Origin of the sequence: Algibacter sp. 2305UL17-15 (assembly GCF_040720935.1) — a bacterium.
In the GTDB taxonomy this organism is placed as follows: domain Bacteria; phylum Bacteroidota; class Bacteroidia; order Flavobacteriales; family Flavobacteriaceae; genus Jejuia.
In genome coordinates this window covers 1-57,671 of the sequence record NZ_JBFDAE010000008.1, presented here as the reverse complement: position 1 = coordinate 57,671, position 57,671 = coordinate 1, and the positions used below count along the sequence as shown (strand labels likewise).

49 protein-coding genes and 6 tRNA genes (1 of these 55 running past the window's edge) are annotated in these 57,671 nt (G+C 34.3%); 21 read left to right on the top strand and 34 right to left on the bottom strand.

The genetic code is table 11. The features are described from left to right. The 5 genes from ABXQ82_RS10110 to ABXQ82_RS10090 form a co-directional block, all read right to left on the bottom strand. A protein-coding gene (locus tag ABXQ82_RS10110) for a T9SS type B sorting domain-containing protein (protein ID WP_367058687.1) crosses the window boundary here: on the bottom strand, window positions 1-743 show its 5' end (the start). 7,561 nt of this gene lie to the left of the window's left edge; the window shows 743 of its 8,304 coding nt (coding positions 1-743); the start codon lies at window positions 741-743; its stop codon lies off the left edge, out of view. A gap of 343 nt (window positions 744-1,086) precedes the next feature. Beyond that, a complete protein-coding gene (locus ABXQ82_RS10105) occupies window positions 1,087-4,098 on the bottom strand; it encodes a PorP/SprF family type IX secretion system membrane protein (protein ID WP_367058685.1) in 3,012 nt (1,003 codons plus the stop codon). Window position 4,099: 1 nt separating this feature from the next. Further along, complete coding sequence (locus ABXQ82_RS10100) at window positions 4,100-5,545, bottom strand: gliding motility-associated C-terminal domain-containing protein (protein WP_367058682.1); 1,446 nt, start codon at window positions 5,543-5,545, stop codon at window positions 4,100-4,102. Window positions 5,546-5,690: 145 nt separating this feature from the next. Next, window positions 5,691-7,013: a hypothetical protein gene (locus tag ABXQ82_RS10095; protein WP_367058680.1), complete on the bottom strand. Its 1,323-nt coding sequence runs from the start codon at window positions 7,011-7,013 to the stop codon at window positions 5,691-5,693. A 336-nt stretch (window positions 7,014-7,349) separates the two neighbouring features. Beyond that, a complete protein-coding gene (locus ABXQ82_RS10090; RefSeq protein WP_367058677.1) occupies window positions 7,350-7,796 on the bottom strand; it encodes a hypothetical protein in 447 nt (148 codons plus the stop codon). A 197-nt stretch (window positions 7,797-7,993) separates the two neighbouring features. Here ABXQ82_RS10090 and ABXQ82_RS10085 point away from each other — a divergent pair, with 197 nt between their 5' ends. Both ABXQ82_RS10085 and ABXQ82_RS10080 read left to right on the top strand, forming a co-directional pair. Then, window positions 7,994-8,809 (top strand): HAD family hydrolase, encoded by an 816-nt coding sequence (locus ABXQ82_RS10085; protein ID WP_367058675.1) that lies wholly within the window; start codon window positions 7,994-7,996, stop codon window positions 8,807-8,809. A gap of 69 nt (window positions 8,810-8,878) precedes the next feature. Further along, window positions 8,879-9,352: a hypothetical protein gene (locus ABXQ82_RS10080; RefSeq protein WP_367058672.1), complete on the top strand. Its 474-nt coding sequence runs from the start codon at window positions 8,879-8,881 to the stop codon at window positions 9,350-9,352. Between the two features lie 40 nt (window positions 9,353-9,392). On the opposite strand, the gene ABXQ82_RS10075 is transcribed toward ABXQ82_RS10080, so the two are convergent. The 6 genes from ABXQ82_RS10075 to tgt form a co-directional block, all read right to left on the bottom strand. Then, window positions 9,393-10,652: an asparagine synthetase B gene (locus tag ABXQ82_RS10075; RefSeq protein WP_367058670.1), complete on the bottom strand. Its 1,260-nt coding sequence runs from the start codon at window positions 10,650-10,652 to the stop codon at window positions 9,393-9,395. A gap of 47 nt (window positions 10,653-10,699) precedes the next feature. After that, window positions 10,700-12,241, bottom strand: coding sequence for a replicative DNA helicase (dnaB, locus tag ABXQ82_RS10070; RefSeq protein WP_367058668.1), 1,542 nt, complete (start codon window positions 12,239-12,241; stop codon window positions 10,700-10,702). A gap of 144 nt (window positions 12,242-12,385) precedes the next feature. Then, on the bottom strand, window positions 12,386-13,339 hold the full coding sequence (locus ABXQ82_RS10065; RefSeq protein WP_367058665.1) for an acetyl-CoA carboxylase carboxyltransferase subunit alpha: 954 nt from the start codon (window positions 13,337-13,339) through the stop codon (window positions 12,386-12,388). Between the two features lie 133 nt (window positions 13,340-13,472). Beyond that, the gene (locus tag ABXQ82_RS10060) at window positions 13,473-14,372 is read right to left on the bottom strand and encodes a DMT family transporter (RefSeq protein WP_367058662.1); all 900 of its coding nucleotides are present in this window, start codon (window positions 14,370-14,372) and stop codon (window positions 13,473-13,475) included. Continuing rightward, window positions 14,359-15,435: an LptF/LptG family permease gene (locus tag ABXQ82_RS10055; RefSeq protein ID WP_367058659.1), complete on the bottom strand. Its 1,077-nt coding sequence runs from the start codon at window positions 15,433-15,435 to the stop codon at window positions 14,359-14,361. The genes ABXQ82_RS10060 and ABXQ82_RS10055 overlap by 14 nt, the downstream gene beginning before the upstream one ends. Before the next feature lie 113 nt (window positions 15,436-15,548). Further along, on the bottom strand, window positions 15,549-16,679 hold the full coding sequence (gene tgt, locus ABXQ82_RS10050; RefSeq protein WP_367058656.1) for a tRNA guanosine(34) transglycosylase Tgt: 1,131 nt from the start codon (window positions 16,677-16,679) through the stop codon (window positions 15,549-15,551). Between the two features lie 153 nt (window positions 16,680-16,832). Here tgt and ABXQ82_RS10045 point away from each other — a divergent pair, with 153 nt between their 5' ends. The 3 genes from ABXQ82_RS10045 (at window position 16,833) to ABXQ82_RS10035 (ending at window position 19,450) form a co-directional block, all read left to right on the top strand. Further along, window positions 16,833-17,678, top strand: a complete 846-nt coding sequence (locus ABXQ82_RS10045) for a transketolase (RefSeq protein ID WP_367058654.1) — start codon at window positions 16,833-16,835, stop codon at window positions 17,676-17,678. 37 nt (window positions 17,679-17,715) lie between these two features. Continuing rightward, the gene (locus tag ABXQ82_RS10040; protein WP_367058651.1) at window positions 17,716-18,669 is read left to right on the top strand and encodes a transketolase family protein; all 954 of its coding nucleotides are present in this window, start codon (window positions 17,716-17,718) and stop codon (window positions 18,667-18,669) included. 145 nt (window positions 18,670-18,814) lie between these two features. Then, the gene (locus ABXQ82_RS10035) at window positions 18,815-19,450 is read left to right on the top strand and encodes an outer membrane beta-barrel protein (RefSeq protein WP_367058648.1); all 636 of its coding nucleotides are present in this window, start codon (window positions 18,815-18,817) and stop codon (window positions 19,448-19,450) included. An 81-nt stretch (window positions 19,451-19,531) separates the two neighbouring features. On the opposite strand, the gene ABXQ82_RS10030 is transcribed toward ABXQ82_RS10035, so the two are convergent. Continuing rightward, window positions 19,532-20,620: a hypothetical protein gene (locus ABXQ82_RS10030; protein ID WP_367058646.1), complete on the bottom strand. Its 1,089-nt coding sequence runs from the start codon at window positions 20,618-20,620 to the stop codon at window positions 19,532-19,534. A gap of 81 nt (window positions 20,621-20,701) precedes the next feature. Between ABXQ82_RS10030 and ABXQ82_RS10025 the strand changes: the two genes are divergently transcribed. Together ABXQ82_RS10025 and ABXQ82_RS10020 are read left to right on the top strand one after the other, a co-directional pair. After that, a complete protein-coding gene (locus ABXQ82_RS10025) occupies window positions 20,702-21,073 on the top strand; it encodes an RNA-binding S4 domain-containing protein (protein ID WP_367058643.1) in 372 nt (123 codons plus the stop codon). Window positions 21,074-21,100: 27 nt separating this feature from the next. After that, on the top strand, window positions 21,101-21,604 hold the full coding sequence (locus tag ABXQ82_RS10020; protein ID WP_367058640.1) for a phosphoribosyltransferase family protein: 504 nt from the start codon (window positions 21,101-21,103) through the stop codon (window positions 21,602-21,604). On the opposite strand, the gene ABXQ82_RS10015 is transcribed toward ABXQ82_RS10020, so the two are convergent. Then, window positions 21,596-22,117, bottom strand: coding sequence for a shikimate kinase (locus tag ABXQ82_RS10015; protein WP_367058637.1), 522 nt, complete (start codon window positions 22,115-22,117; stop codon window positions 21,596-21,598). The two genes, ABXQ82_RS10020 and ABXQ82_RS10015, sit on opposite strands and share 9 nt — an antisense overlap. Window positions 22,118-22,260: 143 nt before the next feature. Between ABXQ82_RS10015 and ABXQ82_RS10010 the strand changes: the two genes are divergently transcribed. Further along, window positions 22,261-22,333, top strand: a tRNA-Lys gene (locus ABXQ82_RS10010). Between the two features lie 564 nt (window positions 22,334-22,897). Here ABXQ82_RS10010 and ABXQ82_RS10005 read toward each other — a convergent pair. Next, window positions 22,898-23,107, bottom strand: a complete 210-nt coding sequence (locus ABXQ82_RS10005; protein WP_367058634.1) for a hypothetical protein — start codon at window positions 23,105-23,107, stop codon at window positions 22,898-22,900. Window positions 23,108-23,715: 608 nt separating this feature from the next. Here ABXQ82_RS10005 and pheT point away from each other — a divergent pair. Genes pheT through ABXQ82_RS09990 form a run of 3 tightly spaced genes read left to right on the top strand, consistent with a single transcriptional unit; the run spans window position 23,716 to window position 27,311 of the window. Beyond that, complete coding sequence (gene pheT, locus ABXQ82_RS10000; RefSeq protein ID WP_367058631.1) at window positions 23,716-26,145, top strand: phenylalanine--tRNA ligase subunit beta; 2,430 nt, start codon at window positions 23,716-23,718, stop codon at window positions 26,143-26,145. 3 nt (window positions 26,146-26,148) lie between these two features. After that, window positions 26,149-27,015, top strand: a complete 867-nt coding sequence (locus tag ABXQ82_RS09995) for a phosphatase PAP2 family protein (protein ID WP_367058628.1) — start codon at window positions 26,149-26,151, stop codon at window positions 27,013-27,015. A gap of 59 nt (window positions 27,016-27,074) precedes the next feature. Then, complete coding sequence (locus ABXQ82_RS09990) at window positions 27,075-27,311, top strand: DUF2007 domain-containing protein (protein ID WP_367058625.1); 237 nt, start codon at window positions 27,075-27,077, stop codon at window positions 27,309-27,311. A 1-nt stretch (window position 27,312) separates the two neighbouring features. Here ABXQ82_RS09990 and ABXQ82_RS09985 read toward each other — a convergent pair whose 3' ends face one another. Further along, window positions 27,313-28,938: an ABC-F family ATP-binding cassette domain-containing protein gene (locus ABXQ82_RS09985; protein ID WP_367058623.1), complete on the bottom strand. Its 1,626-nt coding sequence runs from the start codon at window positions 28,936-28,938 to the stop codon at window positions 27,313-27,315. A gap of 255 nt (window positions 28,939-29,193) precedes the next feature. Here ABXQ82_RS09985 and ABXQ82_RS09980 point away from each other — a divergent pair, with 255 nt between their 5' ends. From ABXQ82_RS09980 to trmD, 3 genes are all read left to right on the top strand, one after another. Further along, complete coding sequence (locus ABXQ82_RS09980) at window positions 29,194-30,525, top strand: hypothetical protein (protein WP_367058620.1); 1,332 nt, start codon at window positions 29,194-29,196, stop codon at window positions 30,523-30,525. 260 nt (window positions 30,526-30,785) lie between these two features. After that, the gene (locus tag ABXQ82_RS09975; protein ID WP_367058617.1) at window positions 30,786-30,968 is read left to right on the top strand and encodes a hypothetical protein; all 183 of its coding nucleotides are present in this window, start codon (window positions 30,786-30,788) and stop codon (window positions 30,966-30,968) included. Window positions 30,969-31,081: 113 nt separating this feature from the next. Next, on the top strand, window positions 31,082-31,759 hold the full coding sequence (gene trmD / locus ABXQ82_RS09970; protein ID WP_367058614.1) for a tRNA (guanosine(37)-N1)-methyltransferase TrmD: 678 nt from the start codon (window positions 31,082-31,084) through the stop codon (window positions 31,757-31,759). 139 nt (window positions 31,760-31,898) lie between these two features. On the opposite strand, the gene ABXQ82_RS09965 is transcribed toward trmD, so the two are convergent. Beyond that, window positions 31,899-33,794, bottom strand: a complete 1,896-nt coding sequence (locus ABXQ82_RS09965) for a peptidase M61 (RefSeq protein WP_367058611.1) — start codon at window positions 33,792-33,794, stop codon at window positions 31,899-31,901. Window positions 33,795-33,899: 105 nt separating this feature from the next. Here ABXQ82_RS09965 and ABXQ82_RS09960 point away from each other — a divergent pair, with 105 nt between their 5' ends. The 5 genes from ABXQ82_RS09960 to ABXQ82_RS09940 are packed head-to-tail and all read left to right on the top strand — an operon-like array spanning window position 33,900 to window position 39,103. Next, window positions 33,900-34,892, top strand: coding sequence for a glycosyltransferase family 2 protein (locus ABXQ82_RS09960; RefSeq protein WP_367058608.1), 993 nt, complete (start codon window positions 33,900-33,902; stop codon window positions 34,890-34,892). Window positions 34,893-34,942: 50 nt separating this feature from the next. Further along, entirely contained in the window at window positions 34,943-36,865 is a 1,923-nt protein-coding gene (locus ABXQ82_RS09955) for a BatA domain-containing protein (RefSeq protein WP_367058605.1), read from the top strand. Continuing rightward, entirely contained in the window at window positions 36,862-38,115 is a 1,254-nt protein-coding gene (locus tag ABXQ82_RS09950; RefSeq protein WP_367058602.1) for a dihydroorotase, read from the top strand. Before ABXQ82_RS09955 ends, ABXQ82_RS09950 begins: the two co-directional genes overlap by 4 nt. Before the next feature lies 1 nt (window position 38,116). Beyond that, window positions 38,117-38,446, top strand: coding sequence for a hypothetical protein (locus ABXQ82_RS09945; protein ID WP_367058599.1), 330 nt, complete (start codon window positions 38,117-38,119; stop codon window positions 38,444-38,446). Then, complete coding sequence (locus ABXQ82_RS09940) at window positions 38,447-39,103, top strand: alpha/beta fold hydrolase (RefSeq protein ID WP_367058596.1); 657 nt, start codon at window positions 38,447-38,449, stop codon at window positions 39,101-39,103. It abuts the gene before it with no gap. A 189-nt stretch (window positions 39,104-39,292) separates the two neighbouring features. On the opposite strand, the gene ABXQ82_RS09935 is transcribed toward ABXQ82_RS09940, so the two are convergent. From ABXQ82_RS09935 to rpsU, 18 genes are all read right to left on the bottom strand, one after another. Continuing rightward, on the bottom strand, window positions 39,293-39,610 hold the full coding sequence (locus tag ABXQ82_RS09935; RefSeq protein WP_367058593.1) for a DUF3467 domain-containing protein: 318 nt from the start codon (window positions 39,608-39,610) through the stop codon (window positions 39,293-39,295). Between the two features lie 152 nt (window positions 39,611-39,762). Further along, the gene (gene rpoC, locus ABXQ82_RS09930) at window positions 39,763-44,064 is read right to left on the bottom strand and encodes a DNA-directed RNA polymerase subunit beta' (protein WP_367058590.1); all 4,302 of its coding nucleotides are present in this window, start codon (window positions 44,062-44,064) and stop codon (window positions 39,763-39,765) included. A 68-nt stretch (window positions 44,065-44,132) separates the two neighbouring features. Next, window positions 44,133-47,945, bottom strand: coding sequence for a DNA-directed RNA polymerase subunit beta (gene rpoB / locus ABXQ82_RS09925; protein WP_367058587.1), 3,813 nt, complete (start codon window positions 47,943-47,945; stop codon window positions 44,133-44,135). Window positions 47,946-48,140: 195 nt separating this feature from the next. Continuing rightward, window positions 48,141-48,518 (bottom strand): 50S ribosomal protein L7/L12, encoded by a 378-nt coding sequence (rplL, locus tag ABXQ82_RS09920; protein ID WP_367058584.1) that lies wholly within the window; start codon window positions 48,516-48,518, stop codon window positions 48,141-48,143. A 61-nt stretch (window positions 48,519-48,579) separates the two neighbouring features. Next, complete coding sequence (gene rplJ, locus ABXQ82_RS09915; protein ID WP_367058581.1) at window positions 48,580-49,101, bottom strand: 50S ribosomal protein L10; 522 nt, start codon at window positions 49,099-49,101, stop codon at window positions 48,580-48,582. A 21-nt stretch (window positions 49,102-49,122) separates the two neighbouring features. Then, window positions 49,123-49,812: a 50S ribosomal protein L1 gene (gene rplA / locus ABXQ82_RS09910; RefSeq protein ID WP_367058578.1), complete on the bottom strand. Its 690-nt coding sequence runs from the start codon at window positions 49,810-49,812 to the stop codon at window positions 49,123-49,125. A gap of 20 nt (window positions 49,813-49,832) precedes the next feature. Beyond that, window positions 49,833-50,270, bottom strand: coding sequence for a 50S ribosomal protein L11 (gene rplK, locus ABXQ82_RS09905; protein ID WP_367058575.1), 438 nt, complete (start codon window positions 50,268-50,270; stop codon window positions 49,833-49,835). A gap of 71 nt (window positions 50,271-50,341) precedes the next feature. After that, window positions 50,342-50,896, bottom strand: coding sequence for a transcription termination/antitermination protein NusG (gene nusG, locus ABXQ82_RS09900; protein ID WP_367058572.1), 555 nt, complete (start codon window positions 50,894-50,896; stop codon window positions 50,342-50,344). Window positions 50,897-50,909: 13 nt separating this feature from the next. Continuing rightward, window positions 50,910-51,107, bottom strand: a complete 198-nt coding sequence (secE, locus tag ABXQ82_RS09895) for a preprotein translocase subunit SecE (RefSeq protein WP_367058569.1) — start codon at window positions 51,105-51,107, stop codon at window positions 50,910-50,912. Window positions 51,108-51,176: 69 nt separating this feature from the next. Beyond that, window positions 51,177-51,249 (bottom strand) — tRNA-Trp (locus ABXQ82_RS09890). A 595-nt stretch (window positions 51,250-51,844) separates the two neighbouring features. Further along, a complete protein-coding gene (gene tuf, locus ABXQ82_RS09885) occupies window positions 51,845-53,032 on the bottom strand; it encodes an elongation factor Tu (protein ID WP_367058566.1) in 1,188 nt (395 codons plus the stop codon). Window positions 53,033-53,142: 110 nt separating this feature from the next. After that, window positions 53,143-53,214: transfer RNA gene (locus ABXQ82_RS09880), tRNA-Thr, on the bottom strand. Window positions 53,215-53,329: 115 nt separating this feature from the next. Then, window positions 53,330-53,402: transfer RNA gene (locus ABXQ82_RS09875), tRNA-Gly, on the bottom strand. A 35-nt stretch (window positions 53,403-53,437) separates the two neighbouring features. Beyond that, window positions 53,438-53,519, bottom strand: a tRNA-Tyr gene (locus ABXQ82_RS09870). A gap of 124 nt (window positions 53,520-53,643) precedes the next feature. After that, window positions 53,644-53,717, bottom strand: a tRNA-Thr gene (locus ABXQ82_RS09865). Window positions 53,718-53,818: 101 nt separating this feature from the next. Next, on the bottom strand, window positions 53,819-54,121 hold the full coding sequence (gene raiA, locus ABXQ82_RS09860) for a ribosome-associated translation inhibitor RaiA (RefSeq protein ID WP_367058563.1): 303 nt from the start codon (window positions 54,119-54,121) through the stop codon (window positions 53,819-53,821). 38 nt (window positions 54,122-54,159) lie between these two features. Continuing rightward, window positions 54,160-55,050: a tyrosine-type recombinase/integrase gene (locus tag ABXQ82_RS09855; protein ID WP_367058560.1), complete on the bottom strand. Its 891-nt coding sequence runs from the start codon at window positions 55,048-55,050 to the stop codon at window positions 54,160-54,162. A gap of 565 nt (window positions 55,051-55,615) precedes the next feature. After that, the gene (gene rpsU, locus ABXQ82_RS09850) at window positions 55,616-55,810 is read right to left on the bottom strand and encodes a 30S ribosomal protein S21 (protein ID WP_367058557.1); all 195 of its coding nucleotides are present in this window, start codon (window positions 55,808-55,810) and stop codon (window positions 55,616-55,618) included. A gap of 662 nt (window positions 55,811-56,472) precedes the next feature. On the opposite strand from rpsU, the gene ABXQ82_RS09845 reads away from it, so the two are divergent. Both ABXQ82_RS09845 and ABXQ82_RS09840 read left to right on the top strand, forming a co-directional pair. Beyond that, window positions 56,473-56,907, top strand: coding sequence for a hypothetical protein (locus ABXQ82_RS09845; RefSeq protein ID WP_367058554.1), 435 nt, complete (start codon window positions 56,473-56,475; stop codon window positions 56,905-56,907). Further along, window positions 56,792-57,556, top strand: coding sequence for a hypothetical protein (locus ABXQ82_RS09840; protein ID WP_367058551.1), 765 nt, complete (start codon window positions 56,792-56,794; stop codon window positions 57,554-57,556). The genes ABXQ82_RS09845 and ABXQ82_RS09840 overlap by 116 nt, the downstream gene beginning before the upstream one ends. Window positions 57,557-57,671: the final 115 nt, after the last annotated feature.

Here is a 57,671-nt window from a genome sequence, read left to right as displayed (position 1 = left end):
TAGCCATCAAAAACTGAAATAAACTTACTTGGTAATAAAGGGCTTTCATATATTACAACAAGTGTCCAACCTGCGGAACACCCGCCTTTTCGAATCCCTCTTGTAGCTCTAAGATTTGCCACAGTATATTCACCATCAGCTTCTGCCAATCCTTGTAACAAACCTGTTACATTCTTATAACATATTATGGGTGAATCTTTAAAAGAATCGGTTATATCAGGACCATTATACTTATAACCATCAAAAATAATATCATCTTCTTCTCCAATAGGGTCGGCATTAGTATCTGCTTCCAGGTCTATAAATCCACCAGTAGGCAATTTAAATTTTATTTGATTCCAATCTTCAAGTCTTGGTGTCCCTTCAAATTGTACAGCTCTATTATTTGCAATTTCAAGAGGATATACCGAAGCCCAGTACAAGCCCGCATAAATTATTCTTTTACATGAATTATTTGTTTCTAAATTTGCACTACTAGAACTAAAAATTGAAGGATCTCCACCGCTAGCAACGTTAACATAAACACCTTCATTGTTATTATTGATATCGGTTCCGTTGTATGGGAGCGGCAAATCTTTTGCAGTTACAATACCATTTCCAATTAAAGTAATATCTCCTTTTACTTTAATACTACCCCCAGGTAATCTTGGAGAAAAAGGAACAGGAAGTTGCGCAAACATTTGGGTACTCATAAAAAGTAACAAAACACTAAATGCTGCCTTTACATAAGTAGGTTTTTTCATGGTTGGTTTTTCTAGTATCACTTTTCAATTTGGGGGAATCAAAAAGAAATATTTTTGTTAATTACAATATTAAAGTCGCATAAAAAGTAAGATTTTATTTTCTTAAAAATTTACACAACAGATTTTAACGTATTTAAACGGCATAAATATCGTAAAAATAACTCTAATAACCTTAAAGAGCCATCACATTTAACACAGTTAATCGATGAAATGACAATTTCATCTATTTTTTTAAATAAATATGTAGGAATTAAAATTCAAATACACAATAAATTCATGTAATGTATAGTTGATGCATTTTTTTTTAAAAAGCAGATGAATAAAAAAATAGTAAATTAAAAGGTTAGTTTTCTATTTTAACCAAGGACATTTTACCATTATAAGGGGTACTGCCTTTAGCTTCTAATGCATTTTTAGCCTCACCAATTGAACCAAATTTTTCGTAATAGATGAAGTATTTATTAGTAGTTACATCAAAGAAGAAATTAACATTCTTTTCTCCTGAAGCCACAACTTTGGTTACAAACTCATCTCTTTTCTCAATATCACTATGCACAGCAATTACCATATAATAACCATTGTCTTCGTTAGTTACGTTCTTAATAATTTGAATATTTCGAGTTTGCTCTTCACCAAAATCAAAGTCCTCTTCCCTTAATGGTGTTGCACTTTCATCTGTAAATTTCTTAATACGGGCCAAAGCAGCTTTATCTTTTATATAACGATCTTCTTGGTTATCATATGCTGCTCGTCTAATACGTCTTTTCCTTTCATAATCTGTGGCAACCTTAATGTCTTCTAACGTAGCTTCAAGACCCCTCTTAGCGGTAATTGTTTTTAACTGTTCAGATTTTAATCGCTCTATGGTTTTCAAATAAAAGGCGTTTACTGGATCATTTTTACTCCTCACTTTTTTCTTTCGAGTTATGTATAAAGTCTCAAGTTCAATAATTTTTATATTTTGTTCTTCTATCCTTTTATTAATTTCATCTTGTACTTTTTCTAAAGCCTCATTTTCGGCAGTAATGCTTTTAAACTGTTTTGGTGCTTGATAAAGGCCTTGTTCACTTAAATCGTTCTCCTTTTTTAGATCATCTAAATCATTTTGCTTACTGTCTATCTTTTTTGATAAATTATCTAATAGTTCTCGCTGAATTTTTATAGTCTCTTCGGAAGATTTCGTTAAATCTCTCATAGATTGCGATGTCGCATCCGTTGCTTCGGGGATGGATTCATTAACTGCTGTTGTTTCTGCTTCGAGTTTTGCTTTTGCTTCTGCTTTTAATCTTTCAGTTTCTTCCAGTTGTTTTTTGGCTTCTGCATCTGCTTTGGCCTTTTCTATGGCCTGTAATCGGGCTGCTTCTTTTGCCTTGGCTTCCGCTTCCAACTTAGCTTTTGCTGCTTCCGCTTCCAATTTTGCTTGGGCTTCCGCTTCTAGCCTCAATCTGGTTGCTTCTTCTCGCTTTAATCTTTCGGCCTCTTCCAGTTGTTTTTTGGCTTCTGCTTCAATTCTAGCTTTTTCTATGGCCTGTAATCGTGCCGCTTCTTTTGCCTTGGCTTCCGCTTCCATCTTAGCTTTTGCTGCTTCCGCTTCCAATTTTGCTTGGGCTTCTGCTTCTAACCTTAATCTGGTTGCTTCTTCCCGCTTTAATCTTTCGGCTTCTTCCAGTTGTTTTTTGGCTTCTGCTTCGATTCTAGCTTTTTCTATGGCCTGTAATCGGGCTGCTTCTTTTGCCTTTGCTTCTGCTTCCAACTTAGCTTTTGTTGCTTCCGCTTCCAGTTTTGCTTGGGCTTCCGCTTCCAACCTTAATCTGGTTGCTTCTTCTCGTTTTAATCTTTCGACTTCTTCTAATTGTCTTTTGGCTTCAGCATCTGCTTTGGCTTTTTCTATTTGTTGTAAGCGCGCTGCTTCTTTTGCCTTGGCTTGTGCTTCCAACTTAGCTTTTGCTGCTTCCGCTTCCAGTTTTGCTTGGGCTTCCGCTTCCAACCTTAATCTGGTTGCTTCTTCTCGTTTTAATCTTTCGGCCTCTTCCAGTTGTTTTTTGGCTTCTGCTTCAATTCTAGCTTTTTCTATGGCCTGTAATCGGGCTGCTTCTTTTGCCTTTGCTTCTGCTTCCAACTTAGCTTTTGTTGCTTCCGCTTCCAGTTTTGCTTGGGCTTCCGCTTCTAACTTCAGTTTACTTTCTTCTATTTTACGTTTTGCCAATTCATCATCTTTATTTTTAGAAGTATTTATAGCTAATGGATTCGATTTTTCATTTGAATTCACAACTGAAGCTTGTTCCTTTTTAGCCTCGGCAGCTGCTTTACGTTGGGCTGCAATTTCTATTCGTCTCTTAGCCATTATTTCAGAGTCACTCTTCGAAATGGTATTTGCTTTTACTTTTTTATGTCTTGAATTGAAAACAGATTGCTCTTCATCATCGTCACCGTAACTAAAACGATACTTATTCTTAAATCTATACGCTATTGTAATTTCATGGGAATTTCCAAATTCCGACAAATTGCCCATGGATTGCTCGTAGTTATATTCTAAAGCAATATTCTCGGTTACGTTGAGACCAATTCCTGCGGAAGCACCATATAATGAATTGTAACCTGCCTGTGCCCAAATTCCCTTTGGGACAGTTAACATTACCAATCCAGAAAGTACTGCCTGGTCTTTTTTAAATTCACTTTTAAAAAGTGTTGAAAATTTACTTTCATCAAAAAAACCACGCGAATTCATATAACCTGTGTACATGATATGTCCTTGAATAGCTTGTTCTGGATTATCTTCAATCATTTTGGAATTACTGATATCATAGGCCACCAGATTATTAATAGAGACTCCAAAATCTAAAAAAGTTGTGCCGTAGTTAATACCTGGATTTACCGTAAATAAAAAGCTAGATGGTATATTTTGTAAAGTTGGATCTGGAGTATTAACAACTACTCGACCTTGACTAATGCCACTTTGGTAAGCGCCTAAATTTAATCCGAAAGTTAAATTACTGTCATTACTGATATTGACATTGTATGCAAAATTTAAAATCCCCCCGAAAGTAGTTAAAACACCAAAATCTTGCTGAAACAAACTTAAACCTGCTCCAATATTTTCCTTAAATCTACCCGAATAACTAAATAAATAGGATTGTGGCGCATCATTAAATTGTACCCATTGTTTTTTATTGGTAAAACTTATAAATCTATTTTGTTCCCTTACAAAACTGAATGTGGGGTTAATGGCATATCTATTAAACTTTAAAGAGTTTCTAACTGGTAGCGACAACCCAACAACAGCACTACCCTCTTGGGAATGGAATTGCTGTATGGTACAGAAAACTAGAAGCAGATATATTAGATATTTGTTCATTTTATTTCACAACCGTAATAGACCCTTTTATCGTCTTTTGGTTTTCTGTTTTTATAATGTAATAGAAAATTGGGCTCACATCTTTAAAATTCAATTGCTTTTCTGGCCAATTATTTTGATAATCTTTTGTCGAAAGTGCTACTTTTCCACGAGCAGTATATAATGTAACTTCGGTATTTGTGCCGCTAACGTATGCCTGAGGAATTACCCACGTATCATTTGTTCCATCTCCGTTTGGAGTGATTACATTAGGAATTTGCAACACGTCTGGAAATGGTTCGGTAACTCTAAAACTAAATTCCTTTGATGACAGACAACCAGACATTTGGTTGATTATAGCTTTATAATTTCCTTCCTGTAAAACTTCATATGTGGAATTATTTGCACCAGTAATTACAACATCATTTAAATACCATTTAAATTCTGGGTTCACCGCCGTGGTTGTCACAGTTACATCTAATGTTTCGCCATCGGGTAGCATAGTGGGTTGACCAACATCAACATCGATACTACTTTCAAAACCTGTATTCTCTAATGTAATGGTGGCACTTGCAGTACAATCTCCTAAATCTATAGTGACGGCGTAAGTTCCATCTTCATTGGTTTGGTACATCTGGTTTGTTGCACCTGCAATTTCATTTCCATCTTTATACCATTGATACGCAACTCCGTTTATAGCGCTTAAAATTGTTGGGCCATCTGCCGAACAATAAGGATTTCCTAAACTAGAACTAATAGAACTTGTTGCGGTTCCAGATGAAGCCTCACTTATAGTTACTCGGTTTGAAAAAGAATTTGATGTACAAGAACCATAATCGGTTTCTACAAAATAAGTTCCAGGGCCGCTAACCGATAAACTTTCTCCTGAAGCCACAAAAACTGATGTTGTTGGGCTTGTTTCCTTATACCAATTGAAACTCAATGACGGGTATTGTAATGGCGAATCATTCATTGCACCTCCGGGGTTATCAATGATTAGTAGATAACTTCCACCTGAGCAATACACACCTGTTTCAACTAAATTATTTATTGAAAATGGCGCGTCTTGAATTTTATAATAGGCAGGAAATGCATTTGATGCACTACTTGTTACTGCTGGCGCAGTACTTTTTACTCTAAGCTTATATGATTCCCCAGAAGTTGTTGTTGGTAAAGAAATGCTAATAGTGACTGGTGAGGTTGTTATGCTTCCAGCTGTTGAAGTATATACTGTTGTAGTATTTGAAAAACTTCCCGTAGCATCAGATAACTCAACAATAAACTGATTTGAAGGATTTAAATTTGCTTCGGGTGAAAACGAAAAAGTAACATCGAAACTATTAAATGAAGCACTCGCACATGCTTGGGTAAAACCCAAATTAGGTTTACTAATTACTATTTGTGCATTTAAGGTACCTAAACAGGAAACTATAATTGCTATAAAAATCAGAATAGTAAAATTCCTCATACGCTTTTATTCTTTTTAATAAAACGTCTAGGAATTAAAATGCTCTAAATTATTATTTTAGAACTAAATTTTCCCAAATTATGAGCGTGTAAATTGGAAAGTAACAACCTAGAGTTTTTGTCATATTTATTGTAAAGTTTTAATCTTATTCATCCATTAAATCCCTATCAATATTTGTTGCAATTATTTTATTGATTCTCAATCTAAAATCGGGTTTTTTATAATCTTCCGCAGCGATAAAAGTTTCAGAATTTTTACTTTTAGAATACACATTAAAGAAGGCGTTATTGCCATACCAGTTCTCTAAGTCGTCATTATTAGAATTGTTTTCTACAAAAATGTTTCCTTTACAATTATTAAAATACATCTCTTTTAACGAAATTCTATGCAAATTTTCTTGATTCAGTTGTATGTCGTCATCTAAAATTACCGCTGGGTTGAAACCAGAAATAACGCTTTTAAACATGTTCAATTTAGAACTTTCGCCTACAAAAATTGCTTCGTGCACTAAATTCATTTTTATATCAGATGCTAAATCTTCACTATCATTAAGAAATGTTAAGTTCCTCGCTTCTAAGGATGTTTTGCTTTTCGTAAAATCAAATTCTTCTTTTTTATCATATGAAAGCACTTCTAGACACCTTGATCTTTCACCGTTTGATGCATAAGGAGATCTAATGGCTAAAGAGTTGGACAACTTCGAGTTTGTGCCGTAATTGAATTTGAAATCTGTTCCTTTTGCTCTATGGGACACAAGACTGAATAATGACACATTACCTCCCCAAACTTCAAAAGCATCTTCTCCAGAGTTACTGACCATTACGTTGCGTATTTCGGTATCAGATCCAACACCAGCTAGAAGTAGGCCATTAAAATAACCTTCTTGAGAAACTCTTTTACCTGCATATTCTATTCTAACATATTTAAATATTCCAGAAGAATGTATCGGATTATCACCCCCATAATTGGTATGTCTATAATCGGCAGCATTTAAGTTTGGATAATAAGATGCTACTGAACCAGAACCAAATCTATTTACTGGAGCATTACCAAGTATGATAATTCCACCCCAGTCGCCTGCTCTTTTTACACTCCTGTTTGAAGTAAAAATTATAGGATCGGTTTGATAACCTTCAGCAATTATTTTAGCACCATTGGCCACTGTTAGCGAACCTTTTGTTTTGTAATCGCCTAAGATTGTTGTTCCTGGTTCAATAGTTAAGGTTGCTTCGTTTGTTACAAAAACACTTCCCATAAGCAAATAAACTTCACTCTTGTGTAATGTTCTATGCTCTGTAATGGTTCCAGATAATATTTCTGTTGGCTCTCCATAATCTTTTTGAATAGGTTTAAATTCAGTCCAATTATTCAACCAGTTTTTATTGCCCACTATTCCTTTTTCCTGTTGGGAAAAAGCATTTCCAAGTGTGAGCAAAAAAAGTAAAACGATAAGGGTAAAGTTTTTCATTTTATGAGGATTATAGTTGTATCTATTTTCAATCATTCATTTGACAACCAAAAATAAGGGTTAAATCCACGAAATACCAATTATTTCGATGAAATGCATTTTTTTAATTAAAAAGATTGTTATTTTATCGATGAAATGCATTAAATAATGTTTTATGAAATATGAGAAAGAATTAACTTTCAGTAACAAAATTATAAGAAATACCAGTTTTTATTCCTGAATTTTCTAATGAAATCAACTAGAAGATTACGGTAATTATTCAAAAAAAAAGTCTAGAGATAATGACACCCTCTGGTTTTTAGCAGAAAATTCCATACCATTTACCAAAAACTTAATCTAATGAAATTCACTATATTCATGTAGAGACTTTAAAGCTTCCTCATAGAATATAATGGCTGAGACCAAGTCGTTTGTATCAGAATATGGTAAAATTCTTTTTTGAAATTCAGAAGTTTTCTCTAAAAATTCATCCGTTGCTTCAAACTGATCATCAAGGGCTTTCCTATTGTCGCTGTCATTTGGAATACCCAAGGTTGACATTGTAACACCTGGTTTAGTAGCAAAAGCGATGTAAGGCAATAATTTAACAAGACTCTCAATGCGTTCTACATAAAGCACTAACAATTCACCTTTGGCCATACGATCCAATTCAGATTTACTATGGTATTTTTTTATGGCAACATCGTCACTTATAATACTTTTTGGCTGTTTCCTTTTTTGAGCAAAACCAGCGCCTGCCACAAGTATAAAGCAAAAACTAAGAAAGATTAATTTTGTTTTCATGTATTCGATTTAAGGGTTTAAGGTCGCTAATTTATGTAATTTATCGTAAAAAACAATCCTTTTGTCGATTTTTTTAATAAATAAAAATAGTATTGTAAGTAATATATACCTAGAATTATAAACTTTATAATCTAAATATGTTAATACTATTGACTTTATTTAAAGAAATGTAATTTAGCAGTCCTAAACAAAAATACATGAACCTATCTCAAGTAAAGTTAGTGGTTACAGATATGGATGGTACACTTTTAAATTCCAAACATGAAGTAAGCCCTCTATTTTTCGAACTATTTAATAAACTAAAATCTCATAATATTATTTTTACTGCTGCTAGTGGACGTCCGTATTATGGTATCACCGATAAGTTAAAAGCCATTAAAAACGATATTATAATTGTTGCAGAAAACGGAGGGTTTGCTGTAAAGGAAGATGTTACCTTGCTTTCAAACCCGATAAAGGATGAAAATCTTAATAATATCATTACCATAATTAGTAAAATTAATGATGCACACCCTGTATTTTGTTCAAAAACAAAAGCATTTGTAATGAGCAAATCGAAACCCTTATTGAATTTATTATCAGAATATTATGCCAGCTATAGTATTATTGATTCACCCGATGATATAGATAATCCTATTTATAAAGTGGCCTTATTTCATGAAGAGAGTTCAGAAAAATATATTTATCCCCATGTGAAACATTTAGAATCTCATTTTAAAGTAAAATTATCGGCAACACATTGGGTTGATATTTCTGAAAACATTGCCAATAAGGGACACGCAGTAAAGCATATACAAGATAAATTCAATATTACGGCAGAAGAAACTTTAGTTTTTGGAGATTATAACAACGATATAGAAATGTTGCAAACGGCCTATTTTAGTTATGCCATGGAAAATGCGCACAAAGACGTTAAATCTATAGCTAGATTCGAAACTAAAAGTAATAATGATTTTGGCGTAGAACTAATTTTACAAAAACTTTTAAAAGAAAAAGATAACTTTGTACTGTAATTTTATGAAATAAATACGCAACCATTGTTAACTTTTATCATCTAACTAATAACTATAAGGCTATTGTTTATGAAACTCAAAATATTTCTTCCTGCTATTTTCCTTTTATTATGTACTAGTTGTAGCCTGAACAATAGCGATGACCCTGCTAGTGAATCACAAAGAGAAATAGAAATTTACCAATGGCATTTAACTAATGTTTCAGGTGGCATTGCTGGTGTTGATATTGATTTTGATATGGATATTATCATATACGTATTTAGCGTAGATTCTAATGGAAATGGCACTTTATCTGTTCAAAACAATAATGACGATAACACACTAGAAGATGGATTAGATACTGGTGTTTATGCCATATCAATCCCTGCCTATGATACAAATTCTATTCTTTTTGTCGATGGTACAGAATACGGAGCAATCGTAACACCAAATATTGAAAGTGGCGAAGATTTAATAATCGACCAAAACATAACTTCAACCGGAACGCTATCTGATGGGTTTAAATATACTTTTAAACGAAAAATTATAACGCAAACAATTTAAGAGATTGTTTAAAAATGATTGACGAAATCTTAAACAATCTCTAAGTTTTTTGCTTCTTCTTTTTGGCTGCTGGAAATAAAACATTGTTTAATATCAATCTGTATCCAGGTGAGGTAGGGTGTAAATCCAATTCTGTTTTCGCATCTCCCACTCTATGTTGATAGTCTTCTGGATCATGGCCACCGTAAAACGTAAAAAAGCCTTTTCCTTTAATACCATGAATGTACTTGGCTTCACCATTGGCTTTATTTTCTCCCATTACCAATACATTCGATTTTATTTGATCTCTAGTAAAAGCAGTCGTTTGGCCCATAAATCCTTTGACCAATGCGGTATGGTTTTGACATAACATAGTTGGTACAGGATCCCATTTTGCTGAAAATTCCATTAACGAGAAATAATCTGTTGTTTTGGACACCATTCGTTTTCGTGTTGTATCTATTGATGAAAACTCATAAACCATCGGATTTCGTTCAAGTGTATAATTTGTAAATGCAAAAGTTTTACCATAATCGATCTTCTTTTGATAACTTGGGTCACTCCCATCCCCATCAAACATGGGCTCGCATATATCTATCCCTTCTGCAGATAAAGCAACATCAAAACTATCTGTAGCACTACACATCGCAAACATAAAACCTCCACCAACAACATAATCCCGGATTTTCAAAGCCACATCTGCTTTTGCTTTAGACACTTTACTATACCCTAGCTTTTCTGCAAGCGCTTCGGCTTCTTTCTTTTCCTGAATGTACCAAGATGAAGTGCGATACATGCTGTAAAATTTACCATACTGTCCAGTAAAATCCTCATGATGCAGGTGTAGCCAATCAAACAATAATAGCCCGTCGTTTAAAACTTCTTCATCGTAAACTGTCTCGTACGGAATTTCGGCATACTTCAAGACCATAGTTACAGCATCATCCCAAGGCAGTTTGCCCTTGGGTGTATAAACAGCAATTTTTGGTGCTTTTTCTAGCACAACCGCTTCCATATTTTGACTGGGACTAGCAATTTCCTCGAGAATACTTTCTGCTTTAGCATTTGAAATCACTTCAAAAGACACTCCTCTAATCTGGCATTCTTGTTGAATCGTTTCGGTATCAGGCAATAAGAATGAACCACCTCTATAATTGAGTAACCATTTTACCTTTAATTGCTTATCTAAGGTCCAATAGGTGATGCCATAAGCTTTTAAATGATTCTTTTGGGTATCTACATCCATTGGAATTAGGATATAGGACGCATAGGTCTTAAATGATATTAAAATGAATAGGATAAATAATAGGGACTTTTTCATAAACCGAAAGATAAAGAAAAATTCAACCTCATTAAATTAATCATATGTTAAAAAGGCACATCATTCTCCTCCTCATCATTAAACGAACTACCAAAAGCTTGGTCTGGGCTTGCCGTAAAATTATCAGTTTTAAATGTATCATCATTTGCAGCAGCGTTCATTTTACTATGAAATTCAAACGGCGAATCAAAATCATCCAAATTATCGAACTTACCTAAGTGTCCAACGAATTTTAAACGAATGTTCTCCAAACCACCATTTCTGTGTTTTGCGATGATAAACTCTGCCTGACCTTCCGTTGGCGAACGTTCTTCGTCATCCCACTCGTCAATTTTATAATATTCTGGTCTGTAAATAAAGCTTACAATATCGGCATCTTGCTCAATGGCGCCAGATTCACGTAAATCTGATAATAACGGACGCTTGCTACCTCCACGGGTTTCAACCGCACGCGATAACTGCGATAAAGCAATTACCGGAACATTCAATTCCTTTGCCAAAGCTTTCAGGTTTCTCGAAATCATTGAAATTTCTTGTTCGCGATTTCCTGCATGACTACTCCCTCCCGTCATCAACTGTAAATAATCAATCATGATCATTTTTATACCGTGCTGTGATGCCAGTCGGCGCGCTTTTGCTCTTAAATCGAATATTGAAAGCGAAGGCGTATCATCTATAAACAATGGTGCTTTTTCTAAATCTTTAACTTTTACATTGAGTTGTTCCCATTCGTGCTTTTCTAGTTTTCCTGTTCTCAATTTTTCAGAAGACAAGCCCGTTTCACTAGAAATTAAACGCATAATTAACTGTACGGATGCCATTTCTAATGAGAAAAAAGCGACAGGAATCTTTTGATCTACAGCAATGTTTCTTGCCATGGATAGCGTTAAAGCCGTTTTACCCATACCAGGACGTGCTGCAACAATAATTAAATCTGAAGGTTGCCATCCAGAAGTTAATTTGTCCAATTTATGAAACCCTGTTGGAATACCACTTAAACCTTCCTTATTAGAAATCTCCTCAATTTTTTTCTTGGCTTGAATTACTAAGTCTTGTGCGGTTTCACTAGATTTTTTGATATTTCCTTGGGTAACTTCGTAAAGTCTGGATTCGGCCTTATCCAATAGATCGAAAACATCTTTGGTTTCATCATAGGAATCCTCAATTATTTCGTTCGAAATTTTAATTAAGCTCCGCTGAATAAATTTTTGAAGAATAATACGTGCATGAAATTCGATATGCGCCGAAGAAGATACTTTTTGAGTTAAGGAAATGAGGTAAAAATCGCCGCCGGACAGTTCTAATTTAGCGTTCTTTTTTAATCGTGTTGAAACGGTTAATAAGTCAACCGGCTCACTATCTTCAAACAATTGAAAAATGGCTTCAAAAATATGTTGATGGGCTTCTTTGTAAAATGCATCGGCACTCAAAATATCGATTACCTCATCAACACCTTTCTTATCAATCATCATCGCCCCTAGAACAACCTCCTCTAAATCAAGTGCTTGAGGTGGTATTTTTCCTTTCTCAAGACTAATTAAAGTACTTTTATCAACTTTATATCCAGTAATTTGATTTGGTTGTTTCATAGCAACAAAATTAGAAAAATTAATCCTTTTTCGTTTTCATTCTTATACAAAATAACTGTTGATAACTTAAATAAATTGTGAATAGCGACAAAAAAAATCTGAAGCTTTCACTTCAGATTTTAATATGTTTTGGTTTTAAGTAGCTTAACCCTTGAACACACCCATATTGGCATATTTATCCATGCGAGTATTTACCAAATCTGTTGGTGATAAGTTTTTTAATTCATTATAACACTTTTCAATGGCATTGCTCACTGCCTTAAAAGTTTTCTCCCTGTCTCTGTGAGCGCCTCCTAAAGGTTCCTTGATAATCTCATCAACCAATTTTAGTTTTTTCATATCAATTGCCGTCAGTTTTAAGGCCTCAGCGGCCTGCTCCTTATATTCCCAACTGCGCCATAATATAGATGAACAGGATTCTGGTGAAATTACAGAGTACCATGTGTTCTCTAACATTAAAACCTTATTTCCAACACCAATTCCCAAAGCACCGCCCGATGCGCCTTCACCAATAATTATGGTTATAATTGGTACTTTTAAACGTGCCATCTCCAAAATATTTCTGGCAATTGCCTCTCCTTGTCCGCGTTCTTCAGCTTCCAGACCTGGGTATGCACCTGGAGTATCAATTAGGGTGACCACGGGAATTCCAAATTTTTCGGCAGATTTCATTAAGCGCAACGCTTTTCTATAGCCTTCTGGGTTCGCCATCCCGAAGTTTCTTAACTGGCGGGTTTTGGTATTATATCCTTTTTGTTGCCCAATAAACATATAGCTTTGGTCTCCAATCTTACCTAAACCGCCAATCATGGCTTTATCATCCTTAAAATTTCTATCTCCATGAAGTTCTAAAAAAGAATTTCCGCAGATAGCTTTAATATGATCCATTGTATAGGGTCTATCTGGATGTCTTGATAACTGCACCCTTTGCCAAGGTGTTAAGTTTTTATAAATATCAGTTATAGTAGTTTTTAGTTTTTTTTCTATTTGCTCGCAGGTTTCAGTAACATCTACGTCACTTTCTTCTCCAATAACTTTACATTTTTGAAGTTGGTCCTCAAGCTCTTTTATAGGCAATTCGAATTCTAGATATTCCATAAGGATTTAATTCGGTTATTTTTAGTTAGTACGCAAAATTACGGAATTTATTTTGTTTCGAATTTAGAAAATCACAATTGGTAATTAACTTTTCCATATTAGCTATATTTAACTACAAAAATTGATACATATGCTATTTGATACGCTTTCCTCTTAAAGCATCTTTATTTTTAAGAATGCCGTTCAGCAAAACAGTACTTATAATTAATAATGCGCCATAATAAAAGGACGTGCTCATTTTTTCAGTCTCTGGAAATAACAGCAATGCCAAAATAATACCGTAGATAGGTTCGAGGTTATACGTAAGTACTACTGTATAGGGACTTATTAGTTTCATAACATAAACCGAAGCAATAAAAGCATATGCGGTACAAACTGATGCCAGGATAAAAAGATACCAAAAATCGGCACTACTGAGTTTAAAAAATTCAACTGAAAAACCACCTTCAAAACAAATTATGAATAGTGAAATAAACAATACACCACTTATAAACTCATAAAATGAAATTACGGTAGCCGAATGTTTTCTTAAAAAGATGCCATTTAAAACAGCAAATAATGATGAAAAAAAAGCGGAAGAGATTCCTAATAAAATACCTGTAAGATATTTTAGTTCACTATTAGTAATAATGAAGATACCTATTATGACCAACAGACCGAATATAATTTCGTAACCTATAACTTTTCGTTTAAAAATAATGGGTTCTATAATTGAAGCGAAAAAAGCACCTGTGGAAAACATGGCCAATGCTATTGAAATATTGGCTGCGTCTATGGCTGCAAAAAAAGTAATCCAATGCAATGCGATTATAATTCCAGCTACGGATAATCTTAAAATGGATTTAGGGTTGATTTTAAGCCTAACCCCAGTTATCAAGATATAAACAAACATTAAAACTGCTGCAATAGACATACGAAACCAAACCAACGGCACAGCGGTAATAGATATTACTTCACCCAAAATCGCGGTAAAACCTGCAATAAATACTAAAAAATGAAGATGAATGTAATTCTTTATTTTAGCGTTTGGCATTGTATAAAAGATATACTGCTAAAATACCAAAAATGACATTGGGAAACCATACGGCTATTATGGGAGGAAAATCTGATTGTTGTGCCATTACCCCGAAAATCTTATCAAAAAAGATGAAAATCATGGCAATGCAAATTCCGAGAGCTAAATTAACCCCCATACCCCCTCTTCTTTTTATAGAAGAAACCGCCACTGCAATTATGGTAAGTATAAATATGGATACAGGTAAACTCCATTTTCTGTAAAGCACTAATTTATAACGCCCAATATTTGAAGAGCCCCTTGCTTCTTCTTTGGCTATAAATTTAGTTAACTCCGCATAAGACAACGTTTCTGCAATATAAATCACGGGAGTTAAATCTTCCGCATCAAAGGAAAATAGTGTATCCTTTCTTCTTTGAATGTCTAAAGTATCTTCTAATGCACCAATGTTTCTTTTTGCATAATCTATGAGCCTATAAGTCGTATCTTTTTCAATATAACGGATACTTTTGGCATTAATCTTTGTAATTAATTTACTATCTTCAAAATGCTCTAAAGTAAAATCTTGCCCTAGTTTATTCTTAGAATCATAACTACTTACATAAATAAAATCGGTATCATTTATTTGCCGATATACATTTTGGTTTTCAACAGCACTTTTGTGTTTTTTAAAATATTTATAATCAAATTCGTTAAAGCCTTTACTTGCAGCTGGCGCCAGGAACATGCCTAAAATAAGTGCAAAAATTGCAGTAATTGTAGCACCATATATATAAGGTCTTAAAAATCTAGAAAAAGACACACCCGAACTTAAAAAAGCAACAATCTCAGTATTGTTGGCTAACTTGGATGTAAACCAAATGACAGATAAGAATAAAAATAGTGGAAATAAAAGGTTTGCAAAGTATATCGTAAAATCAAAATAAAACAAGGCCACCTCGTTAAACGGCACATCATTATCCAGAATTTTACCGATTTTTTCAGCTAGATTTACGGTAATTCCAATAGGAATAAAGAGCAGCAACATCATTAAAAATGTAAGCAGATAGCGTTTTAATATGTACCAATCTAATATTTTCATCTTCTCCCTAGCTCTTTATAAACTTTAAGTAAACGGGTATTTTTATTTATTATTTGGACTTTATTTTCTATTGTCTAATTGTCTATTCTCTAAAGTCTCTTTTAAAGTCTCTTTTAAAGTCTCTTATCCATCTGTTTCACCATCATATTTTTCCATGCGGCAAAATCTCCCGCTAATATATGTTTTCTAGCTTCGCGAACCAACCACAAATAAAAACCTAAATTGTGAATGGTGGCTATTTGTTTGCCTAACAATTCGTTGACCGTAAACAAATGTCTTAAATAAGCCTTACTATATTCTGTGTCAACAAACGTAATTGCCATGTCATCAATAGGCGAAAAATCATCAGCCCATTTTAAATTTTTTATATTAATTCTGCCATGGGCCGTAAATAACATGCCGTTTCTTGCATTACGAGTGGGCATCACGCAATCGAACATATCAATACCTAACGCAATATTTTCTAAAATATTGATAGGTGTGCCAACTCCCATTAAATATCTTGGTTTGTCTTCTGGCAATACATTACAAACCACCTCTGTCATGGCATACATCTCCTCAGCGGGCTCTCCAACGGACAAACCTCCAATAGCATTCCCTACCGCTCCAGCATTTGCAATATATTCCGCAGATTGTAGTCGCAAATCTTTATAAGTACCACCTTGAACAATTGGAAAAAAAGCTTGATTATAACCGTATTTTAATGGTGTTTTCTCTAAATGATTGATGCATCTGTCCAACCAACGATGGGTCATATGCATCGAGCGCTTTACATAATTATATTCGCAAGGATAGGGTGTACATTCATCAAAAGCCATGATGATATCCGCACCAATAGATCTTTGAATCTCCATCACATTTTCTGGGGTAAACGTATGGTAACTGCCATCAATATGCGACTTGAACTTTACCCCTTCTTCCTTAATTTTTCTATTGGCAGACAATGAATAGACTTGATAGCCACCAGAATCGGTTAAAATATTCCGGTCCCAATTCATAAATTTATGAAGTCCTCCTGCTTTCTCGATAATATCGGTTTGCGGACGTAAGTATAGATGATAGGTGTTTCCTAAGATAACATCTGGATTGATATCGTTTTTAAGTTCGCGTTGATGTACACCTTTAACTGAAGCAACCGTACCAACGGGCATAAATATCGGGGTTTCAATCACGCCGTGGTCGGTAGTAATGGTACCTGCACGTGCTTTACTTTGGGCGTCTTTTTGTTTTAATTCAAATTTCATAAACCTCTAAACCAGTGCGCAAACCTACATATTTTTAATCAAAAAAAATAAACTTATTAACACTAGTTAATCCTTTGGTCAAAATGCCCATTTAATACTTTGTAAAACTATCTTAATACCCTACTTTTGTGGCGCAAAATATAATCATATAACATGCCAAATACTCAACAATTAGAAGCTATCTGTACGCAAGTTCGAAGAGATATCTTAAGACAGGTACACAAAGTAAACTCTGGTCACCCGGGAGGTTCTTTAGGGTGTGCCGAATTTTTCGTTGCACTTTACAACGAAATTATGGACAGAAAAGACACATTCGATATGGATGGAATAGGCGAAGATTTATTCTTCCTATCAAACGGCCATATCTCTCCTGTATTCTATAGTGTTTTGGCAAGAGCGGGTTATTTTCCAGTTGAAGAACTAAATACCTTTAGATTGATTGATTCTAGATTGCAAGGACATCCAACTACTCATGAAGGTTTACCTGGCATTAGAATTGCTTCTGGCTCATTAGGCCAGGGTATGTCTGTGGCCATTGGTGCTGCCCAAGCAAAAAAACTAAACAATGATGACAAGATTGTGTATTCTTTACATGGTGATGGTGAACTGCAAGAAGGACAAAATTGGGAAGCTATTATGTATGCTGCTGCTAAAAAAGTTGATAATTTAATTTCCACCGTTGATTTAAACGGACAGCAAATTGATGGTGCTACCGATGATGTTTTACCTATGGGAAGCATTAAAGGAAAGTTTGAAGCCTTTGGATGGACAGTTTTAGAAATTGAAGAAGGTAACAATCTTGAAGCGGTATTATCTGGAATGGCTAAAGCGAAAGCTGAAACCGGAAAAGGAAAACCAGTTTGTGTCTTGCTTAAAACCATAATGGGTAATGGAGTGGATTTTATGATGCACACGCACGCATGGCACGGTAAAGCTCCAAACGATGAGCAATTAGCGATAGGTTTAGCACAAAACCCTGAAACTTTAGGCGATTATTAATCAATATTTCAGATTTACGAATTACGATTTTAGAGTTATGAAAACATATACATACACAGAAAAAAAAGATACAAGAAGTGGTTTTGGTGCTGGTTTAGCAGAACTTGGCAGAACCAATCCTAATGTTGTTGCACTTTGTGCGGACTTAATTGGGTCTTTAAAAATGAACGAGTTTATTAAAGAAAACCCTGAGCGTTTTTTTCAAATAGGAATTGCAGAAGCTAATATGATGGGGATTGCTGCTGGTTTAACAATTGGTGGTAAAATTCCTTTTACAGGTACTTTTGCAAACTTTTCTACGGGTCGTGTTTACGATCAAATTCGTCAATCTATCGCCTATTCCGGGAAGAATGTAAAAATTTGTGCTTCGCATGCTGGTTTAACTTTAGGTGAAGATGGTGCAACCCACCAAATCCTTGAAGATATCGGGTTGATGAAAATGTTACCGGGAATGACGGTTATAAATCCTTGCGATTATAACCAAACGAAAGCCGCAACTATTGCAATTGCAGATCATGAAGGCCCTGTTTATTTGCGTTTTGGAAGACCATCCGTTCCAATTTTTACGCCTGATAATCAAAAATTCGAAATAGGGAAAGCCATTCAATTGACTGAAGGTACTGATGTAACTATTGTTGCAACAGGACATTTGGTTTGGGAAGCCTTAGAAGCCTCTAAAGTTTTAAATGAAGCTGGTATTTCTGCTGAAGTCATAAATATGCACACCATCAAACCTTTGGACGATGCTGCTATTTTAGCTTCTGTTGCTAAAACAGGTTGTATTGTTACTGCCGAAGAACATAATATTCTTGGTGGTTTAGGCGAAAGTGTTGCTCGTGTATTGGCAACCAATAATCCAACGCCTCAAGAATTTGTTGGCACTAATGATACATTTGGCGAATCTGGTACTCCAGCACAGTTAATGGATAAATATGGATTAAACAGTACCGCCATTGTTGAAAAAGCAAAAGCAGTTATCAAAAGAAAATAGAATATTTAAATATTTACGAAAAGGTGCTTTTAAAGAATTAAGAGCACCTTTTTTTTTGTTCTTAATCTTTACCTGATTTAAAATATTTTTGGTTTGGCAACGTTTTTGATATCAAATATGGCATCAAATCTTAAAAACGATTATTATGAAAAAAACAAATGAATTAAGTAAGGAGCTTAAAACGCAGTTTTCAACAGGTAAGATTGTTTTATTTATTTTAACTCTCATATTACTTTCTATTTCTGGTTACGCCCAAACCCAAACTGGCTTTGGTATAAAAGGAGGATTGAACTACAACGCCAATGGCGATTATTTTGAATCTATTAGTGATAATGCTCAAAATCCAGATAGAAATGTTGGTTACCATGTTGGACTTTTTGGGAAAATTGGAAAAAAGGTTTATTTAAGACCGGAATTGGTTTATACCAGAACCAAGAGTGATTATAAAGACGATACTTTTGAGCTCAGCAAAATCGATGCGCCTGTTTTAGTTGGCGTTAAAGTTTTAGGCCCAATAAGTGTTTTTGGCGGCCCTTCCTTCCAATACATTTTAGATTCTGAATTTGAAGGTATTAACATCAATAATGTTGAAGATGACTTTTCAGTTGGGCTGAACTTTGGGATCGGACTTAACTTTAAAAAATTAGGGATTGATTTGAGATATGAAAGAGGCTTTAACAACAACGAAGCTAAATTTATAAATACGAACGTTGGAAGTGTTGAAAGTAGATTAGACACTAGACCAGATCAATTGATATTGAGTCTGTCTTTGTTACTGTAGGTAAAAAACCAAATTTATTCAACACAAAAAACTCACCAATTTGGCGAGTTTTTTGTGTGTTTTATCATTGTAAGCTTAATTTTAATCAGCATCTAAATAGTCAGGAATAGTATCATCATCAGTATCGGTAAATTCGATGATTGTTCCAACAAATTTGTTATTAAGTTCATCTTTAAGAATTTCGACTAATTGCTCATTTAGATTTAATGTTTCATTTTGAACTTCCTCTAGCGTATCCTTAGTTACAGTTCTAATTTTTATTTCATCTTTCGTTAAAACACCGTCACCATCATCATCAGCATCTACAAAATCTGGTGTACCGTCATTATCAGTATCATCATCACCTTCTTTTTCTCGGTCATCAGGATCTATTGAGAACTCTCCATCACCATCAATATCTTCAATATGGGATGGTACACCGTCGTTATCATAATCATTATTAAAACTTTTGTATAATTCAAATTTAAAGATCAATGGGGCATACAAAGGAATACCGCTGCCCTGCCTTGGATTTGCAAAATAAGCCAAACCAGATGGCAAGAACATAACTCCTGTACCGTGATTTGAAAAATTAAATGTACCATCACCATTATCTGTCAAAGACTCCGCTCCCTTGAATTCTGGCATGATTTTTCTAAACCCAGCTATCAATCCTCCATCATCAACACCATTACCTATAAGATTAGACTGTACTGGAGTAACAGCACTATCAAAAACAGAATCATCATCCTCAAGCAAACTTCCTTCATACGTATATGAAATTCTATCAGAGAAATCTATAAACTCTTCTCCCCCCCCGGTATTTAATCGTAAAAAATAAATTTTATATTCTACACTAGCAAAAGTGATGGTTTCTGTCTCTACTTCATCATTCTCAATACCATCATCAGTAAACAAAACTTTATCAGTAGCGTTAGGCAAAACACCACTTTCAGGTATTTCATCAATTATCAATTCAGATATTTTAGGGTTTGTATTACCTTCAAAAGCACCTGCATTATAATAATGAGTCGTAAGATATTTAATTATAGAATCATTATCAGCCATTTGCTGTTCGCCTCTATCCCTAATAACAACTTGAGGAATATCTGTAGCATCATCATCCTTCTTACAAGACGATAAACCCAGCATTAAACATAATATTAAAAAACCAATTTTTCTTAAACTCATTATTGCTTATTTTTGGCGTGCAAGATACAATTTTAATATAATTTTGCACCTAAACATTAACGTAGTTTTATAAGAATTGTTATGCGTATTGATAAATTTTTATGGTGTGTGAGATACTATAAAACAAGAACTTTGGCTACTACTGCCTGTAAAAAAGGTCATATTAAAATTAATGGCGATGTGGTTAAACCCAGTCGGGAAGTTTTCCCTATGGATAAAATTGAATTGCGTAAAAACCAAATCAACTACCAACTCACGGTTAATGATATTCCCGCCAGTAGAGTTTCGGCAAAATTAGTAGATATTTATAGAGTGGATACCACACCCAAAGAACAGTTTGAAGCGCAAGAACTTTTAAAATATTCTAAAGAGTATTACAGGAAAAGAGGCACAGGAAGGCCTACTAAAAAAGATAGACGGGATATTGACGGTTTTACAGATGAAAATGAGTAATTTTATAGTTTAATTTACAATTTACACATGAATTTAAAGGACAATGTAATTCTTAATCACAAAGAAATTCAGCATAAAATAAGACGTATAGCGTTTCAAATTTACGAGAGTAACGTCAATGAAACCGAGGTTATTATTGCTGGAATAGACAGTAACGGTTATGTGTTGGCAAAAAAACTAAAGGTACTTCTCGAAAAAATTTCGGATATAAAACCTATACTTTGTCGCGTTACTATTGATAAGAAAAAACCTTGGGACACAATTTCTACATCTTTAAAACCAGATGAATACACCAACAAATCACTTGTTTTGGTTGACGATGTATTAAATTCTGGCACCACATTAATTTATGGTGTGAAACATTTTTTAAATGTACCTTTAAAACAATTTAAGACTGCTGTTTTGGTCAATAGAAATCATAAAAAATATCCCGTGAAAGCAGATTTTAAAGGCATTTCATTATCTACATCGTTACATGAACATGTTCAAGTGGTTCTAGAAGGAAAATCTCATGAAGTAGTTTTAGAATAACTCCAAAATTATAGCTTCAACAACGTCGTCCTTAGTTTTATTATCAATAGATACTTGAATTTCTGCTTGATTATAAAACTGTATCCGTTCAAATAAATGCTTCCCAATAAACTCTGTCATTTCTTCTTTAGTTTCAATATGGGCAATTAGCGGACGTTTCGCTTTTTTTCGCATTAACTTTTCAACTAAAGTAGTTAAGGACGCCTTTAAATAGATACTCTTAACGTTTTTGTTATTTAGCAAAACATCCATATTTCCGCTGTAGCAAGGCGTACCTCCTCCAACTGATAAAATGGTCTTATTTTCAGACTTTAATAGTGCATTGAGATAAAATGCTTCTTTCTTTCTAAAATAGATTTCCCCCTTTTCCTTAAACACTTCGGTCACCGTCATGTTTTCTTTTTCTTCGATAATAGCATCTAAATCGAGAAAATTATAATTCAATTTTTCTGCTAATTTTTTTCCAATTGACGTCTTTCCAGAAGCCATATACCCAATTAATACAATGATCATTTTCCCGCTATAAATTGATTATTAAAAACATACGTATTTGAACCGCAAAAAAACAAAAATTTCTTCAGAAAAAGTATTGTTTTATTAATTAAACATTTTATATTTGCACCCGCTAACCGCAATGCGTTAGTTGTTGAAATAATGACCTGGTAGCTCAGTTGGTAGAGCATCTCCCTTTTAAGGAGAGGGTCCTGGGTTCGAGCCCCAGCCCGGTCACAAAAATAGTAAGCCTGAAACAGAAATGTTTTAGGCTTTTTTTATTTTTTTATATCTCGTCCTTATATAAAAACAATCAAACGGACATTTATATAAGAATCAAGCTAAATGGAAAACGAACATCAGTTTAAAGAAAAAAGTTGATGTAAATTCTTGGGATGTGGAATGTGAGATCCCAAAAAGTTAAAGGTAATGGAAAAAAGCTCAGAAAAATCAACCTAATGTTTACACAAAAAAAGTGATCCATTATATCACTTTTACTTTAATAATTTCTTTAATGCCCCAGGTCCATTCGATTATTGAAAAATGTAATCAAATAAATTTTATTGTTCTTTCTTTCCTCCTTATAAAACAAGGAAACATTTTTATGGACGATTCCCTTTCTTATACCTAACTTCTCGTTTGCGAATGGATGAACTACCTGTCCATTCTTGACCTTTTCCAATAATTCGTTAGTTAGACCTCTGAAGTTCCTCATTTCCTTTTTTGTCCATCTCCATTCGAGGTTTTAAAAACTTCCCTGTAGGTAACCTTGGCTAGTCTCGTCCAAATAATTTCCATTAACTAAATGCCGTAAGCTTCGTTAATTTCTTTCATTACTTGCTCATGGGTGAACGTATTTCCCTCCTCAATGTCTTTCAACCCTGCTTCAATCAATAACTTCTCTGTCTCAGAGACATCATCAGCCCAATCAGAAGATGTCGAAAGCCCATTCTTGATATTCTTCAATTTTGAAATAATCGATTCGTCCTTTAGGTTCACCAACCATTCCATTAGCTTATATTTTTCTAATTGTATATCCATAGTATTGGCATATAGTCACAAAGGTAACGATTTTTGAATTCAATTATTTTAATTCTGTATTTCTCCTTAATGGAATTGTCTTCAAGCCTAAAACTTCCACTAAGTTCCATTAAAGCGTATGCATCATCACCAGTATTGCCATTATAGGCAACTCTCCATTATTCTCCACTATAGTATCCCTGTTGAAAATTGTATCCTGAAGACCAGAAATATTCCCTCTTGAACCCCGCTAGAGCCAGTTTTTACTTGTTCTGTCAACGCGTGTCTCGTCCTTATATAAGCTGACACAAAAAAACCCAACCACATATGATTGAGTTTTAATTCTGCAAGTTGATTTTGATTGATTAAAACAAGAGTTACATCTTATTCCATCTACAAGATATTGCCAAATTACGCGCTCGAGTGTTAGCGTTTTGTTAAAGCTTTTCCCAATACTGTTAATTAACGCTTCTTTAAGAGACTGTTAAAAATTAACATTTTGAGCTTCTATACGTTTTCTATGCCATAAAATATGATAACTACTGTTGATTGCTAGATGCAAAAAAATTATATTTGCGAGTTCAAAGTGAATATGATTTATGAAGATTTCTTATAACTGGTTGAAACAATTTATTAAAACAGATTGGACACCAGAACAAACAAGCGAATTACTTACCGATTTAGGATTAGAGGTTGAAGGCATAGAAACATACCAATCTGTAAAAGGAGGTTTAGAAGGTGTTGTTGTTGGTAAAGTTTTAACTTGTAAAAAACACCCCAACGCAGACAAGCTTAAAGTAACCACCGTTGATGTTGGCGGCGACGCTCCTATACAAATTGTGTGTGGCGCACCAAATGTAGCTGCAGGCCAAAAAGTGCCAGTTGCTACTCTTGGCACAACTTTATATACTGAAGAAGGTGAAGCTTGGACCATTAAAAAAGGAAAAATCAGAGGCGAGGAAAGTCATGGCATGATTTGCGCTGAAGATGAATTGGGTTTGGGTAAATCTCACGATGGAATTCTAGTTTTAGATGGAAGTATTAAAATTGGATTGCCAGTAGCCGATATTTTTGATATTGAAAACGATTCGGTTTTTGAAATTGGATTAACACCAAATCGTGCCGATGCCATGAGCCATTATGGTACGGCTCGCGATCTTAAAGCTGGTTTAACCCAAAAAGAAATTAACCTAGAATTAATGACACCATCGGTTAGCGCGTTTAATGTTGAAAACAGAACGCTTAAAATGGATGTTAATGTTATTGATAAAGAATTAGCACCACGTTATTGTGGGGTTACTATTTCTGGAATAAAAGTTTCAGAATCTCCCGATTGGTTAAAACACAGATTAAAAGCCATTGGCTTAAGCCCCATAAACAACATAGTTGATGCTACAAATTATGTATTGCACGAGCTTGGGCAACCGCTACATGCTTTTGATGCCGCAAAAATTACAGATAGCAAAATTGAGGTAAAGACGCTTGAAAAAGGCACAAAATTCGTTACCCTTGATGGTGTTGAGCGTGAGTTGCACGAAGAAGATTTAATGATTTGTGATGGCGAAAAACCAATGTGTATTGCTGGTGTTTTTGGTGGTATCGATTCTGGTGTTACCGAACAAACAAAAAATATATTTTTAGAAAGTGCTTATTTTAACCCCGTAAGTGTTAGAAAAACCGCAAAACGCCATGGATTGAATACCGATGCGTCTTTCCGTTTTGAACGTGGTATCGATCCTAATATTACGGAATATGCTTTAAAACGTGCCACTTTGTTAATCCAAGAATTGGCTGGAGGCGATATTACAAGTGATATTGTGGATATTTATCCAAAAAAAATTGAAGACTTCCAGGTGCGCTTAAGTTTTGATAATGCTCGTAAAATTATTGGAGAGGAAATTCCGAAGGAAACCATTAAAAGTATTTTGTCTGCTTTAGATATTAAAGTGAATAATGTTACTGAAACAGGATTGGGTTTAACAGTTCCTGCTTATAGAAATGATGTGCAACGAGAAGCTGATATTATTGAGGAAATTCTTAGAGTGTATGGTTATAACAACATAACAATCTCAGAAAAACTAAATGCTTCTATCTCTAGTATGTCTCGTTTTGAAGATTATAAAATTCAAAACACCATAGGGAATCAACTGGCTGCCCAGGGGTTTTATGAAATTCTTTCAAACTCATTAACGACGCCCAATTATGCTGCGCTAAGCGAACAATTAAAAGAAGCGCATAATATTGAAATGTTGAACCCTTTAAGTAATGATTTGTCGGTTTTAAGGCAGTCTTTATTGTTTTCAGGACTGGAAGCCGTTTCATATAATAGCAATAGAAAGCGACAAGATTTAAAGCTTTTTGAATTCGGAAAGACCTATCATAATTATTCCGAAGAAAAAGCAGAACCAAAGCATTTAACGCTTTTTGCTACTGGAAATCAAAATCAAGACCATTGGAATGCATCTGGAAACTCAAAAAGTGATTATTTCTTTTTAAAAGGTATTGTCACTTCTGTTTTGGAACGATTGGGAATTTTAAGATTTAGTGAAGCACCAATTAAAAACGATGTATTTAGCGAAGGTATTTCTTTAAGTTTAGGGAAAACAAAATTGGTTGAATTTGGATTGGTTACAAAGCAAGTTTTAAAACATTTTGATATTTCTCAAGAAGTAGTATGTGCCGATTTTAATTGGGATGCCATTCTGGAAATTGTAAAACGTAACAAAATTGTTTTTAAAGCGATTCCGAAATATCCAGAGGTAAAGCGCGATTTTGCTCTACTAATAGATGACGCAGTTACTTTTGAGTCTATATATAAGATTGCAAAACAAACAGAAAAACAATTATTGAAAAACGTGAATTTGTTTGATGTCTATCAAGGTAAAAATCTACCTAAAGGCAAAAAGAGTTATGCGGTAAGTTTTATACTTCAAGATGAACACAAAACACTTAATGATAAACAAATAGATAAAATAATGACTAAATTACAAACCAATTTCGAAAAACAATTGGGGGCGGAATTGCGTTAATCTATGAGTGTTCATTCTAAAAATTTCTGTTTAATTACGCTTACTGTTGCGTTAACCATGTGCTTATTCACACAAGCACAAAACTCAATTAATAGTGATTCTATTATTAAAGATGACAGCAGAGCACATCTTTTAAAACACGATATAAAATATACTGTAAAAGGTGTTGTTCATGGATTTACAAGACCATTACGTTGGAAGGGTAAAGATTTTGCAAAATTAGGTACCTTATTAGCAGGCACTATTGCGCTTTCCACTTTAGACAATGAAACCAAACGTTTTTTTGGTAGAAATCAGGAAAACTTCCCAAAACCCATTCGCGATTTTGGTTGGTATTTTGGGAGTCCTCAAAATTATTTTATGGCAAATGCAGGTTTGTATGGTGTTGGCATACTTACCAAGAATGAAAAAATTAGAAAAACGAGCGTTTTAATCATTTCTTCATCAATAACTAATGGGGTCATACAAAGTTTATTAAAAAGTGGCGTTGGTAGAGCAAGACCAAGTTCAGGCTTTGGAAATTATGATTTTGAATTGTTTTCAACAAAACCTTCCCATCACTCCTTTCCTTCGGGACATACAGCATTGGCTATCACAATGTCTCACGCTATAGCGAAACAATTTGAGAATATTTGGGTTAAAGTTGGTATTTATAGCATTGGTGCTATTCCTCCTATTTCAAGATTGGTTGACGGTGCGCATTGGCTAACAGATATTGCCTTTTCTACTGCTCTAAGTATAATTATAGTTGATGGTATAGACAAATTCCTGTTTAACTCAAAGGCTTATGATGATTCTAAATCGCCAAAAAAGATAGCTTGGAATTTTAATTTTTCGGGAAATACGATAGGAGTTGTAGGTAGTTTTTAAGCTTCTACTTTTTAATTTTTTTTTGTATCTTTAGAAGAGAACCTTTAAAACTATCGGCTATGTCAAACTACATCAAAGTATTTTCAGGAAATTTTATTGAAGTGCAACGTATTTTTAAAGCACTTGAAGACGTAAACATTTGCGCCATAATCAAAGATGAATCTGAGTCGGGTCGATTAGCTGGATTTGGTGCTTCCATTCAAGGACTTCAAGAAATACACGTTCACAAAGACGAACTTGATAAAGCTGAAGTATTACTAGAAAAACTAAGCTCAGAGTCAGAATTACAGGAATAAATTAAGCAGTTACCGCATACATTTTATCGCGCAATTCTTTAATTTTCTTGTCTTGCATGTATTCATCAAACGTTGTATATCGGTCTATAATACCGCTTGGTGTTAACTCAATGACACGATTTGCTACTGTTTGGGCAAACTCATGGTCATGTGTTGTAAACAAAACTGTGCCTTTAAAGTTTTTCAACGAATTATTAAATGCCGTAATACTTTCTAAATCTAAATGGTTTGTGGGTTCGTCAAGCATCAAAACATTGGCTCTTATCATCATCATTCTACTTAACATACAACGCACTTTTTCGCCTCCAGAAAGCACACTGCATTTTTTAAGCGCCTCCTCTCCGCTAAATATCATTTTCCCCAAAAATCCACGAATATAAACTTCCTCGCGTTCTTCTTCAGTAGTTGCCCATTGGCGTAACCAATCTACTAAAGATAATTCACTATCAAAAAATTCACTATTATCAAGAGGTAAATAAGATTGTGAAGTTGTTACACCCCAAGCAAATTTACCAGCATCTGCTTTTTCATTACCATTAATAATTTGATAAAACGCTGTTGTTGCTCTAGAATCTTTTGAAAACACTACTACTTTATCGCCTTTTACCAAGTTTAAATCTATGTTGTTAAATAATACTTCACCATCTAAAGTAGCTGAAAGTCCTTCAATATTTAAAATTTGGTCGCCAGCCTCACGATCGCGTTCAAAAATAATAGCTGGATAACGACGACTGGTTCTTCTAATGTCCGAAATATTCAATTTGTCAATCATTTTCTTTCTACTGGTTGCTTGTTTACTTTTTGCAACGTTTGCAGAAAAACGACGTATAAATTCTTCCAATTCCTTTTTCTTCTCTTCAGCCTTCTTGTTTTGTTGTGCATGTTGTCTCGCAGCTAACTGAGACGATTCATACCAAAATGTATAGTTTCCGGAAAAGTGATTGATCTTTCCAAAATCAATATCAGAAATATGTGTACAAACTGCATCTAAAAAGTGTCTATCGTGAGATACCACAATCACACAGTTATCATAATTAGCCAAGAAATTCTCTAACCACGAAATGGTTTCGTAATCCAAATCGTTGGTAGGCTCATCCATTATCAGCACATCAGGATTTCCAAATAAAGCCTGCGCTAAAAGTACTCGTACTTTTTGTTTACCATCCAAATCTGCCATTAAAGAATAATGATGCTCTTCTTTTATTCCCAAATTAGAAAGCATGGCGGCAGCATCACTATCGGCATTCCAACCATTCATCTCTTCAAACTTCACTTGAAGCTCCCCTATTCTATCAGCATTTTCATCAGAATAATCGGCATACAAGGCATCAATCTCCGTTTTAATTTTATATAACGGTTTGTTGCCCATTAAAATGGTTTCTAAAACTGTATGTTCATCATATAAATTATGATTTTGCTCTAGCACAGACATACGTTTACCTGTTTCTAAAGACACATGTCCAGAAGTAGGTTCTTGTTTTCCAGAAATAATTCTTAAAAATGTGGACTTACCAGAACCGTTGGCGCCAATAATACCATAACAATTCCCGTTATTGAAAGTAGTATTTACTTCGTCAAACAAAACACGCTTACCAAACTGTACCGAAAGGTTTGAAACTGATAACATAACCCGATTTTAAATTTTGTGCAAAAGTAAAAAATTCTATCCGTTACAAGAAACTTAAGGCCTTTATTTCTTAAGATAGCTATAACAACATTTAACAACGCATTAACAGGGAATTCTATCAGCAACACATATTTTTGTATCAACAGGTAACAATATCTGTTTTTCGAGGAGGGATTTATGAAACTTTATATATACATAGTATGTATTTTTTTCTCATTTGTGAGTTGCGGTAAAGATTCGTGCAAGTATGCAATCTTGGGGGGTGAGATAATTAACAAGAATACCGATTATGTGGTTCTTTTCGATTCTAAAGACGTTATCGATACCGTTAAACTTGATGGGAACAATCGTTTTTCTTATAAAATTGAAAATTTAAACCCTGGTTTTTATACGTTTCGCCATGGAGGCGAAATACAAATGGTGTTGCTAGAGCCTGGAGATAGCATTATGTTTCGCTTGAATACGTTCGATTTTGATGAATCTTTAGTTTATACTGGAAAAGGTGCAAAAAAGAACAACTATTTAATTAATGATTTTCTTCAAAATGAAATCGAAGAGAAAAGGGTGTTTAAATTTTGTCAATTAACTCCAGAGTCTTTTGAACATCAAATTAATGCCATTAGAACAAAAAAGAATAGAAAGCTAAAACATTTTCAGGAAAAAAATAAGCCTTCAGCATTATTTAATAAAATTGCCCAAGCCAACATAGATTATAGTTATTTTTCGAGTAAAGAAATATATCCTTTTGTACATTATGGCCGCAATAAGAAAAAAATTATAGAGGCATTACCGGATGATTTTTACGATTACCGAAAGACCATTGATTATAATGACGATTTTTTTAAGGATTATTTTAATTATCACGCTTTTTTAAGACATAGCTTTAACAATATAGCCCTAGAATCTCATTTAAAACATGCCGATAAGGCTCGATTTAGCTGGACGGATTGTTGTTATAACATGGACAGACTTGAAGCTATTGACAGCTTGGTGAGCAATACTGAAATTAAAAATCAATTATTGTATCATTACTCAATGAGCTTTCTCTCAAAGAACAAAAAAATTGAGTTTAACGATAAAATCATCAAATCATTTCTTGAGAAAAGCACAGACAAGAAGAAAAATGATTTGATTGTATCTTACAGTAAGTCTGTTAACAAATTAAAACCTGGGGAACATTTTCCTGACGTTCGAGTTTTAAACTTGCAAAACGATGTTGTTGCTATTAATACCTTATTTAAAAAGCCAACAGTTGTTTATTTTTGGTCGCATTTATATAAAGATTATTTTGAAAACAGCCATAAGCGCGTCAATGAATTGATGATAAAATATCCTGAAATAGAATTTATTTCAGTAAATATAGACGATTATAGTACTGAAAGATGGGCTTCTACAGTTAAGAAGAAAAAGTTTGCGCTTCAAAACGAGTACCTATTCGAAAAACCCCAACAGTCTGTTGAACAATTAGCGATATATCCTTTAACTAAAGTAATTATGGTTAATAATAAAAGTAAAATTGTAAATGGCCATGCCAATATGTTTGCCCATGGTTTTGAAGAGGAACTTCTTGGGCTTTTGAACCAGTAAACTGACAGTTTTTCAAATGTCACCATCATTTTGATTTGGAATATTTTTTGATATCTAATATTGATTTTTTATAGTTCATAGCATTTCTTATTTGAAATTACTGTAAAATAAAATAATGATTTTTTTCTTTATACAAGACATAAAAACAAAGCATAGCCTTAGTTACGGTTTCTTTTTATGTTGAAGTAGAAAGGGAAAAAGGGTGTTTTATTACGGTTATTTCAAATAAGAAATGGTATTAATCTTAAAACTTTTAAATTATGGAAGAAAAGCCAGTTAAAATTGAATTTATTAAAAAAAAGGGAGACAACTATCTTATAAAATTTCCCTATTTAAAAATCCCCGTTTCTGTTAACGATGACCTATACGTTAAAATGCTAAATAGCAGCATGTATGAGTTTGTAAATTTGCCCAAACAAAATTCAAGAGTGAATTCAGCTTAGATTATTTATTTGAGTTTTAAAATTCATATTAAATTTCAGGCTGTCAAATATATGTTTTGGCATCCTGATATTTAATAGAACAATTAATTTATCTTTGCTACAAGATTACTTTTATGCGCATAGATATTATTACCGTATTACCTGAATTACTTAAAAGTCCGTTTGAAGCTTCGATTTTAAAACGTGCTATTGCCGCGAACTTGGTTGCAGTTCATTTCCATAATCTTAGGGATTTCACTTCTGATAATTACAAATCTATTGACGACACCCAATTTGGCGGAGGTGCAGGTATGGTCATGATGGTAGAACCCATTGATAAATGTATTTCTAGTTTGAAATCTCAGCGTTCCTATGATGAGATTATCTATATGACACCTGATGGAGAAACGCTTCATCAAGGCATTGCAAACCAAGTGTCATTGAAAGAAAATATTATTATTCTATGCGGTCATTATAAAGGTGTTGACCAACGTGTGCGTGACCATTTAATTACGAGAGAAATATCTATTGGCGATTTTGTGTTGTCAGGCGGCGAACTGGCTGCTGCTGTTTTATGTGATGCTGTAATTCGGTTAATCCCTGGGGTTTTAGGTAATGAAACCTCTGCATTAACAGATTCTTTTCAAGATAATTTACTGGCACCACCTATTTATACCAAACCAAGAGAATACAAAGGATGGAAAGTCCCAGAATTGTTGTTTAGCGGTAACTTACCAAAAATAGAACAATGGCGGGAAGATGAAGCTTATAAGCGTACTCAAAAATTGCGTCCGGATTTGTTGGATGATTAAACTGGTAATTTTAAAATCCCAAATAACAAATATTAAATTCCAAATAACAATCCCGATAGCTATCGGAACTAAATTCCAAAAAAGAAAGCGATTAGTCTAAAGATTAATCGCTTTTCAAATTTGATGGACTGTTTTTGATCTATCCCTTTAACCACGCTTTACGTAACGCCATTTGTTCATCGGTTGCTCCTTCTTTTTCTATTAAACCTTTCCCCATAGTATAGGGCTGTGTGGTTGTAGTTTTAATGATGACTTCCTCTCCGTTTCTATCAAGTTTTACGTCAATTTCCTTACCAGGTTTCCACATAAATACTTCTTGCAGTACTTGATTTGCATTCATCATCGTTAAATTAGTTCCATTGATGGTTTTAATAACATCGTTTGGTCTTGCACCATTTTCAGCCCAAAAGCTATTTTCCAAAACTGCATCTGTGAAAAAGATAGTGCCTTTTTGTCCGTCTCCGCTCACAATTGGGGCACCATTCATCATAATATAATTTGTTTCAATTTTAGCATCACCAATTTCTAATCCTACTTTTTCAAAAAAGTCGTTATAGTTAATTGGTAAATCGCCTACAACATGCGTATTTAAAAATTCCCCAACAGATGGATACGTCATTGCTGTAATTTCTGCAATTAGTTTATCATCTTCAAAAGGTTTGTTTTTACCGTACTTATTTGATAACTCTTTCATTAAGGATAAAATCCCCCTATTACCATTACTTTCTTCACGCATCAAAATATCAATACACATACCAATTAATGCACCTTTTTGATATACGTTTATGTATTCATTTTTATAAGGGTCTTTTAAAATATTTTCACTCATAATAGTGAAACTCATGGCATCGTTATAGCGCCTAGACATTTGAATTTTTTCCATGATTTTGGCAAAAAATTCATCTTCAGTAACCAACCCTTGATCCACCTGGAAAAGTGTCGCAAAATACTCAGTTACACCTTCATACATCCAGAGGTGCTTAGAAAATGTTGGTGTGTCATAATCAAAATAATGCACATCCTCAGAGTGTACGCTCAACGGTGTTACAATATGGAAAAACTCATGCGATACCACATCTATCATGCTTTCTGCCAATGCTTCTTCATCCATAGTTTCTGGTAAAACCACAACAGTTGATGTATGATGCTCTAACGCTCCAAACCCTTTTGGCGAATCTTCTTTTCCTTCAGATAAATACAAGTAAATATCATAACGCGGCGTCGTGTTAACATCTCCTAAATAGGCTTTTTGCGCTTGCATCATTTTAAAAATCGTTTCTTTTAATGATGCAGCAGAATGTATCTTGTTTGGAGAATACACACTCAATACAATTTTAATATCACCCACTTGGAATTCCTCAACATCCAAATTACCATACATCATAGGATTATCAGTAACATCAAAATATCTTGGAGCGGCATAACTTGTTGTAACAAACTTATTATCATCACTAGTTTTGGAAGCCACGTTTTGTAATGCAGAAGTACGCACAAAATCTGCTGGCGCAGTAACATCCAATTTGTACTGATTGTTTTTTAATGTATCAAAATAACCTATAAATCCATGCAGATTTAACACATAGTTTTCAGGCTCAATATTAGTTCCAGAAGGCGAAAAAGGTTCTTCGCCTCCTATGCCTCCTTTGGTTTCAATATCATAAGTATCATTCACATAGTACGTTATTTTGTCTAAAGCTTTCGCATTTTCAATCGTCCAAGTATTGGTATCTACTTTGGTTACTTTTAGTTCGTTTCCATCGTAATCAATGGCTTTAAAATCATCAACATACTTCCCGAAATCACTCACAGAATAGGTGCCTTGAATCACTCTAGGCAATCTGTAAGTAACCGTTTCTGTAGTAAAACGACCTGGGTTTATAGTAACTGGCGCTTTATCGTCCGTAACTTTTGATAAATCTATATGCGATGCAATGGGTACATTAATTGCCAAATCGTTGGCTTTATTTTTTCCTGCTCCACAACCAAAAAGCGCAACACTTAAAAAGGTTGATGCCACAAAAACTCTAATATTCATCTGTAAAATTTTTAATTATAAGTGCATAAAAATAAGACTATGTTTTACCATGTATTCATAAGGTTTTGTTAAATATATTATCTTCGTGGGATGCAAAAACCTTTAGTGAGCATATTAACCCCCTTTAAAAATACCGGACAGTTTTTAGAGGAATGCTTGCAGTCTATAATTGACCAAACCTATACCAATTGGGAATTACTAATTGTGGATGATCATTCTACCGACAATAGTTATGATATCGTTGAAACATTCGCTAAAAAAGACGAAAGAATTAAACTATTAAAAAATGATGGTAATGGTATTATTGATGCTTTAAGGTTAGCTTTTAAAAACAGTTCAGGCGAATTTATGACTAGAATGGATAGTGATGATGTGATGCTTCCGAATAAAATCAAAGTTTTAGCAAATAACCTGTTAAACTCTGGAAAACAACACATTGCCATAGGATTAGTGGATTATTTTAATGAACATGGTATTGGTTCCGGTTATAAAAATTATGAAACATGGTTAAATAATTTGACCGAAAAAGGCGAAAATTATAATGAAATCTATAAAGAATGTGTGATCCCTTCTCCATGTTGGATGATTCATAGAGAAGATTTAATTGCTTGTGACGCGTTTCAGCCTAACGTTTACCCAGAAGATTACGACTTAGCCTTTCGATTTTACAAACAGGGTTTTAGATGTATCCCGTGTGATACTGTTATTCATAAATGGCGGGATTACAGCACAAGAACATCACGAACACATGTGCATTATGCCGAAAATCATTTTATCCCATTGAAAATAAATCATTTTTTAGAAATTGATTATGATAGCTCGAAAAACCTAGTGATTTGGGGCGCAGGTGCTAAAGGAAAATTTATGGCGAAACTATTTTTGGAAAAACATATACCGTTTGAATGGATTTGCGATAATCCGAATAAAATTGGCAAAGACATTTATGGCAAAAAATTATTGAATTTTGAGGCGTTATCTGAAATTAAAAACCCCCAGAGTTTAATTACCGTAGCAAATAAAGAAGCCCAAAAAGACATAAAAAGCTATTTAAATAAACTAAACCTAGAACCGTTTAAAGACTATATTTTCTTTTGTTAGTTTTACAAAAATCAAAAAAAATACGTAGGTTTGACAAATCAATAAAATAAATGCAGTTTAAACACCCCGAACTTCTTTACGCTTTATTTTTACTGGTAATTCCAATTATAGTTCATTTATTTCAACTTCGGAAATTTAAAAAAGTCCCCTTTACAAATGTTGCCTTTTTAAAAAAGGTTACGATGCAAACCCGTAAAAGTTCGCAATTAAAAAAATGGTTAACGCTTTTAACACGTTTGCTTTTATTTGCTGCGATTATCATTGCTTTTGCGCAACCTTATTTTTCTAAAAATAATACCTTAAACCGAACGACAGAAACGGTTGTTTACTTAGATAATTCGTTTAGTATGGAGGCCAAAGGTGCAGATGGCAAACTTTTAAAACGCGCCATTCAAGACATTATAAGTAATGTTCCAGAAAACCAAGACATTTCAATTTTAACCAATACTGACATTTTTAAAAACACAACGGTAAGCGCCGCAAAAAACAGCTTATTACAATTAGACTATTCATCAAAGCAACTGTCTTATAATGCCGCAATTTTAAAAAGTAAAAACCTTTTTAGCAAAGATAAAAGCACGCTAAAAAATCTAATTTTTATATCAGATTTTCAAAATACCGATACTGGTTTTAGTCCACAAAAAGATGCTTTGATAAACATTCAAGCAGTAAAACTAATCCCTATAAACACTCAAAATGCAGCAATAGACAGCGCCTATATATCAAATATGAGTCCAACGAAATTAGAATTAAGCGTCGTTTTAAAAAATAGTGGGAATCCATTAGATAATATTCCAATTTCACTTTTAAACAATGATAACTTAATAGCCAAGACATCAACTGCCATAACTACCAATGAAAAAGTAACTTTCGATTTACCTGTAAATGAAGTGATCAACGGCGAACTAAAAATAAACGACACGCATTTACAGTTTGATAATACACTTTATTTTAACATAAATGCTTCAGAAAAAATAAACGTTTTAGCCATAAGCGATTCAGACACAGGTTTCTTAAAACGAATTTATACAAATGATGAATTTGAGTTTACAACTTCCAAATTAAATGGTTTAAACTATACAAATATTAGCGATCAAAACCTTATCGTTTTAAACGATTTGAAAAGTATTCCGAATGCGTTAGCCTCTGCTTTAATGGCTTATTCTAATAATGGAGGGGCTTTACTAATTATTCCTTCGGAAGCTATAAATATTAGCTCTTATAACGGTTTATTGGGAAATTATAAACTCGATTTTAAAGAACTAGTCACTTCAGAAAAACGCATTACAACAATCAATTATAGCCATCCACTTTACAACAATGGCGTATTTGAAAAGCGTGTTACCAATTTTCAATATCCTAAGGTTAATTCATTTTACAATTTGAATTCCAGCAGTAATTCGATACTTTCTTTTGAAGATGGCACACCTTTTTTAACAGGGAATTCTAAAACTTATCTTGTAACTGCTGCATTGAATACTAAAAATTCAAATTTTAAAAACTCGCCTTTAATTGTTCCCACCTTTTATAATATTGCAAAAAGTAGTTTTAAAATTCCGCAGCTTTATTATAATATAGGTGTGCAAAACAACTATGAAGTTAAAGTGAATTTGCAACAAGATGGCGTAATCTCTTTAGAAAAAGGAGATGATAAATTTATTCCAAGACAACAGAGTTTTGGCGATAAAGTAAGTATCACAACAATTGAAACCCCTGATAAAGCTGGAATTTATACTATTAAAAACAAAGCTGTTTCACTAAAAAATGTAAGTTATAATTATATTAGAACCGAGAGTGATTTAAGCTATCAGGACATTACCAATTTGCAACATGTTACCGTAAGCGATTCGATACCTGCTCTATTTGACACCTTAAAAAGTGACGCTAAAATTAACGCGCTATGGAAATGGTTTGTTATTTTTGCACTAATTCTGTTACTCATAGAAATGCTCATCTTAAAATATTTTAAATGAACATACTTATAAAATCCGCCACAATACTAGATTCTAAAAGTGATTTTCATAACACTACCCAAGATATTTTAGTTGAAAACGGATTAATTTCCAAAATTGGAAGCCATCTTAAAAACCCTAAAAAATATCGAGAAATTGCTTTTGAAAACCTTCACGTTTCCCAAGGTTGGTTTGATAGTAGCGTTTCTTTTGGAGAACCAGGTTTTGAAGAACGCGAAACTATAGAAAACGGCATTAAAACTGCTGCCCTATCTGGTTTTACTTCGGTAGCCTTAAACCCTAATACAAATCCGGTCATCGATACGAGTTCAGATGTGGCTTTTGTAAAATCTAAAGCTTTAAACAAAGCGGTTGATGCATTGCCTATCGGTGCCTTAACGCAAGGTAGTAAAGGCGAGGATTTAGCAGAACTCTTCGATATGAAAAACGCTGGTGCCATAGCGTTTTACGATTACAAGAAGCCAATTTCCAACCCAAACATGTTGAAGATTGCGCTACAATACGCGAGTAATTTTGGAGGTTTGGTCTGCTCTTTTCCGCAGGAAAATAGAATTTCCGGCTCTGGAGTTATGAATGAAAATATTACCAGTACATCTTTAGGTTTAAAAGGAAATCCGGCCTTAGCAGAAGAATTACAAATTGCCCGCGACTTATTTTTATTGGAATATACTGAAGGTAAATTGCACATCCCAACAATTTCAACTGCTAAAGGCGTGCAACTAATCAGGGAAGCAAAACAAAAGAAATTGGATGTGAGTTGTAGTGTTGCAATTCATAACCTGTATTTTACAGATGAAAATTTAACCGATTTTGAAACGAATTTTAAAGTTAAACCACCTTTAAGAACCCAAAACGATATTGATGCGCTTATCGAAGGTCTAAAAGATGGTACAATTGATATGGTAACTAGCGATCATAATCCGTTGGACATCGAATTAAAGAAGATAGAATTTGACCATGCAGACTATGGCACCATTGGTTTGGAAAGTGCTTTTGGAGCATTACAAAGTCGTTTCACATTAAAGAAAACCATTGAGATTTTAACCAATGGAAAAACCAGATTTGGTTTAGAACAAACACCTATTAACATTGGAAATAAGCTGAATATTACATTGTTCAATCCAAATTCAAAATATACATTTTCAAAAGAACATATTGTTTCAAAATCCCAAAATGCCATATTTAACGGAGAAACACTTAAGGGAACTACTTACGGGGTTATTGCAAATAATACTATAACTTTAAAATAACATGACAGAACACGATATTAAAGAAGGAAAAACGTTTGCAATAGTTTCTTACTTTACGTTTGTTGGGTTGATAATAGCAATTATTAAAAATTTAAATTTAAAAAACCCCTTCACGGCATTTCATATCAGACAAATGCTTGGATTGATTTTACTTTTGATTTTTTCAAACGTAACTGAAAAATATGTAAATAGTTTACTTGGCACTATTCTATGGTTTGGGACTTTCATTTTTTGGATTTTCGGACTTATAAATGCTATTAATGGAGACACAAAACTCGTCCCCTTTTTCGGAAAATTATTTCAAGAATGGTTTGCAAATATTGGTAAATAAATGGTTCATACGTCACTTTCATTACAATATGTTTTACGGGAATCTAGTTTAAAAGAAAATCCCCCGTTATTAATAATGCTTCATGGTTATGGTAGTGATGAAAACGACTTGTTTTCTTTTTCGGCAGAACTACCCGAAGAACTTTTAATTATTTCTGTTAGAGCACCCTACCCTATGCAACCTTATGGAAATGCGTGGTATGCCATTAATTTTGACGAAGAGCAAGGTAAGTGGAATGATAACGTACAGGCGAAAGCATCGGTAGATCTAATATCAAAATTTATTGATGAAGTCATTTCTAAATACCCGGTCAAAAAAGATAATATTACACTTTTAGGGTTTAGCCAAGGTAGTATTTTGAGTTACGCTGTTGCATTGACGTATCCTGAGAAAGTAAAAAACATAATTGCTCTTAGTGGTTATGTCAACCAAGACATTTTACCAAAAAACTTAAAGGAGCAGGATTATTCTAAGTTAGATTTTTATTGCTCCCACGGAAGTGTAGATCAAGTAATCCCAGTAGATTGGGCGCGAAAAACACAACCTTTTTTAAATGCATTGAACATCAAGAATACCTATTCTGAATTCCCTGTTGGTCATGGTGTGTCGCCTCAGAATTTTTATGAGTTTAAGGAGTGGTTGATACAACGCATTTAATTTTTTCTTATCCTTTTTTAGTCTTTAAAAAGATATACCTCTTTATGTATTCTATTACGATTTTGAAAACACCTATTTTATGCTTGACCCGTAGGTCCGAAATTTAATGGAATTGGAGGTTGCTCATTTTACAAATTTCGAGAACCTCCTAAGCACAATATTGATGATTTAATACTAGTGCTACTTAAGTTATGCTTGACCCGTAGGTCCGAAATTAAGAGGAATTGGAGGTTGCTCGTAATCTTTAATTTCACCATGGGCATTTTCAAATCTAGTGACATTATCCCCTAATGCTTTTAACAATCGCTTCGCATGCTGAGGCGTTAATATAATTCTAGCTTTTACTTTATTTTTAGGCACCCCTGGCATAATGTTTACAAAGTCCACAACAAATTCTGAAACCGAATGATTTATGATTGCAAGGTTCGAATATATGCCTTCAGCAACTTTTTCATCCAATTCAATATTTATTTGTCCTTGTTTTGGTTTTTCTTTTTCGTCTGCCATAATTATTATATTTTAAATTAAAAAAAGCCTTCAAGTAATTATCTACATGAAGGCTTTTGTTTGGTATCTATTGAACAGATCCCAACCTGCGTTGGGATAAATTCGATGTACAGATTTCAATTCGCCTTCGGCTTGTGAAATCTGAATCTCATTTAGTTGAAATTCATTTCTTGTTTCACCTGCATCATTTCGTCAAATTCTTCTTTAGAACCTACGATAATGTCAGTATAACTTCTCATACCAGTTCCTGCTGGAATTCTATGCCCAACAATTACATTTTCTTTAAGTCCTTCAAGAGTATCAACTTTTCCTGCTACGGCCGCTTCATTAAGCACCTTAGTAGTTTCCTGGAACGATGCCGCAGAAATGAATGATTTAGTTTGAAGCGAAGCTCTGGTAATACCTTGTAATATAGGTGTCGCCGTTGCTGGTTTCGCATCTCTTGCTTCAACAAGTTTCCTATCTTCTCTACGTAAAATAGAGTTTTCATCTCTTAATTCGCGAGGTGAAATAATTTGACCTGCTTTTAAGTTTGTAGATTCACCTGCATCTTCAATAACTTTCATTCCGAAAATTTCATCATTTTCTTTAATAAAGTCATCTTTATGTGCCAATTGATCTTCTAGGAAAATAGTATCACCAGAATCAATGATTCTAACTTTACGCATCATCTGTCTTACTACAACCTCAAAGTGCTTATCATTAATTTTCACACCCTGTAAACGATATACTTCTTGTACTTCGTTTACTAAATACTGCTGAACCGCTGAAGGGCCTTTAATATTTAAGATATCGTTTGGTGTAATAGAACCATCAGATAAAGGCATACCAGCTTTTACATAATCATTTTCCTGAACAAGAATTTGATTGGATAATTTCACTAAGTATTTCTTGATATCGCCAGTTTTTGATTCTACAATAATCTCACGATTACCTCTTTTGATTTTTCCGAAAGAAACCACACCGTCAATAGCACTAACTACTGCTGGATTGGATGGGTTACGCGCTTCAAACAACTCAGTTACACGAGGTAAACCACCAGTAATATCACCTGCTTTCGCAGACTTACGAGGTATTTTAACTAAAATTTTACCAACTTTAATATCTTCAGCATCATCAATCATTAAGTGAGCGCCAACAGGTAAGTTGTAAGAACGAATTGTTTCGCCATTACCATCTTCAATATGAAGCGTTGGAATCAGCTTTTTATTTCTAGATTCCGAAATTACTTTCTCTTGGAAACCAGTTTGTTCATCAATCTCTACTTGATACGTCACACCTTGCTCGATGTTTTCATACTTCACTTTACCAGCGAATTCTGAAATAATTACACCGTTATATGGATCCCAAGAACAAACTACATCGCCTTTCTTAAGTTCTTGACCATTTTTAATCAAAATAGTTGAACCGTAAGGAATGTTATTTGTACTTAATGTGATTCCTGTTTTCTTATCAACAAGTTTCAATTCAGAAGTACGGGATATTACAATATCAGCAATATTTCCATCAGTATCTTCTCCCTTAACCGTTTTAAGATCTTCAATTTCGGCAATACCGTCAAACTTAACGGCTAATTTATTATCTTCAGAAATGTTACCTGCAATACCACCTACGTGGAATGTACGCAATGTTAACTGCGTACCAGGTTCTCCAATAGACTGTGCAGCAACAACTCCAACAGCTTCTCCTCTTTGTACCATCTTACCAGTAGCAAGGTTACGTCCGTAACACTTAGCACAAATACCTTTAGTTGCTTCACAACTTAAAGCAGAACGTACTTCTAAACTATCAATAGGCGATGCTTCGATCGCTTTCGCAATTTTATCGCTAATTAAATCTCCAGAAGCGACTAATAATTCGTCAGTTAGTGGGTCATAAGTGTCGTTTAAAGCCACACGTCCCACTATTCTTTCTTCTAAAGTCTCAACAACTTCATCATTTTTCTTCAATGGTTCAACTTCAACACCTCTTAATGTACCACAATCTTCTGTGTTAACAATTACATCTTGAGATACATCCACTAAACGACGTGTTAAATACCCTGCATCGGCAGTTTTAAGTGCTGTATCGGCAAGGCCTTTACGTGCACCGTGCGTTGAGATAAAGTATTCTAAAATCGAAAGTCCTTCTTTAAAGTTAGAAAGAATCGGGTTTTCAATAATTTCTCCTCCACCTGCGTTAGATTTTTTAGGTTTTGCCATTAATCCACGCATACCAGTAAGCTGACGGATCTGTTCTTTAGATCCACGAGCTCCAGAATCAAGCATCATAAACACCGAGTTAAATCCTTGTTGGTCTTCTCTAATACGTTTCATTGACAATTCAGTCAATTCAGCATTTGTAGAAGTCCAGATATCAATGACTTGGTTGTAACGCTCGTTGTTTGTTATTAATCCCATGTTATAGTTACCCATAATACCGTCAACTTGGGTGTTAGCAGCATCAATCATTCCTTGTTTTTCCGGTGGAATAATAATATCACCTAAACTAAATGACAAACCACCTTTGAATGCAAAATTAAACCCTAAAGTTCTAATCGCATCTAAGAAATCCGCAGTTTCAGGAACTGACGTTACTTTAAGAATATCACCAATAATATCTCTTAAAGACTTTTTAGTCAATACTTGATTGATATATCCTGCCGCTTCCGGTACGTGTTGGTTAAAGAGTACACGTCCAACAGTAGTGTCAACAATCATTCTATCCAGTTTACCATCTTCGTTAATGTCGATGGTTCTCACTTTAATACCAGCATTTAGATCTACTCTTTGCTCATTAAAAGCAATTTGTACTTCCTCGGGAGAATAAAAAGTTAAACCTTCACCTTTAACAGGCACTTCAGGTGTAGATTTACGTAGCTTGGTCATATAGTATAAACCAAGTACCATATCTTGGGAAGGTACTGTTACTGGTGATCCATTTGCGGGATTTAAGATATTATGTGATGCCAACATTAATAATTGGCACTCCAAAATAGCCTCTGGACCGAGTGGTAAATGTACCGCCATTTGGTCACCATCAAAATCGGCATTAAATGCAGTACACACTAATGGGTGTAACTGGATTGCTTTCCCCTCAATTAATTTTGGCTGGAATGCTTGAATACCTAAACGGTGTAACGTAGGGGCACGGTTTAGCAATACTGGATGTCCTTTAAGAACATTTTCCAGGATATCCCAAACTACCGGCTCTCTTTTATCTATAATTTTCTTGGCAGATTTTACTGTTTTTACAATACCTCTTTCAATTAGTTTTCTAATTACGAAAGGCTTGTATAACTCAGCTGCCATATTTTTTGGCAATCCACATTCGTGTAATTTTAATTCTGGACCAACAACAATTACCGAACGTGCAGAATAATCAACACGCTTACCCAATAAGTTTTGACGGAAACGTCCTTGCTTACCTTTAAGTGAATCTGATAATGATTTTAATGGCCTGTTAGAATCTGTTTTTACCGCAGAAGATTTACGAGTGTTATCAAACAATGAATCTACTGATTCCTGTAACATACGTTTTTCATTACGTAAAATTACTTCAGGGGCTTTTATCTCAACCAATCTTTTTAGACGGTTGTTACGAATAATTACACGACGGTAAAGATCATTTAAATCTGAAGTAGCGAAACGTCCACCATCTAAAGGCACTAATGGTCTTAATTCTGGTGGGATAATTGGCACAACTTTCATAATCATCCATTCTGGGCGATTCTCTCTGTTGTTATTAGATTCACGTAATGCGCCAACAACCTGTAAACGCTTTAACGCTTCAGTTTTACGTTGTTTAGAAGTCTCGGTATTTGCTTTATGGCGCAATTCATAAGACAACGCTTCTAAATCAATACGTGCCAATAAATCTATCAAACACTCAGCTCCCATTTTAGCGATAAACTTGTTTGGATCTGTATCGTCTAAATATTGGTTTTCTTGAGGTATTTCTTCAAGTATATTTAAATACTCTTCCTCTGTTAAGAAATCCATTTTTTGTATTGGTTCTCCTTCTTCGTTTTTAGCAATACCGGGTTGAATGACTACGTAACGTTCGTAGTAAATAATCATATCTAATTTCTTAGAAGGTAATCCTAATAAATAACCAATCTTGTTTGGTAAAGAACGGAAATACCAGATATGAGCAACAGGAACGACCAAATTAATGTGTCCTACGCGATCTCTACGTACTTTCTTTTCTGTTACCTCTACACCACAACGGTCACATACAATGCCTTTGTAGCGAATTCTTTTATATTTGCCACAAGCACATTCGTAATCCTTTACAGGACCAAAAATACGCTCACAGAACAAACCATCACGTTCAGGTTTGTGAGTTCGATAATTGATAGTTTCTGGTTTTAAAACCTCACCTCTAGATTCTGCTAAAATAGACTCTGGTGATGCTAAACCAATTGAGATTTTATTAAATCTTCTAACTGTATTTTTATCTTGTTTTCTTGCCATTTTCTTAAGTCTTGAGTCGTTTGTCTTTAGTCGATAGAATACTACCGACTAAAGACTACTGACTATATTTATTCCTCTAATCTGATATCTAATCCTAAACCTTTCAATTCGTGCATAAGTACGTTGAATGATTCCGGTAATCCTGGATCTGGCATTGGTTCACCTTTTACGATAGCTTCGTAAGTTTTGGCTCTTCCAATTACATCATCAGATTTTACAGTTAAAATTTCTCGTAAAGTACTTGATGCGCCGTAAGCCTCAAGTGCCCAAACTTCCATCTCACCAAAACGTTGACCACCAAATTGTGCTTTACCACCAAGAGGTTGTTGCGTAATTAATGAGTAAGGTCCAATAGAACGTGCGTGCATTTTATCGTCAACCATATGTCCTAATTTCAGCATATAGATAACTCCAACCGTTGCCGGTTGATCAAAACGCTGACCTGTTCCACCATCATATAAATAGGTATGACCATATCTTGGGATTCCAGCTTCATCTGTAAATCCGTTAATTTGATCTATTGTTGCACCATCAAAAATAGGTGTAGCATACTTGCGGTTTAATTTTTGACCTGCCCAACCAAGAACAGTTTCATAAATCTGACCGATATTCATACGCGATGGTACCCCAAGTGGATTCAATACAATATCAACCGGTGTTCCATCTTCTAGGAATGGCATGTCTTCCTGACGAACGATACGTGCAACAATACCTTTATTACCGTGACGTCCGGCCATTTTATCACCTACTTTAAGTTTACGCTTTTTAGCGATGTAAACTTTAGCAAGCTTGATGATACCTGCTGGTAATTCATCACCTACTGAAATTGTAAACTTCTCACGACGTAATGCCCCTTGAAGATCGTTTTCCTTAATTTTATAGTTGTGAATTAAATCAGCTACTAATTGATTTGTATAGTCATCAGTTGTCCATTTTCCAGACACTAAATGTGCATAATCATCAACAGCATTTAACATTTTAAGTGTAAACTTCTTTCCTTTCGGCAATACTTCTTCACCTAAATCATTAAAGATACCTTGAGCAGTTTTACCGTTAACGATATTGAAAAGTTTTTCAACTAAAACCTCTTGTAACTCATCAAACTTTCTATCATATTGCGCCTCCAAGGCCATGATATCATCTTTATCCTGGGCTCTCTTACGTTTATCTTTTACTGCTCTAGCGAATAATTTCTTCTCAATGACAACACCATGTAATGAAGGTGACGCTTTTAAAGAAGCATCTTTTACATCTCCTGCTTTATCACCAAAAATGGCACGTAATAATTTTTCTTCAGGTGTTGGATCAGATTCTCCTTTTGGTGTAATTTTACCAATAAGAATATCGCCAGGCTTCACCTCGGCACCAACGCGAATCATTCCGTGTTCATCTAAATCTTTAGTTGCTTCTTCAGAAACATTAGGAATATCATTAGTTAATTCTTCATTACCTAATTTGGTATCTCTAACATCCAAAGAATATTCATCAATATGAATAGATGTAAAAATATCTTCACGAACAACTTTTTCAGATATTACAATCGCATCCTCAAAGTTATATCCTTTCCAAGGCATAAAGGCTACTTTCATGTTTCTACCAAGTGCTAATTCACCTTGTTGGGTTGCATAACCTTCACATAAAACCTGGCCTTTGGTTACTTTATCTCCTTTAACCACAATTGGCTTTAAGTTGATAGAAGTCCCCTGATTGGTTTTTCTGAATTTTACCAATTGGTATGCTTTAACATCACTATCAAAACTTACTTTAGCTTCATCTTCAGTACGATCGTATCTAATTTTTATTTCGTTAGCATCAACATAAAGTACTTCTCCAGTTCCTTCAGCATTAATTAAAACTCTAGAATCTGAAGCTACTTGACGCTCTAAACCTGTACCTACAATTGGTGCATCTACTCTTAATAAAGGCACCGCTTGGCGCATCATGTTAGATCCCATTAAGGCTCTATTCGCATCATCATGTTCCAAGAATGGAATTAAAGATGCCGATATGGATGAAATCTGGTTTGGTGCAACATCTGTATAATGCAGTCCGCTTGGATCAATTACAGGGAAGTCACCTTCCATTCTTGCAATTACCTTATCGTGTAAAATTTTACCGCTGTCGTCAACTTCAACAGTTGCTTGGGCGATTAATTTATCTTCTTCCTCTTCTGCACTTAAATAGGTAGGTTCATTTTTAATATCTACAACACCTTCAGTAACTTTTCTATATGGTGTTTCGATGAATCCCATGGAGTTCACTTTAGCAAAAACTGAAAGTGAAGAAATCAAACCAATATTTGGTCCCTCTGGTGTTTCAATAGGACAAAGTCTTCCGTAGTGTGTGTAGTGCACATCGCGAACCTCAAACCCTGCTCTTTCTCTCGAAAGACCTCCAGGTCCAAGAGCCGATAGACGACGCTTATGTGTAATCTCCGCCAATGGATTCGTTTGATCCATAAACTGAGATAACTGGTTTGTTCCAAAGAATGAATTAATAACAGACGATAAAGTCTTCGCATTAATTAAATCTATTGGTGTAAATACCTCGTTATCACGAACATTCATACGCTCGCGAATGGTACGCGCCATACGTGCTAAACCAACACCAAATTGAGAAGACAATTGCTCACCAACTGTACGCACACGACGGTTAGATAAGTGGTCAATATCATCAATCTCTGCTTTTGAGTTGATCAATTCGATTAAATATTTTATGATAGTTATGATATCTTCTTTGGTAAGCACCAACTTATCCATTCCGATATCTAACTGTAACTTTTTATTCATTCTGTAACGACCTACTTCCCCTAAAGAGTAACGTTGGTCTGAGAAGAATAATTTATCTATAATACCACGTGCTGTTTCCTCATCTGGCGGCTCAGCATTACGTAATTGTCTGTAGATATGTTCAACAGCCTCTTTTTCAGAGTTTGTTGGATCTTTTTGAAGTGTGTTATGAATAATAGCATAATCACCTTGTTCTGTACTTTCTTTATGTAGAAGAATAGTTTTAACATCAGCTTCAAGAATTTCTTCTATATTTTCCTTATCAATGATAGTATCACGATCAAGCACAATCTCGTTACGCTCAATGGATACTACTTCACCTGTATCTTCATCAACAAAATCCTCATGCCATGTATTAAGTACACGTGCAGCTAATTTTCTTCCTACATACTTTTTTAATCCTGTTTTTGAAACTTTAACCTCTTCAGCTAAGTCAAAAATCTCTAAGATATCTTTATCACGCTCAAAACCGATAGCACGGAAAAGCGTTGTAACTGGTAATTTTTTCTTTCTATCAATGTAAGCATACATCACCTGATTGATGTCTGTAGCAAATTCAATCCAAGATCCTTTGAACGGTATAACCCTTGCTGAATATAATTTTGTACCATTTGCATGAAAAGATTGACCGAAGAATACGCCTGGCGAACGGTGTAATTGAGATACAACAACACGCTCTGCACCATTGATACAAAACGTACCAGAAGGCGTCATGTAAGGTATAGTTCCTAAGTACACATCTTGAACAATGGTCTCGAAATCCTCATGTTCAGGGTCTGTACAGTATAGCTTTAACCTAGCTTTTAGGGGTACACTATAAGTCAATCCTCTTTCAATACACTCTTCAATAGCATATCTTGGTGGATCTACGAAGTAATCTAAAAATTCTAAAACGAATTGATTACGAGAATCTGTAATTGGAAAGTTTTCCATGAAGGTATTATAAAGACCTTCATCACCTCTTTCTTCAGATTTTGTCTCTAATTGGAAAAAATCCTGAAAGGATTTAATCTGAATATCCAAGAAGTCTGGATATTCTGTCTTATTTACAATAGACGAGAAATTTAATCTTTCAGCTTGTGTTGATAACATCAATGGACGGAATTTTGATTAAAAAATAATATTAAAGTGCTTTTAAACACTAGTTAAATAGCCCGAATATTCTTGAATATCTACCAGCTATTTTGCAATTTATTTGAGTATATCATTATATACACAAAATGGTCTAGGCATTATCCCGTTATAAACGGGACAAACCTAAACCTTTGTATTGTTGGATTGTTAAGCTTACTTAAGCTCAACCTCAGCTCCAGCTTCTTCTAAAGATGCTTTTAAAGCTTCAGCTTCATCTTTAGTTACGCCTTCTTTGATTGCACTTGGTGCATCATCAACTAAACCTTTAGCTTCTTTTAAACCTAAACCAGTTAATTCTTTAACTAATTTTACAACAGCTAGTTTAGAACCACCTGGTGCTTTTAAAATCACATCAAATTCAGTTTGAGCTTCTTCAGCTTCTCCACCAGCAGCAGCACCACCAGCAGCAACAGCAACAGCTGCAGCAGCAGGCTCAATACCGTACTCGTCTTTTAATATAGTTGCTAATTCGTTAACTTCTTTTACTGTAAGGTTAACTAATTGTTCTGCGAAATCTTTTAAATCTGCCATTTTTCTATCGTTTTAATAATTTTGTAATAATATATTTGTAATTAAGTGCGTACTTTTTTGATTATCCTTCTTTTTCGGATAATGTTTTAATAATACCAGCAATTGTTCCACCACCTGATTTAAGTGCTGAAATAACGTTTTTAGCAGGAGATTGTAATAATCCAATAATCTCTCCTATCAATTCTTCTTTAGATTTGATATCTACTAACATGTCTAATTGATCGTCGCCAATATAAACTGCTTCCTCAATAAAAGCACCTTTTAATAAAGGCTTGTCTGATTTCTTACGGAAGGTTTTAATTAACTTCGCTGGTGCATTACCTGTTTCAGAATACATCACAGATGTATTTCCTTTTAAAACAGTAGGAAGGTCTCCAAATTCTCTATCTGAAGCTTCCATTGCTTTTGCAAGTAATGTGTTTTTAACAACTGCCATTTGCACGTTTGCTTTAAAAGCAGCACGACGCAAATCTGAAGTAATCCCTGCATTTAACCCAGAAATATCTGTTAAATAGATATTTGCATTATCAGCTAATTCTGCAGTTAATACCTCAATTACTTGTGATTTTTCTTCTCTTGTCATAATTTGAAAGTTTTAACTTAATTAACCAATTTTAGGATCAATAGCTAAACTTGGGCTCATTGTAGAAGACATAAAAATGCTTTTTACATAAACTCCCTTAGCTGTTGTCGGTTTTAGTTTCATTAATGTTGTTAATAATTCATTTGCGTTACCCGCAATTTTATCAGCACTAAAAGATGCTTTACCTATAGCAGCGTGTACAATACCAGTTTTATCAACCTTAAAGTCAATTTTACCAGCTTTTACTTCTGTTACAGCTTTAGCAACATCCATAGTTACCGTACCGGTTTTTGGGTTAGGCATTAAACCACGAGGGCCTAACACACGACCTAGCGGTCCTAATTTACCCATAACACTTGGCATAGTAATAATCACGTCAACGTCTGTCCAACCACTCTTGATTTTATCAAGGTACTCGTCCAACCCTACGTAATCTGCCCCAGCTTCTTTAGCTTCCGCTTCTTTATCTGGAGTAACTAATGCTAATACTTTTACATCTTTACCAGTTCCGTGAGGTAATGAAACCACACCTCTTACCATTTGATTTGCTTTACGGGGATCTACTCCTAAACGTACTGCTAAATCTATTGATGCGTCGAACTTAGTATTGGTAATTTCCTTTATTAATGCTGATGCTTCATCAACAGAATAAATTTTACCTTTTTCTATTTTCGCTAAAGCTTCTTTTTGCTTTTTTGTTAATCTTGCCATTTTCTAATGTCTTTAATAGATTAAGAAGGGAATTTCCCAGTTACAGTTATTCCCATCGATCTTGCTGTTCCAGCAACCATTTTCATAGCAGACCCAATAGTAAATGCGTTTAAATCTACCATTTTGTCTTCTGCGATGGTTTTAACCTGATCCCAAGATACTTTAGCTACTTTTTTTCGGTTTGGTTCTCCAGAACCTTTTTTTAATTTTGCCGCTTCTAATAATTGTACTGCAGCTGGAGGTGTTTTAATAACGAAGTCGAAGGACTTGTCTTTATAAACAGAAATAACCACAGGTAAAACCTTACCTGGCTTATCTTGGGTTCTAGCATTAAATTGCTTACAGAACTCCATAATGTTTACCCCAGCAGCACCTAGAGCGGGTCCAACCGGTGGCGACGGATTCGCTGCACCTCCCCTTACTTGTAGCTTAACTACTTTACCTAACTCTTTTGCCATTTTTTAAAATTTAATTTTGATAAGATTAGTTTTGGAAGCTCTAATACCTATCCTTTTTAGTGTAACAATTATTAAATCTTTTCAACTTGCATATAGCTCAACTCTAATGGTGTTTTTCTTCCGAAAATTTTAACCATGACTTCTAGCTTACGCTTTTCTTCATTTATATTTTCTATAGTACCGTCGAATCCATTAAATGGACCATCGATTACTTTTACTGTTTCTCCTTTTGTAAATGGAATAGCGACGTTTACATTTTCATCTACAGATAGTTCATCTACTTTACCTAACATTCTGTTTACTTCAGATTGTCTTAATGGCACAGGATCACCTCCTTTTGTTTCTCCTAAAAACCCGATAACGTTAGTTACAGATCTTATAATATGTGGCACTTCTCCGGTTAAATTTGCCTGAACCATAATGTATCCTGGGAAAAACACTTTTTCCTTTTGGATTTTTTTTCCATTACGGATTTGAATTACTTTTTCAGTAGGCACCAATACTTGCTCCACATAATCCTGTAAGCCTAAACGAGCAATTTCATTCTCAATATAGGTTTTGATTTTGTTTTCCTGACCACTTACAGCCCTAACAACGTACCATTTTTTCTCACTTACTTCAGACATAAAAATCTTGTTTTTAACCGTTAATATATTTAAAGTAAGTTGCTATAACCTTGCTAAAAACTGTATCTACTCCCCAAATTGCGAGAGAGAATATAATTGAAAACACAGCAACCAAAATTGTTAAACTTTGTGCTTCTGTCCATGTTGGCCATGACACATTATTTTTTAGCTCTTCAAAAGATTCTTTTACGTATGTTACAATTCCAGCCATTTAAATTTCTTTTTTATAGGATGTCCTATTTTTTAAACTTTTGAACAAATCGTTGTTCTATATTTTCTGCACGGATTGAGGGACTCGAACCCCCGACACCTGGTTTTGGAGACCAGTGCTCTACCAACTGAGCTAAACCCGTTTATGACCTTTACCACCAATTAAGGAAGTTCGAGTCCTTTGTTTTAGGGCCGACATTTGGTTTTGTCACGCCAAGGGCGTGATACCAACTGAGCTAAACCCGTTTATGACCTTTACCACCAATTAAGGAAGTTCGAGTCCTTTGTTTCAGGGCCGACATTTGGTTTTGTCACGCCAAGGGCGTGATACCAACTGAGCTAAACCCGTTTATGACCTTTACCACCAATTAAGGAAGTTCGAGTCCTTTGTTTTAGGGCCGACATTTGGTTTTGTCACGCCAAGGGCGTGATACCAACTGAGCTAAACCCGTATTTGAGTTATGCTCTACCTCCCGATAACTATCGGGATGAGCTAAACCCGTATAAGGAAAATGAAATAGTTCTAAATTAATCTTTCATTCTATATTTTCCCATCCTGTAAATTTACCGCTCAGTTTCTGAGCCCTGCCTGTGGCAGGCAAGCAAACCCGTAAATATGAAAATTCCAAAATTCAAATAGAAAATTCCAAAATTCCCAAACCCGTAAATATAAGTCAAAAGGCATCACGCATTTAAGCATGATACCTTAAGTCTATATTTATATTAAACTAGTGTTTTTTAGTCTAAAATCTCAGTTACCTGACCAGCACCTACTGTTCTACCACCTTCACGGATAGCGAAACGTAAGCCAATGTTCATTGCAATTGGTTGAATTAACTCAACAGTAATAGTTAAGTTATCTCCAGGCATAACCATTTCAACCCCACTAGGAAGCGCAATGTTTCCTGTTACGTCAGTTGTTCTAACGTAGAACTGTGGACGGTAGTTGTTATGGAATGGTGTGTGACGTCCACCTTCTTCTTTTTTCAAGATATAAACCTCAGCTTTAAATTTAGCGTGTGGTGTTACAGAACCTGGCTTAGTGATTACCATACCTCTAGAGATTTGAGATTTCTCAATACCTCTTAATAAGATACCAGCGTTATCACCAGCTTCTCCTCTATCTAATATTTGACGGAACATTTCAATTCCAGTAATTGTAGAAGTTAATTTCTCAGCTCCCATACCGATAATCTCAACAGGATCTCCTGTGTTTGCTACACCAGTCTCAATACGACCAGTTGCAACAGTACCACGACCTGTAATAGAGAATACATCTTCGATAGGCATTAAGAAAGGCTTATCCATATCACGAACAGGCTCTTCAATCCACTCATCAACAGCTTTCATTAATTCTAATACTGTATCTACCCATTTTTGTTCACCGTTAAGTGCACCTAAAGCAGAACCAGCAACTACAGGACCATTATCTCCATCGTACTCGTAGAAGTTTAATAAATCTCTAACTTCCATATCAACCAATTCGATCAACTCTTCGTCATCAACCATATCCACTTTATTCATGAATACAACCATACGAGGAATTCCTACTTGGCGACCTAATAAGATGTGCTCACGAGTTTGTGGCATAGGACCGTCAGTTGCAGCAACAACTAAAATAGCACCGTCCATTTGAGCAGCACCAGTAACCATGTTCTTTACGTAATCCGCGTGACCTGGACAGTCAACGTGAGCGTAGTGACGGTTTGCTGTTTGATATTCTACGTGTGAAGTATTAATTGTAATACCTCTTTCTTTTTCTTCTGGAGCGTTATCAATTTGATCAAAAGATCTTGCTTCTGAGAAACCTGCATCAGCTAATACTTTAGTAATAGCAGCAGTTAAAGTTGTTTTACCGTGATCTACGTGTCCAATTGTACCGATATTTAAGTGTGGTTTTGAACGATCGAAAGTTGCCTTTGCCATGTTTTTAAATAATTTTAATCTTAGTTATATAATAATATTAGTGTATTCTATTCAATTTTTTAATTTGAGCAAATAATCACGCTTTGGGCGTGATGACCTCCTCTTATTAGAGCCAATGACGAGAATTGAACTCGTGACCTCTTCCTTACCAAGGAAACGCTCTACCCCTGAGCTACACCGGCAATTTATTTACGATTGCCGATTCTTGATTTACGATTTATATTCGTACCATCGAAACTCGTAAATGGTATTAGAGTGGGAAATCACGCTTTTCGGCGTGACAACATTCACACTTTGAGCGGGAGACCAGGTTCGAACTGGCGACATTCAGCTTGGAAGGCTGACGCTCTACCAACTGAGCTACTCCCGCATTAATTTTGAATTCAAAAATTCAAAATTTAAAAGTGGGGAGAGCAGGATTCGAACCTGCGAAGGTGAAACCAACAGATTTACAGTCTGTCCTCGTTGGCCGCTTGAGTATCTCCCCAAATTATTCAAAATTCAAAATATAAAATTCAAAATTTCAAACGTTACTTTCAATATTTTTAAGAACATCTTCAAAATAGTGCTACTTCTCTACTTTGAGATTTCTGCTTTCACAGAAATTTAAGAGCCGATGGAGGGACTCGAACCCACGACCTGCTGATTACAAATCAGCTGCTCTAGCCAGCTGAGCTACATCGGCGTTTTTTACACTTTTTACACATAAAAAAAGCCCGTTATTTCTAACGGACTGCAAATGTAAATATTTATTTAGTTATTCAAAACATTTTTTTGATAAATTTATCATGAATATGCTCTTAATTTTTCTTTTCGCTTTTTTAACTGCCTTTCTAGAGATGAAACTGCTACATCTACTCCTTCTTCAAAGCTTTTACATTGTTTTTTTACTACAAAGCTATCTCCTGGCACACTTACCCTAGCTTCAAATATTTTATTCTCCTTGCCACTAGTATTTTCAACTTTTAAATATACGTCAGATTTTATGACCTTATCGTAAAACATATCTAACTTATCCATGCGCTTTTGAATAAAGTCAATTAATTTTTGATCTGCATTGAAATTTACGGATTGCGTGTTTACTTTCATACTAATTTGGTTTTAGGTTAGACAAAAATTCAAAAACACTATTTTTTACTTCTGGGGTGTGCTTTCAAATGTACTTTTTTAAGTTCGGCGATACTATTATGAGTATAAACCTGAGTTGCCGCTAAACTTGTATGACCAAGAAGCTCTTTAACAGCGTTTAAATCTGCTCCTTGATTCAGCAAATGAGTTGCAAAAGAATGTCTCAGTATATGCGGACTCTTTTTTACTTTAGAAGAAGCCTGACTAAAATAATCATTTATTATTCTGTAAACAAGCATTTCGTAAATTTTAACGCCTTTTTTTGTTAAAAATAAATGCTCGGAATCTTTAATCTCCTCTAAACTATTTCTCTTGTTTAAGTAATTTGCAAGCGTTTCCTTTACTGAATTTAATAACGGCACAATGCGCTCCTTATTCCGCTTCCCTAATACTTTAACTGTTTTATTGTTCAAGCTTATACTGGAGAGTTTTAGCTCTACAAGTTCAATACGACGGATTCCTGTGGAGTAAAACAACTCTATTATCAATTTGTTTCTATACCCTTCGAAAGAATTATCGAAATTAAGTTCGTCTAGTACAGTTCCTATTTCTTCTTCTGAAAATGGTATTTGAACTTTTTTACTCGTTTTTAAGGCTTTGTGTTTTGATAATGGGTTTTGAGTGATATCTCCAACTTTCAACAAAAACTTATAATAGGTATTTAATGAAGATGTTTTTCTATTGATGCTGCGGTTGGCTATTCCTGATTCTACTAAACTTACTATCCATGTTCTTATTTGAGCGTAATTTACATCTTTAATAGAGTCGGTCCCATATTGATTATTTATAAAGTCTTTAAGTGATTCTAAATCTGACAGATAGGCTTGCACCGTAAGTTTAGAGTAGTTTTTCTCTAAGAGTAGGTAATCTGTAAAGGATTGAAAAGGCATATTAAATTTTAAAAGATTAATATACGATGTTTTATTGGATTTGTTTTTTTGACACAGATTTCACGGATTTTCACGGATAACTTTAGAAGTATTTATTTTTTTAGTTTTAATAGGAATTTACTTTTTAAATTGTCACGCGGAGATTCGCGGAGTTTTCGCTGAGATGCTCAGAGAGTTTTGTATTCTACTATGTGAATTTATTTAGTTGTTTGATTATTCTTTGCTTTTCTTTCTTCTTGTTTACTTAACGGAAATACTGTTATGATTTTTGAGTAAAATAGCTAAACACCTCCCTTAACCCCTCCTTTTTACGAGGGAAACTGTTGCTTTTGAGTTTCCCCTCCTTGGAGTGAGTGCATCAGCAGCTCTTTAATAATATGATAAATCAAGCTATTAAAATTTCCTATACTCGTTTATTTGTGAATGTTTCACAAAAAAAATCCCGCTAGATACTGAAACAAGTTCAGCACATGAAGCGGGATTAAATTTATTTTTAAAAGATTAGATTCCTGCTTTCGCGGGAATGATAGTTAAAAGTTCATTTGATGCCTATCAAGGATTACTTTTAAACTTCTTCTGCATCTCTTAATGCTTGTATGTATTGTGCTTTTTGAACTTGTCTTCTTAAAGCAACTGAAGGTTTTGTAAATTGCTTACGCTCATTCAACTGATTTTTTACAGTTGTCTTTACAAACTTACGCTTGTAACGCTTTAACGCTCTATCTATATTTTCTCCTTCTTTAACTGGTATTATTAACATAGTGTCTTAACCTCCTCTCTTTTAGAATTTTTAGGCTGCAAATATAAAAAGTTATTTAGAGTTTGCAATTGTTTGGGTTGGTATTTTTTTTAGTGATTTTTTTCTGAAAAAGTTCTAAAGCTGAATTAAACCTTATTAGGTAACTAGGAAGCATTTAATTTAATCATTATACTTAAAAAAAACATAGCGCACCCAATGCTTAATATAATGTGGGTAAGCAAAAAGGCGATTGTTTTCCTTGACTAAAGTTTTACCGAAAAAAAATCTATCAAAAATCCTTTTTGAAAGCATTTGGAATTTTTTCAATAGATACCAAATCATTTGAAAATGATAACTCTTTAAGAATTGATATGTCTGATTTATTGATTAACATTGACCTAACGGTTTTTGAATTCCGAATATTTTGTTTCTGAATTCTAATACAAATATCCATAAAGTTATGAGTTTTGAATGAGTTAAAAAACTAAGGCTGAGATTGTATTTAGAAAAAGGCTAAAACTATACTGATATTTTTTTAGTTTTTTTGAAAAGCGATATTTAAATTTGACAGAAAAATTTGCTAAATTTGTTATACATGAGATATAAAACCCACAACACAATCTATAACTTTAAAAATTTTGTGTATAGTTAAAAAATACAATATAAATTTAATAACAGAATAAATGGAGAACGAATTTGATTTCGATAAAGTTAGATTTTCACATGCAAATAAGAGTATTTGTGTTCGAAAAGAAAGTGATTTAATTCCAGATATTATATTCTTAAGTAATCCAAGTACAAAAATATCTCCTAATCAAATATCTGCATTAAATTCCATAAGATACGGACTAGAAATAACTGAATTACGAGAATTAGCTAATTTAATAAAGAACAACTTAAAAAATGTGATGGAAGAGTATCCAGAACAACACGAAACAGATATTATGGTTAGCTTAAAAGGAAAATTACTAACAAAAAATAAACAAAAAATCAAAACTATAAATGAAAATAGAAAAATACAATCAAAAATTATTAGCTATTTTAGGAACAGTTGGTGTCATATTTTTAACAGTTGCTTTGATAGCATTTATTTCAATTACAATTATGGAGCATCATAGACTTAATGATTACGATACTGAAACTGGGATATTGTCGGATGAGAAAATTGAAAGGCTACAAAAAGAGAATAAACGAGAACAGGTAATTTCATACGAGACACCTAAGTTGGTAGATACGCTAAACTCAATATATATTGTTCCTGTTTCACATAAAACTCTAAATGAAAAAGAAGACATTAGTGGACTTCTAAACGCATATTCTTCTTCAGCTAATGATTTCAACAGAAATCTGGATAGTAGATATTCAGGTGGATTCTATGGTGCTTTTAATAATGTAATTATTTACAATCCCAAAGATGGTATAAACAAAAAATTATTTGACAAGAGAGTTAATTTTAATGATATAAAGACTGAATATTTTGACAAAGAAACTCTTTTATTGATAAAGGCTTCCGAAAAAGATACGTATAAAGATGGAGTTATAAATCTAAAGGATTTTAAATCATTATATATCTATTCATTTAGCCAAAATAAAATGGAAAAAGTCGGAATTGATGGAATGGATGTTTACAATTATAAGTTCATAAATAACAGTAAAGACTTGGTTATCAGATTCGGAGTTGACAAAAATAATGATGGACAATACGAAGAATATAATGAACCTACTTTAATCAAAAAATATAATTTTAAAACTGGGAAATGGCACTAACCCATAAAGTGTGTAAGTTTCAAAAACTCAGGATTGAATTCAATCCTGAGTTTTTTATTTTATTAACTTTAAATTTTACACACTTATGAAACCAGAAGATTTATTAAACGAAGAC

Bases quoted from the DNA above. Each gene is read 5' to 3' on its own strand.
- ABXQ82_RS10105 (WP_367058685.1), bottom strand. From the start codon at position 4,098: ATGAACAAATATCTAATATATCTGCTTCTAGTTTTCTGTACCATACAG.
- ABXQ82_RS10100 (WP_367058682.1), bottom strand. From the start codon at position 5,545: ATGAGGAATTTTACTATTCTGATTTTTATAGCAATTATAGTTTCCTGT.
- ABXQ82_RS10095 (WP_367058680.1), bottom strand. From the start codon at position 7,013: ATGAAAAACTTTACCCTTATCGTTTTACTTTTTTTGCTCACACTTGGA.
- ABXQ82_RS10090 (WP_367058677.1), bottom strand. From the start codon at position 7,796: ATGAAAACAAAATTAATCTTTCTTAGTTTTTGCTTTATACTTGTGGCA.
- ABXQ82_RS10085 (WP_367058675.1), top strand. From the start codon at position 7,994: ATGAACCTATCTCAAGTAAAGTTAGTGGTTACAGATATGGATGGTACA.
- ABXQ82_RS10080 (WP_367058672.1), top strand. From the start codon at position 8,879: ATGAAACTCAAAATATTTCTTCCTGCTATTTTCCTTTTATTATGTACT.
- ABXQ82_RS10075 (WP_367058670.1), bottom strand. From the start codon at position 10,652: ATGAAAAAGTCCCTATTATTTATCCTATTCATTTTAATATCATTTAAG.
- dnaB (WP_367058668.1), bottom strand. From the start codon at position 12,241: ATGAAACAACCAAATCAAATTACTGGATATAAAGTTGATAAAAGTACT.
- ABXQ82_RS10065 (WP_367058665.1), bottom strand. From the start codon at position 13,339: ATGGAATATCTAGAATTCGAATTGCCTATAAAAGAGCTTGAGGACCAA.
- ABXQ82_RS10060 (WP_367058662.1), bottom strand. From the start codon at position 14,372: ATGCCAAACGCTAAAATAAAGAATTACATTCATCTTCATTTTTTAGTA.
- ABXQ82_RS10055 (WP_367058659.1), bottom strand. From the start codon at position 15,435: ATGAAAATATTAGATTGGTACATATTAAAACGCTATCTGCTTACATTT.
- tgt (WP_367058656.1), bottom strand. From the start codon at position 16,679: ATGAAATTTGAATTAAAACAAAAAGACGCCCAAAGTAAAGCACGTGCA.
- ABXQ82_RS10045 (WP_367058654.1), top strand. From the start codon at position 16,833: ATGCCAAATACTCAACAATTAGAAGCTATCTGTACGCAAGTTCGAAGA.
- ABXQ82_RS10040 (WP_367058651.1), top strand. From the start codon at position 17,716: ATGAAAACATATACATACACAGAAAAAAAAGATACAAGAAGTGGTTTT.
- ABXQ82_RS10035 (WP_367058648.1), top strand. From the start codon at position 18,815: ATGAAAAAAACAAATGAATTAAGTAAGGAGCTTAAAACGCAGTTTTCA.
- ABXQ82_RS10030 (WP_367058646.1), bottom strand. From the start codon at position 20,620: ATGAGTTTAAGAAAAATTGGTTTTTTAATATTATGTTTAATGCTGGGT.
- ABXQ82_RS10025 (WP_367058643.1), top strand. From the start codon at position 20,702: ATGCGTATTGATAAATTTTTATGGTGTGTGAGATACTATAAAACAAGA.
- ABXQ82_RS10020 (WP_367058640.1), top strand. From the start codon at position 21,101: ATGAATTTAAAGGACAATGTAATTCTTAATCACAAAGAAATTCAGCAT.
- ABXQ82_RS10015 (WP_367058637.1), bottom strand. From the start codon at position 22,117: ATGATCATTGTATTAATTGGGTATATGGCTTCTGGAAAGACGTCAATT.
- ABXQ82_RS10005 (WP_367058634.1), bottom strand. From the start codon at position 23,107: ATGGAATGGTTGGTGAACCTAAAGGACGAATCGATTATTTCAAAATTG.
- pheT (WP_367058631.1), top strand. From the start codon at position 23,716: ATGAAGATTTCTTATAACTGGTTGAAACAATTTATTAAAACAGATTGG.
- ABXQ82_RS09995 (WP_367058628.1), top strand. From the start codon at position 26,149: ATGAGTGTTCATTCTAAAAATTTCTGTTTAATTACGCTTACTGTTGCG.
- ABXQ82_RS09990 (WP_367058625.1), top strand. From the start codon at position 27,075: ATGTCAAACTACATCAAAGTATTTTCAGGAAATTTTATTGAAGTGCAA.
- ABXQ82_RS09985 (WP_367058623.1), bottom strand. From the start codon at position 28,938: ATGTTATCAGTTTCAAACCTTTCGGTACAGTTTGGTAAGCGTGTTTTG.
- ABXQ82_RS09975 (WP_367058617.1), top strand. From the start codon at position 30,786: ATGGAAGAAAAGCCAGTTAAAATTGAATTTATTAAAAAAAAGGGAGAC.
- trmD (WP_367058614.1), top strand. From the start codon at position 31,082: ATGCGCATAGATATTATTACCGTATTACCTGAATTACTTAAAAGTCCG.
- ABXQ82_RS09965 (WP_367058611.1), bottom strand. From the start codon at position 33,794: ATGAATATTAGAGTTTTTGTGGCATCAACCTTTTTAAGTGTTGCGCTT.
- ABXQ82_RS09955 (WP_367058605.1), top strand. From the start codon at position 34,943: ATGCAGTTTAAACACCCCGAACTTCTTTACGCTTTATTTTTACTGGTA.
- ABXQ82_RS09950 (WP_367058602.1), top strand. From the start codon at position 36,862: ATGAACATACTTATAAAATCCGCCACAATACTAGATTCTAAAAGTGAT.
- ABXQ82_RS09945 (WP_367058599.1), top strand. From the start codon at position 38,117: ATGACAGAACACGATATTAAAGAAGGAAAAACGTTTGCAATAGTTTCT.
- ABXQ82_RS09940 (WP_367058596.1), top strand. From the start codon at position 38,447: ATGGTTCATACGTCACTTTCATTACAATATGTTTTACGGGAATCTAGT.
- ABXQ82_RS09935 (WP_367058593.1), bottom strand. From the start codon at position 39,610: ATGGCAGACGAAAAAGAAAAACCAAAACAAGGACAAATAAATATTGAA.
- rpoC (WP_367058590.1), bottom strand. From the start codon at position 44,064: ATGGCAAGAAAACAAGATAAAAATACAGTTAGAAGATTTAATAAAATC.
- rpoB (WP_367058587.1), bottom strand. From the start codon at position 47,945: ATGTTATCAACACAAGCTGAAAGATTAAATTTCTCGTCTATTGTAAAT.
- rplL (WP_367058584.1), bottom strand. From the start codon at position 48,518: ATGGCAGATTTAAAAGATTTCGCAGAACAATTAGTTAACCTTACAGTA.
- rplJ (WP_367058581.1), bottom strand. From the start codon at position 49,101: ATGACAAGAGAAGAAAAATCACAAGTAATTGAGGTATTAACTGCAGAA.
- rplA (WP_367058578.1), bottom strand. From the start codon at position 49,812: ATGGCAAGATTAACAAAAAAGCAAAAAGAAGCTTTAGCGAAAATAGAA.
- rplK (WP_367058575.1), bottom strand. From the start codon at position 50,270: ATGGCAAAAGAGTTAGGTAAAGTAGTTAAGCTACAAGTAAGGGGAGGT.
- nusG (WP_367058572.1), bottom strand. From the start codon at position 50,896: ATGTCTGAAGTAAGTGAGAAAAAATGGTACGTTGTTAGGGCTGTAAGT.
- secE (WP_367058569.1), bottom strand. From the start codon at position 51,107: ATGGCTGGAATTGTAACATACGTAAAAGAATCTTTTGAAGAGCTAAAA.
- tuf (WP_367058566.1), bottom strand. From the start codon at position 53,032: ATGGCAAAGGCAACTTTCGATCGTTCAAAACCACACTTAAATATCGGT.
- raiA (WP_367058563.1), bottom strand. From the start codon at position 54,121: ATGAAAGTAAACACGCAATCCGTAAATTTCAATGCAGATCAAAAATTA.
- ABXQ82_RS09855 (WP_367058560.1), bottom strand. From the start codon at position 55,050: ATGCCTTTTCAATCCTTTACAGATTACCTACTCTTAGAGAAAAACTAC.
- rpsU (WP_367058557.1), bottom strand. From the start codon at position 55,810: ATGTTAATAATACCAGTTAAAGAAGGAGAAAATATAGATAGAGCGTTA.
- ABXQ82_RS09845 (WP_367058554.1), top strand. From the start codon at position 56,473: ATGGAGAACGAATTTGATTTCGATAAAGTTAGATTTTCACATGCAAAT.
- ABXQ82_RS09840 (WP_367058551.1), top strand. From the start codon at position 56,792: ATGAAAATAGAAAAATACAATCAAAAATTATTAGCTATTTTAGGAACA.